This window comes from Streptomyces sp. NPDC111628 (assembly GCF_055635195.1).
The window spans coordinates 288,358-346,028 of sequence record NZ_JBVKBZ010000002.1; the positions used below are offsets into that span (position 1 = coordinate 288,358).

Here is a 57,671-nt window from a genome sequence, read left to right on the forward strand (position 1 = left end):
ACTGCGGACGGTGGAGACCGGCAGGGCCGTCCTGCCGGCGAGCCGCGCCGCGTCGAGCAGCGTCGAACGGTCCTCCTTCCCCTGGATGACCCTGTCGAGACGCCGCAAGGTCTCGGAGAGGGGCGAAGGTGATGCCACCGTTGCACTCCCGGTTCGGGGGCTGACTCCTGGTGTCGCTGACGGGACCCTATGTGATGAACACACCCAGGGGCAACGGTCGTTGAGTCCGGATCACCGATCCTTGTCCGGAACGGGCACGGACGGTGTCTTCGCCGCCCCGGGCTCCGAGCCGGACTCCGGGGCGAGGAACGGTTCGAGAAGGCGGAGCAGCCCTTCGGGACGATGCAGCGGGATGATGTGCCCGCAGTCCTCGATCACGTGGCCGACCAGGTGATCGGCGACCGGCCGCAGCTGCCGTTCGAGAGCCCGGCCCACCGGATGGGCGCCGACGGCCATGGTGGGGACGGTCAACCGCCCCCCGTCGACGGCCTCCGCGATCTGCTCGCTGCTCGTGGGCAGCGCCCGGTAGTACGAGAAGGCGCAGCGCAGGGCATCCGTCCCGGTGTACGCCCGTACGAAGGCGTCCCGGACAGCGGGATCGACACCCTCCCCGAGGGACCCGGTGCCCAGGAACCAGTCGACGTACTGCGCCTCGTGCCCGGTCAGCACCGTCTCGGCGAGACCGGGCACCGCGTGGAAACCGAACCACCAGGGCGCCCCCTGCGCGAGGAACTCCTCGGCCCCCGGCAGCCCGCCCAGCAGTGACTCCATGACGACGAGCCGCCTGACGAGGTCGGGCCGACGCATGGCGAGAAGGAACGCGGGCGGGGTTCCGGCATCGATGCCGACGACGTCCGCCGAGCGCACTCCCAGGGCCTCCAGCAGTGCCTCGGCATCGCACGCGAGTGTGCCGGCGTCGTATCCGTCCACCGCGCGCGTACTCGCCCCCGCGCCCCGCATGTCCGGTGCGATGACTCGATGGCGTTCGGCGAGGGGGCCCATGACACGAGTCCACAGCTGCCAGGTGTGCGGGAAGCCGTGCAGAAGCAGCACGGCGGGGCCCTCGCCGAGGAGGGCCACGTTGAGTTCGACGCCGTTGACCGCGACGCGCCGGAGTTCGACGCCGCGGGGCTGGAGGGGGGAGGAGACGGGCGAGCCGATGGCCACAGGCACTCCTGCAGGTGTAGTTACCAATGGTGACAAGAGAACGATAGGTAACTAGGCTGACCGATCCCAGACCGCACTTCTGCGACAGGTGGTGAGCTCCAGGTGACCTCCTCCACGTCCCGCCCCCCGAACGCTCCTCGGGGAGACCTGTTCGACCCGCAGTGCCCCACCCGCCGCCTCCTCGACCGGATCGGCACCAAGTGGACGTCCATGGCCGTCAAGGTGCTGGCGGAGGCATCCCCGGAGGAGGTGCGCTTCGCGGAACTGCAACGCAGGATGACCGGCATCTCGCAGAAGATGCTGTCGGTCACCCTCCAGGGCCTCACCCGCGACGGCCTGGTCGGCCGCCGGGTCGAGGCGACGGTCCCGCCCCGCGTGTACTACCGCCTCACCCCGCTCGGCCTGACCCTGGAGGAACCGCTGGCCGCACTCCGTGAGTGGGCCGAGGCGCACATGGCCGAGGTGGACCGGGCCAACCGGCGCAGTCAGGACGACACGGCCGACTGAGGCTCGCGCCAAGGGAGGGACCCGCGGCCTGGTCGAACGCTCCGCCGACCCCGCAGACCGCCGCTCACGTGTCGTGGCCCTGACGGAGGACGGGCGCCGCGTGCGGGCGGCGGTCATCGAGGCGACGCTGGCGCTGACGCCGTTCGCACGGCTCGGGGACGACGAGCTGCGCCAGCTGGTGGATCTCCTGGGGAAGGCCATCGACCCGGCCGCGGAGACGGCCTGAGGTCAGGCGGGGGCGGCCGCCCGGGGCACCGTCGTGAGGTGATCGACGACGAGTTGTCTCGATTGCTTCACGGTGCTGTCGCGGTTGGGATCTGGCGGTGTGAGCGTCACGGAAGCCCGGCTAACGTTCCTGGTCGCAGAGGCGTACGCCCGTATGTTGCATCGGGCGTGGGCCTACCTGTTCGGGGTTCCTGCACTGACGCATCACGGGGGTACGGCACATGGCCAGGCGAGACAGCACGTCGGACGACGGAACACCCGGGGCGTTCGCTCCTTCCTCCCGGCGGCGCGTACTGCGGTTGGCCGGCGGCGGTCTCGCGCTGGCGGCGCTGACCGCGGGCACGGTCGGCTGCGACAAGGACGCCGCGGACGTCAAAGAGCCGGGAGGCGCCGGCGGTGACGAGCCCAACGGCGGCGGCAAGGGCTCCGGCGACGGTGGCGGCGGCGTCGACAAGAAGGGCCAGGCTCCCGAACCACTGTGGACGAAATCGACTTCAGCCGAGACCTACGGGGACAACGACGAGCTGGTGACCGCGGGCGGCGCCGTGATCGCCAGCGGCAGTCCGCTGACCGCCCTCGACGCCGCGACCGGCGGACAGAAGTGGTCCCTGCCGGGCGGTGCGGTCCCCGGCGCCCCCTTGCTGCTCGGCGCGGACACCCTATACCTGGCCAGCAGCGAGTACGACGGCTCCGTCATCGGATACGCCCCGGCCTCCGGCAAGGAGACCTGGCGCAGCCGGCTGGGCAAGGAGTACCGCCAGCCGCGACCGATCGCGGTGGACGAGGAGCAGGTGTACGTCGTCGCCGAGATCCTCGAGGACGACGGCTCGTCCAAGACCAACGTCATCGCCGCCCTCAACAGCACCACGGGCAGGGTCGCCTGGAAGGAGCAGCGCGACGTCGGCACCCAGCAGAACGGCATCCACGCCGCCGTCCGGGGCCGCCACCTCGTCTACACGGACTTCAAGAAGAACCTCACCGTGCGGGACACCGCGAGCGGCGGGCAGGTGTGGACGCGCAAGACGACCAAGACGAACTACGGCTTCTTCACCGTCCACCAGGACCTGGTCATCGTCCCCCAGGGAAACGTGCTCCAGGCCTTCAACCTGGCCGACGGCAAGGAGAAGTGGTCCCTGGAAGCGTCGGACGGGGCCCTCTTCAGGGAACCGGCGGTACTGGAGGACGTGCTCTACGTCGCCGACAGCGCCAGGGCGATGTGGGCCGTCGACCCGCGGACCGGCAAACAGCTCTGGAAGTCCCAGGCCCTCGCGGACGCGGGGCTCCAGGTGCCGCGGCAGTACGTCAAGGCGGGCGACACCCTGTACGGCGCCACGGACCTGGACAAGCAGGGCGGCATCATCGCCATGGACGCGAGGACCGGCGCGGTGCGCTGGACGTTCAACGACAACACGGGCGACTATCACGCCTGGTTGGTGGCAACCGACGGCAAGCGTGTCTTCGCCCTGCACGGCAAGAAGCTGCACGCGCTGCCGGTGTGACGCAAGTCGGGCGGGAACCGGTGACGGACACTGGGCCCCGCCCGCAACGGGCCGCCGTGCGCTGCGGGATGCATCGACTCGATGCCCGAGTCTCGAAGTGAAGGGGCTGGCGTCCCCATGTTCCGCTACCTGTGCAGACCGGCACGTGCTTTACGAGTGATCGCCCCAATAGTGCCGTTAGCGTAGTCAACGAAAGGGTTCATTGAACCGACGATAGGTGGTGTGTACGGTAACGGACTATGGTAGACACTCCCGCGGCCCCGGACGCCCCCATGGTCACCGGCTCCGAGATCGCTCGGCTCGCAGGCGTCACCCGTGCCGCGGTCTCCAATTGGAGACGCCGGTATGACGACTTCCCCGCGCCCGCCGGTGGAAGTGCGAACAGCCCGCTCTTCGCTTTGGCCGATGTGCAGACATGGCTGAGCAAGCAGCGGAAGGGCCAGGACGTGTCCGAGGAGGTACAGCTCTGGCAGGCGTTGCGGGCGACTTACGGTGAGGACATGATCCGAGGGCTCGCGGCGGTTGCGCAGGTTCTCTTCGAAGGGAAGACCCCGGAATCCTCCGAACTGCCGGCAGACGCCGTTCGTCTGGCAGGTGCCCTTGCCGAGACAGGGCCGCCAAGCGAAGTGGTGGAAGCTTTGGCTGAGCGCTTCACGGACTCCGTGCGCAGAGCCGGGTCCGACCAGGTCACCTCGCCGCGCATCGTTCGGGCACTGCGCCACTTCGCGGGCGAGGTGGCGTCTGACGCCACCGTTTTCGATCCCGCATGCGGAATCGGTTCTCTGCTACTCGCCGTCGGTCCGGACCGCGGACCGCGACGGCGAGGTCAGGAGAGCGAGCCGCACAGTGCTCGGTTCGCTCAGTTGCGCGCGGATCTCGCGAGCCGTATCGACGTGGAGGTAGTCGCCGGAGACTCCTTGCGTGATGACAAATGGCCGAGCCTCAAAGCGGACCTCGTCGTCTGCGACCCTCCAGTGGGCGACGCCGACTGGGGGCGGGAGGACCTGCTCCTCGACTCCCGGTGGGAGCTCGGAACACCCTCGCGAGCCGAAGGTGAGCTCGCCTGGCTCCAGCACGCGTACGCGCACACCTCCGCGGGTGGTCAGGTCATCATGGTCATGCCTGCTTCGGTCGCCTACCGCAAGGCGGGCCGGCGCATCCGTGCCGAGCTGGTGCGCCGCGGCGTCCTCACTCAGGTTGTCTCCCTGCCGGCGGGCAGCGCGGCCTCGCACGCCCTCCCCGTGCACCTTTGGCACCTGCGCCGCCCCGAGACCGTGAGCGACGCCGCGACGAGCGTGCGCATGATCGACCTGACCGCCAACGATCCGGACGGAGAGCTGGAGCCGGCACCCGAGCAGATCGCCGAAGTCCCGCTCATCGACCTCCTCGACGACACGGTCGACCTCACGCCCGGCCGCCACGTGGAGGGATCGCACCGGGACTACGCGGCCGAGTACGCGGCGGTCCGGCAGGAGTTGGGCGAACAGGTGCGGATGCTGGCCGAGTCGCTGCCGGAGCTGGTCTCCGGCGAGGGCTCCGGCGCCCTGGACGGTTCCTTGGTAAGCGTGTCCGACCTCGCGCGCGCGGGTCTGGTCGAGTACGGAGACCTGGAACCCGTGTCGACCAGCGATCAGCTCGACACGGACTTCCTACAGGGTTTCCTGCGCAGCGCGTCCAACACCCGGCGTTCCACGAGCGCCAGCGGTACCTTCCGGCTGGACGGCAAGGGGGCCCGCATCCCACAGATGGACATCGCCGAGCAGCGCCGTTACGGAGGCGCCTTCCGCAGGCTGCAGGCGTTTCAGGAACTGGCGCGCCGAGTCGCCGAACTGAGCAGACAGGCTTCCGAGCTGGCCCGCGACGGCATCGGGAACGGTGCATTGCGACCGCCTGAGTGACGGCCCGTCACAGGTCGGCCGGGATGAAGGGGCTGCCCGCCCCGCTCCACGTGACGGCCAGAGCCTCGCGTGCCCGGGTGCAGGCAACGAACAGAAGGCAGCGTTCCCGCATCAAATCGGAGTCGTGCTGCAAGGAGTCGACCGAGACCGGTGTCACTTCGCGCGCGAACGGCACCGCACTCGCCGTCACGCCCAGGACTGCGACACAGCGGAACTCCAGCCCCTTCATGGCGTGCATCGTCGCGAGACGTACTCCGTCAGCACCGGATCCCTGGCCGTCCTTGACCCGGACCACAGGTACCCCGGCCGCGGTCAACCGGTCGTATGCCTTGTCCAGCAGCACGTTGAACCGGGTGCACACGCCGATTTCGGACGGAGCGATGCCCTGATTGATCCAGCCCCGGACCCGCTCCACCAGCGCCGCGACTTCCGCCTGCTCCGAGCCGTGCCCCGCCACCTGCGGTCGTCGGCCGTGCAGCAGCGAACGGTACCCGGCCAGGGTGTCACTGCCCTCACCTCCCAGGTCGTCGACGGACACCGTTGCCAGGATGCGGGTCGACCAGGCAAGGATTTCCTCCGTGCTGCGGTAGTTGATGCGCAGCCGGAGGGTGCGCCCCGCCACGGAAACGCCGAGTGAACCGAGCGAGACCCGAGAGTCGTAGATGCGCTGGTGCGGATCGCCGGTGAGGAACAGGTCGTCGCTGCCCGCCGCCACCGCGCCGCGCAGCACCCGCCACTGGGCCGGGTGCAGGTCCTGCGCCTCGTCGACCACGACGTGATCGTGCGTGGGCGCGGAAGCGGCCAAGAGCTCCGCTGCCCTGGCGCACACCTTCAGATGCGTCGTCGCCCTCTGGTCGCGCAGCATCGACTCGAACAGCTCGACCGCGGGCCACAGCTGCTCCCTCCGGGCCGGTCCCAACGCGCTGCCGCGTCCCCGTCGTGAAACCGAGCGATAGGCGTCCAGTGTGCGCACGTCCTGGGCCAGCACCACGTGCCGGTACTCCTGCGCGAGGAACTGCTCGGTCCACGGCAGCGCCAGCTTCTTGACGACCCGTTGCCACAACTGCCGCTCCTCCCGGTCACCGACGGGGGAGAGCACGCTGCCGTCGATACGGGCCACCACACCGCGCGCGTACGCGTTGACCGTGGTCACCTCCACCCGGTTGAGCAGCGACTCCTCACCGTCCAGCAGCAGGCCGAGGTTCTCGCGCAACGAGGCGGCCAGCGCGTTGGTGTATGTGGTGAGGAGAATCCGGGTGTCGGGCGATCTGGTCAGGAGATGCTTGACCCGGTGCAGCGCAGCCACCGTCTTGCCCGTCCCCGGCCCGCCGGTTACCTGCACCGGGCCCCCGTACGACACCCGGTAGGCGACCCGGCGCTGCGAAGGATGCAGGAACACCCGCCAGGCGGCGAAGGGCTTCTCGAGGATCTCGGCGAGCTCCTCCGGCCCGCTGACGAGGGTGATCCGGCTCGCCGTGTTGGCGATGGCCGCGGCGAGCGTCTCGTCGGGATCGGGTCCGGCGTGCACGGGGCGGCGTACAGCGACCACGTCCCGGTAGACCTCCTCGGGAGGAAATCCCTCGGCGAGGTACTGCAGCACCTCGAACTGGTCCTCCGGCAGCAACGTCCCGAAGGCCTCCAGTTGAGCCCTGTCGATGACGGTACGCACGGCCCGCAGCACCTGGTCGTCGACACCCAGTTCGCGCAGCACCGTGTCCGAGTACGCGGCGAACAGCAGCGAGGGAGCGGTGGCGGCCGCCTTCTCGAGCTGCGGCGTCAGCTGCTCGATCGCCCGTACGTTGCGCACCTCGAGGGCCCGGGTGGCGGAGTTGGTCGTGTACAGCCGCTTAGCGGCCCAGGTGTAGGCGTCGTCGTGCCGGACCACGTTGACCAGGAGGAACACATCACTGCCGTCGTCCGGGGCCAGCACGACGCCCCGCCAGAAATCGTTAATGCGGATGGTCCTCATACGACGGTCCGCTGCCTTCTCCACCGACTCGAGATGCAGTCCCTTGTCCTGCTGCAACTCCGGTACGGTCAGCTGTTGGAACTTCTGCATCGCCTTGCGCACGCCGTTCCTGACCGGTTTCTCGAGAGCGTCGTAGCTCTCCCAGAAACTGTTGGCGAACGCAAGCTGTGGCACGGTGCCCACTCCCCACCCCGGACTGACCCTGAGCAGCCGATCATACGGGTGGCCTGCCGCCGTTCCATGGGGGTGCGGCAGCGTCAGGCGCTACATATTCGCCGTGCCACGCGGCCGATGTCAGCCAACAGACCGGCAGGGTCCTGGTCCAGGTCGAGAGCGTGCTGATGGATCAGGATGCCGGCGTGCCGCACTTGATGGGACACGTGCGGGGCGTTGCCCTTCGCGTAGACCAGATGTCCTTCACGCAGGCCAAGAGCGGTGCAGTAGGCGAGCATCTGATACAGGTCGGAGTCCGGATAACCGCCCCGTTTCTCAGCCTTGTACTTGGCGTCCACGACCGCGCACGGGATGCCGTCGGCGCCGTACAGCACGAAGTCCGGCCGCATACGGATCGCCGATGCCTCGTCCAGGTGATGCCAGTCCTGTAGCCGGGACGTGCGGCCCCCGCCAGGTACCGCCTCGCCCAGCGCGACCGTCACGAAGTCCTCGAAAAGCTGGTTCATGTCGAAGAGGAACCCGTCGATGCGGAGACCGCCGGGCGAGTGCTCGGCCGATGCTCCGCGCAGGCAGACCTGGGCGAGGCGTAGCGCGTGGTGGTAGCGGGCGTTGAGACGGGTCGGTTGCCATCCTGGCAGCTCCTGCCCCCGAACTACCGGCGTCACATCGGCGAGCCGCGCCCGCTGATGCAGCAGCCTGCGTCGCACGTCACGTGGAACACCGGGCAGGCGCAACAGCCGCTCGACGGCCGTGCGGAGCACGCGGTTCTCCGCGATGTCGGTGGTGAACTCGTCGTAGGCGACCTCCACCGGCAGCGTCGCCCCGAACCGCCGCCGGATCTGCTCGGCCTCCCTGATCCGTCCGCGGACGACCAGGGAACTCTCCTCCGCGGACCGGTATCCCTGCAACAGCCCCTGACGCAGCGCGCGGTCGATCTGCCGCTCGACGGCATGGGCGAGGGCGGGCATCAGCCCGTCGTGCTCGCTCACACCCACCTCCCCGTCGCGCCAGCCGCCAGCGGGATCGAGGCTGTAACCAAGGAGGAAGAAGAGCCGGGCGATGGGGACTTTGGGAGCCACCCGCACAGTGAACGGCTCTCGCGCACCCGGCACTGAGACAGCCACCGCCCCGACCTTGGAGCCGGCCCGCAGCGACCAGCGACCGGACACGTACGGGTCGGGCGCCGCGTCGACGACATCTCCCGCCGCCAGCGCCCGCCCCACTCCGTCCGGTAGCGCTAGTCCGTTGACCGCCGCGTACTCGGCGAGGTCGACACCGGACAGGATGCCTGCCGCTGCCACCCCCTCCGCCGTGCCGTCTCCGGCGGACGTGGACGTCGTCATCTCAGCGTCTCTCGCAGAGCGGCAACCCCGTACCGGGCCTCGACGTCCATACCCTCCCCGTAGTGGTGTTCCTCCAGCAACGGCAGGATCTTCGTCCGCCAGGTCCGCTCGAGTCCGCCCTCCCGGAAGACACCCTTCTTCATCAGGTAGGAGGGCCCGACGCGGAAGTCGGCGTCATCGATACGAAAGTTGAGCGCGTCGAGCAGATCAGCCGGTTCACGATCTCTGCCCTCCCGCTCCAGCCAGCGCCGCAGCAGCCCCTTCGTCGGCTCGGTGCGCGGCGACAACTCCACGAACGCGAACCGCCGCCGCATGGCGGAGTCGACGAGGGCGATCGACCGGTCCGCGGTGTTCATGGTGCCGATGACGAACAGGTTGGGCGGCAGCGCGAAGTCGTCACCGGAGTACGTGAGACGCACCGACTTGTTCCGGTACTCCAGCAGGAAGTACAGCTCACCGAAGACCTTCGCGAGGTTGGCGCGGTTGATCTCGTCGATGACCAGGAAATGCGGGACGTGCCGGTTGCCCTCCCGGGACGCGAGGTCCGCGAGCTCCCGCAGGGGGCCCGCGGTGAGCCGGAAGTCGACCTTGCGGGTCTCCACGTCCTCCTTCGGCCGAAACCCCTCGAAGAAGTCCTCGTAGGCGTACGAAGGATGGAACTGCACCAGCTTGACCTGCTCGGGACCACCGCCCAGAAACTCGGCGAGCTTCAGTGCCAGGTACGTCTTGCCGGTGCCGGGAGGGCCGTAGAACACCAGTTGGCGCTCGTCGGCGAGCAGGTCACGCACCTCGCGCAGCCATGCCGTGTCGTGCACGAGCAGCTCGGCGGCCAGATCATCCGTGGGCTCGGGCAACTCCGGGTCGCGGCGGGCGACGATGGCCGGCACCTCCGTGGTCGGGTCGCGATCCGCCGCCCCCGCCTCCTCGGCCAGCTCCGCGTCGCTCCGCCCCAGACCGTCGAGGAGGGGAAGCACGGCGGTGAGGTCGACGACGTCGTGCTGCACGGACAGCTTCTGCTGCAAGGCCTCCGGCAACTGGTCGTACGGCACACCGTCGCGCCGCCACGTGGTCCCGCGGCGCAGGCTGGTGAGCCCGCCCTCGGAGTCGACCCGTTCCGCACCGCCGTCGATGAGACCGACGTGGAGCAGTCCTCCCGAAATGGTGCAGACGGTGTCGCCGGGGCGCATCTGCGTGAGGAAGTAGTGCAGCTCGTCGACCATCGCCTGCTTCTGGCTGTAGGAGGTGGTGGCGTCGTACCCCTCCTGGACGTATCGGCGCAGTGCGCTCTTGGTGGGATCGCTCTCGTCGATCAACGGCAGGTGCGTCGCCGGAAGGGTGACCAGCCCGTCGGACAGCCACAGGCGCTTCACCAGGTCCCGTCCCGCCACGTTGGACCCCCGCACCAGCCAGGCCTTGCGGGGCGGACGCCAGGAGTGTCCGAGGTAGTCGACGAGCGGGAAGTCCTCCTCCGTGCGCCACTCGGTCAGGGCGTCCGAGCCGCGTCCCGCCACGATCGACGCGGCGGCGGACGGCGAGTTGCACTCGATGTCCTGTGACGTCTCCAGGTAGCCCGGCCAGCGCTCCGACTCCCGGATGGCGCCCTCCTCGACCAGCGCCTCACGCTGGGCCGTTGCGTAGGACCCGGTGCCCGGCAGCGCCTCCCGCCGCACCGGTGAACCGGCCAGCACCAGGAACTGCGGACTGCCGTTCATCCCCTTCGAGGGGAGCACCCGTCCTCGCGCGTACGGTCCGCCGTTGGGCAGCCGGAGCCGGAACTCCGGGTACCGTGCCTGTTCCCCATTGGCCGTCATCGTTCCCCCCACAGAAAATTCAGATGCAACACTATGCAGGACCGGAGCCTCGCAACCTGATGGGCGTCCGGTCTCGTGCGCCATCGCCCTGCTGACTCAGCTGACTCCGGGAGGGAGCACGACGTTCGATCTGCGGCGCGAGGTTCGCTGGTTCGTCGCCGGGTCGTTGCTGTCGGATCGGCCACTCTACGAGCCGATCCGAGACACGAGACGCACAGCGAGGGGTGCTCACGCGTCCTCGGAGGCGAGTGCAACGAGGAGACCGGTGACTTCGAGCAATCGGGCCCGGATCTCCGCCGGGGCCGGCGGCAGCTCATAGCTGCGGTAGTGGCAGGCTGCGCTCAGCGACGTCCAAGTGGTGCGGCACCTGCGGGCGGTGTCGTGACCCGCGTACCACTCCAGGCAGAGCATGCGATGCTTGCCGATCCGCGTCATCGACGGAGTGACTCGCAGCCAGTACGCGTCCAGGGCCATGTCCAGTGCCATGCGCAGCAGCACCGCCGCGGCACGGGCGCGCAGGCCCGGAGCCAGCGTGTGGACGGTTCCTGGCTCGGGCAGCAGGAGCTTGCTGGCAGCGGTCACGAGGGTTTCGGGAGAGGTGCTCATCGAGCACCTCCGATCTGCCGGGCCCCGGTACCCCTGCGGATCGCCGTCGCCAGTGCCGTGGTGCGACGTACGAGGTCCGTGCGGTCGTCGACACGAGGAAGAGGCGAGTGCGCCCCGGCGTTGAAGGCCTCCACCAATGCCCAGCCTCCCACGCAGACCCCCTCGACCGCCTCACGAGCATGCTGCCGCTCGTCGCCGAGCAGGGCCAGTGCCACGTATGACTTCGTGCGGTCCAGCGAGGCGACACGCTCCTCGATCGCCCGCAGGCTCAACCCCCGCTCGTCACGCAGCGTGCGCCGCGCGGCCTCCAGACAGGCGGCTTCCACCGCCACCCGGCACATGGCGGGCAGGACGTGTTCCGCAACATCCTGGGGGATTCCACGGTCGTGCGAGACTGCGCGCGCTTCCGCCAGCGCCTGCTCGACCGGATCGGTGAGTGGCTCCACGCCCACCACCGAGTCGGTTTGCCGGGTGACGCGCAGAACGGTCGCCTTGATGCCCAGGTGGACGATGGCTTGCTGGAGCCGGGTGTCGTGGGTGAAGACGACGACCTGGCGGTTCCTGGCGTAGGCGTCCAGCACTCGTGCCAGTCCCTCGACCTTCTCGGGGTCCATCGACTGCACCGGGTCGTCAATGACGAGGAAACCGAAGGGGCTGGCTTCATGGGTGGCGCGGGGAAGGAACAGCGAGAGCGCCAGAGAGTGAAGCTCTCCCTGGCTCATCACGCTGTAGGCGGGGGCTTGCATGTCGTCCACGGAGACGCCGAGTTCGACCTTGCCACGCCCGGGAGTACCCGCGAGCGTCACGGATCCGAGCACGACGCTACTGTGCTCGCACAGCTTCTGCCACACCTCCTGAGAGCGCTGCGCGAACGGACGCAGGCGCTCGTCGCGCAGTTCGTCGATGATGGGCCGCAACCAGGTCCGCGCCTTGCGGGCATGCCTGCGCCGGTCGCGCGCCGTCTCGGCCGCCTCCGCCGCACCGAGCCACTCGGCGAGCCGTACGGCCGCCGGCCGCCAGACCCCGTCGTGCTCCGCGAGCCGCAGCGCGGCCTCCTCCCGCACCTGCCGACAGGCTTCGTCCAGTGCAGCCGCGGCATGCTCGACACGGTCAGCGAGTTCCCTGGGGTGTGTGACGTCCCGGCAACGGGCCCACTCCTGCCACACCGACGCCAGCGGCGACGTTTCCCCACGCAGCCATACGGGGACCGGCTGTACGAGATCATGTACGGCCCGGACCGCTACTGTGGCGGCCTTGCGGGCGGCCTCGGCCGCCACGGCCTCCGTCCGCAGTCGCTCCACCTCGGCCCGTGCCTGCTCGGCCCAGGCCCGGTCGAGCCGCTCCTCCGCGCCGCAGACCGGGCAGTCCGTACTCTGCGAGCGACGCCGGTGCTCCAAGGCCGACTCCAGCAGGCCGGCCAGGCGGCGCGCCTCCTCGGCGTTGCCGTGGCGCACTTCCTCGGCTGCCGCGGCCGCGTCCCGAAGCCGGGTCACCGTGCCGTGGACCTCTCGCAGATCCGGTCCTGCGAGACTCGCGTACTGCCGCAGCCGGGCCAACTCGCCCTCCGCGGCCGGGGTGCGGCTCTCCAGCAGCGCGCGCACCCGGCCGAGGTCCGGCTTGGCCCCCGACAGCGCCTGCGACGCCTCACGCGCCCTGGGGTCGTCGAGCGAGGCCAGCTCCTCGAGAACCCCGCCAGTGAGCGAGTCCGCGTGCCTGATGACCTTCTCGCACTCGCTCGCGGCAGCCATGACCCGGCCATCGAACTCGGCGAGCAGCTCGAGCCCGAGGAGCTTGAAGAAGGCGTCGTGCAGGTTGCCGAGCGTGCCGTTGATCATCGAACCGAGCTCGCTGTACGGCAGGAACGGCCGGGCGAGGTCCAGCACATCGGCGTCCAGGACCTCCCCCAGCTTCCGCTCGGAGCCGTCCGCACCCCGGACCTCGGTACGTGCGTCGTCGACCTTGGTGCCGTGCCAGGTGCGCCGCACGGTGACGACCTCGGACCGGTCGCCGACGACCAACTCCACGCTGACCTCCGGTGTCACATCGGGACTGTGCAGGTTGCGCCAGCCCCTCTGCCAGTCACCGGCCCGGCGGCCCTCCCACCGGGAGTTGTGACCCGTGATCGCGGTCTCGGCGGCTTCGGCGAAGCTCGATTTTCCGGAGCCGTTGGGGCCGGCGACGACGACAAGGCCCGGCCCCGGCGGCAGTTCGAGCATCGTCCGCGGACCGATACCTCGCCAGCCTGCTGCGGTGATGGACCGGAGATGCACAGGCCCGGTCCGTCCGCCGGTGTCCTTGGCCCGGTCCTCAGGGAACAGCTCGCTGAGCAGTGCCTGCACTTCCGGGGTGAGTCCGGAGTGACTCAGACGATCGAGGAGGAGGGTCCGCAGGGACGTGGGGGACTGGTCGAGCATGGTCGATTTCCCTTGTTCGGTGCGAGGAGAGAGCAAACTCTGACTGATGCACTGTTCGCACCGTAAGCATGACGGTAGCTTGTTAGCGTCGTCAACGTGTTCTGGCCTATTGGCGATTCGACGTTGTGTACCTACACCAAACTGGTGTACGAGCGACGGGGAGGGGCCTGGTACTGCCACGCTGTGTGGCGCGAAGGTCGATGAACAGCGCCGCCGCGCTCATACCCCCGGGTAGCGGGAGACGATGCCGTGCACGTCCCTCAGCCATCGCTGCAGGTCAGTTCCTGCTGGGGGGGGCGACACTTCCATGCCCAGGATCGAGACGGCCTGCTTCAGTTCTCCCTCGGTGCCGGCCAGAGCCAGCAGGCTGGTGATGTCCCTGTCGAGTTTGCTTCCGGTCGCCCTGGGAGGCTCCTGCCAGGTAGTCGTCGACGGCTTCGCTGTGGGAGGCGTACTCATCGAAGAAGTCCTGATGGGAATAGCTGCCGAGGAACTGGTAGGTGGTGACTGGGTGCTGGGCGACGGGGATTCAGTTGCTGGCTTGATCGCGAGTTGGCGGGGACGTACCTCAATCGGCGTGACCAGCCGCTCGGAAGTCGCACTCGGCCCAGACGGTCTTTCCGCTCGGTGGATACGGATCGCTGCCCCACCGGTTGGCGAGGGCGGCGACGATGAGCAGCCCTCGCCCCGACTCGTCGTCCGGCGGCCTGACGAAATCCGCCACGGGAGGGGGCAGCTGGTCCCCGCGGGCGTCAGTGATCGCGACGCGCAGGACGCCGGTGGCCGAGTCGTTGGCGAGGGTGAGGCGGAAGTCGCGGTCCTGGACCCGGCCGTGCAGCGCCGCATTGGCGGCCAGCTCCGCGACGATCTGCTCCGCGCGGTCGGCGACTCCGGGTGACACCTTCCAGCTCCGCAGCTGCTCGTAGGTGAGCAGACGGGCAAGACGGGCACCGCGCCGGGTGGACGAGAACTGCAGCGTGAACGTCCGCGTGGCGGCGGGGAGCCGGGGGATGCTTGTGCTCATGGGACCACGGTGGCGGGCGCGGAGGGCGTGTGCCAGGGGTGACCCGCGTACGCACGGTTGTCGTACGGTCGCCCTTTGCGCGTTGTACGCGGATACAGCACTCCTGCGAGTGCGGACTGGCGACCGCGCTGCGTGATACGCACGCCAGGGTGGCCCGCGACTCGCCAGTCATGGCGTCAGGTGGTGACGCCGGCGCCGCCGATGTAGTCGCCCTTGCCGGCGTCGTCGTAGACGAAGAGCATGTGCCCCGCGCCCTCACTGAGGTTGTAGTCGTATGTCGTGTACTCGACGGCGGCGGACGTTCCGGGCGCTGACACCACGGGTCCCGTGGGCAGCGTGCCGGTAGCCGTGACGTACTCGACCTGCGCGTAGAAGGTGTCACCGTCGTTCTTCGTGTCGTAGACCCAGAGCTTCTCGCCACGGGTGCCACTCGATCTTGCCCAGTCAGGCTCCCGTGTCGGGGTCGTACAAATTGATTGAAAAGTTGCAGGTTAGGTCGCTTGTCCTGTGACCGCTACCGAAAGAGAGTTGACATTCCATGTCCGTCGACCAGGAATCCTGGGAAGCCGCGGTACGTCACCTGTACGAGGACGCGTACCCGTACGACGCCACGGGCCCGCGCCGCCACGAGGACTGGGTCCTTGACGTACTCGCGCTGATGGCGCGCGTACCGGACCCACGAGGCTGGTCCGGTCTCGACGACGCGGCCCAGATGCCGGAGCGGGAGACCTCCCTTACCCACCCCTTCGCCGTCCACTCCCGCGACTACGTGGCGCCGCGCCTTCAGGAGATCGACCGGAACAGTGCCGAGAACCTGCTACTGGCCCTCACCGACGACTGCTGCCCCTTGTCTAATCTGAAACGCTTCGCGGAGAGCGAGGACGAACTGCGGGACATGACGCGCACGATCCTCGCGCGTTACGGGGACGGGGCCCATTATCACACCAATGTCAACATGCCCGGCCATGTGCGTGGCACGCTCGACTTCACGTCGTCGAGTTGTGCGTACAGCCCGCTCAGCCTCTACACGGAGGACTGCGGCCTGATCGTCGTCTCGGACACCGAGGTCGGCATGTTCTGGAACTTCTCCGACTGCTGAGCGTACCCCCACCGGTGACCGGCCTTCGCGGACCGATGGATGGGCAGTCCGAAAGGCTTCGCCTCAGCGTGATCGAGACTTGAGGAACCGTTATGCCTGCTGCTCTGCTGGCACCGTTGTCGGCATAGAGGGGCGCTGGTGTGCAGGTCGGAGCGGCGGTTGATTTCAGGACTCAATTGGAGCCGGGTCAGACTGCTGCCTGCTCGATGAGCTTTTTGGTCGCGTCGCGCAGACTTCCGATCTCTTTCAGCGCCGCCTCGCGGGTGGCGCCGATCTGTCCGCCTGGACGGGTGAGATCGCCCAGTGCGTCTTCCACATCGGCGATCCACTCGCGCAGGTGCGCTGCGCCGGCGTCGACCAGGCCGTCCCGCTGCTGGAGCGCCACGTGGGCGAAATGGTCCCGGATTTCCTTCCGGTGTTTGTCCACTGCCATCCGATTGCTCTGGCCCTTGATGATGAGGACCGCGTCCAGGGCGGGGCCCATGACCACCGGTGCCCACTGGGCCTTTCCGGCCCAGCTGGAGACCTTGTTGGTCGCGTTGACCTTGCCCCACGGCTTGAACTTCTTGGCGCCGTTGGTGACCTTCCCGCCGGAGTCGAGCAGCTTCTGGCCCACCTTGTTCTTGTTGAGCCAGTCCGCTACGGCGGCTGCCTTCTCTTTGTCGGTCGCGATCTTCCTGAGCCACTCGGACAGCTTCCCGGCCCCCTGCTTCGCGGCCTTCTCCGCCGCCTTCTTGACCGCCTCTTCGAGAGGTGACTTCGTGGGCGTGGCGGGATTCGCCTCGGGCGGGTTGACGTCGTTCACCCACTCCTCCGGCTCCGGTACGACCTCTCCGAACTCGGCGGTCAGCGCGTCGTACGCCGCCCTGATCGAAGAGGAGAAGCTGATGTCGAAGTCGGTGTGGGAATCGACCAGCTTTCCGGCGACGTCGGTCGCGATGCCGGTCGGGACGGTGCCGTTCTTCTCAGAGACGCTGTCGGCGATCCGGCCCCCTTCTGTTCTGATCCTGACGGCGAGGACCTCGCTCTCCCTCTCCAGGGCCTTCAGCACGCCCTCCCTCGCGCGGGAGAGCGACGCCTCGACCTTCTCTGTGGTCCGCACGGCGTCGAGGTCCTCGCCGTGCAGGTGCCACATCTCCTCGGCGTCCGCCAGAACCCGGAGGAGTTCGTACGCCTGCGCCCTGGGACGTACACCGCTGACCCCGGGAGCGACGATTCTCCGCAACTCGGTGGTGAGAGCGTCGATACCGCTCCCGGAAGCCAGCAACTCCCGCTCATCGTCCGTGAGGTCGACATCGTTGCTCGTGTCGAGGTAGTCGCGGGCGTCGGTCGGGACGATCGGGACGCGCTCGGCGAAGGGGCCGAGCCGTTTGCGTATCTCGTCGAGAATGACCTCGCGGTCGCTGTTCTCGGCGTTCATCTTGTTGACGACGACCACACTTCGGTCGGCGAAACCGTCGGCGTCGAGGGCCCGGACAATGGCCTCCGTCTCCGCCTCGCCCGGCAGTTCGCTCGTCGTCACGATCATCAGCGCGTCTGCGCCGCGCACACCCCGTTCGGCCGAGGCACGGTGCGAGTCGTCGCCCGACAGCGTTCCGGGCAGGTCGACCAGGGTCATGCCGTTCCACGGGTACGGCGTCTCCTCCAGTGTCTTGGGTGCCGCGTCGACGAGTTTCTCGACCTCCGCAGCCGGGAGTTGGAGGAGTGCGGCGATGAGTGTCGACTTCCCGGAGCTGTACGGGCCCAGGAGCGCGATCCGAAGCGGGCCCGTGTCCGTGCGGGGCAGGGAGGATGTCAGGTCCCGGGTGCGCGGGTGGGCGTTCAGAACCTCCTCGGCCCGTGAACTCAGGGCCAGCACGGGGGCGCTCGGCCCCCCGTCAGCCGTCGTCCGCAGTCCCATCGCCTTCTCCGCTTCTTGAATCCGGGCGGACCTCGATCCGCTCGGTGAGGACATCCACGAGGTGCTTGTGCAGGTGTGCCCGCACGTCCGCGACGTGGGACGTATCGGTCCAGACGCGGAGTTCGACCCCCGGCGTCCGGCGTGCTCGGCGGACGGCCGCCGGATCCCCGCCGGCGAGAGCCAGCAGCCGGCGTGCCAGGGTGAGGTCGATCGTGTCGAGGGCGGACCGCACGGACGACTGCAGTCGGCCGAGCCGTTCGAACCGCTCGCGGGTGCTGCCGATGCCCGCCGTCTCTGCCGCGAACTGGGCCTCGACCTGGGCCGTCGCGTCATCGAGGACCATCGCCAGCCGGGCGTCGACCCAATCGAACAGATCATCGAGGCAGGTCTCGGCCACTTCCGTGGCCGTTCTGGTCCACTCCTCCTTCGCCTGCCGCGCGCGGTCGATCTCGTTGCTCACCGCTTTCATTGCTCCGACCAGGGCATCCGTCGCGTAGAGCGCCGCGGTGACGGGAGCGGAGGCAGCGGTGGTGGTGGCGGAGGCGGCCAGTTTCTTGGAGAACACCTTGGTGAGTCCCTTGGAGAGACCCTCGGTGGAGAACGAGTTCAGAAGGGTGGTGGCCGCCCCCTTGACGGCGGCTGAAGCGATCTTCGAGGTGGGGTGCGGTTCCACGCGCGGGTGCTCGTCGTCCTGTCGCTCCGGGGCGCTCGCCGGTGCACGCAGCGTCCGGCCCCGTTCCCCCGCTCGCCGCACGAGTTCGTCCTCAAGCGCGAGGATCAGACCGTCCCACTCCAGTTCGGTGAGGAAGTCGCTCCACCGCTGTGCGTGGTCCTCCCCGCCCAGGTTCCGGACCGTTTCCGGCAACCGCTCCCGGGCCCGGTGACGTTCGGCTACGAGGCGTTCCTGCGCCTCGCGGCCCGCGGTCCGGAACGCTTCTAGCAGTGCGGCCCGTTCACCCGGCACCGAGCGTTCCAGTTTGTCGAGTGCGAGACCGGTCCGCGGGAGTTCTTCGGCCGTCCGGTCGTGGAAGGCGGCGAGCGGCCGTCGCACGTCCTCGGCCAGCCGTACGGCACGAAGGGGAATCGCTCGCTCTGCCAGGAGCTGGGAGAGGGCCAGCTCCAGTTCGAGAAGTCTGCTTGCCCGCATGGCCTTGTCGCCCAACTCGCGATCGTCCGCGGACAGTGACTCGTGCGCGGCACCGGTGTGGACCGCGAGGATGACGGGCGGGGCGGCCCCGGCCGCGCGGGCGACCCGTTCGATGCGAGCGGCGTGCTCCGACGCCCTTCTGAACTCCCTGTCCGGGGAATTGGCGAAGATCGTGAGGAGGACGGGCTCGTCGACCTTCTTCTTCACATTTATGACGGCCAGCAGCGGTTTCCCCGAGTGGAGAAGCCGTCGGAACTCCGCGGCCTCCTCGTCGCGCATCGTGTCCGCGTAGTTCCAGACGACCGCGTCGGCGCTGTCGCACGCCGCCCGCGCGTGCTGCGCGTCGAAGTCGTCGTCCTTCGCGGCGAAGCCGGGCGTGTCCAGGTAGGTCACGGAGCCGACGTCGAACGCGGAGGTCTTCTGTGTGGTGCGGTGGGCTCCTTGCCCGATCCCGGACCGGTCCGCGTCACGCGTCAGGGCCTTGCGGAGTGTGGTCTTCCCGGACTTGGTTCTTCCGGCGACGGCCACGAGCAGCCTGCCCCGGACGGCGGGCAGAGGCCGCATGGCATCGAGAAGTTCGCGCTCGACCGTTCCGACGCGGCCAATGACCCTGACGAGTCCCTCGCTCTCCACGACGTGCTCGGAGTGCCCCGTCCGCCCCGTTTGCAGCCGGAGGTCCTCGACCTCGGCCCGGAGAACGGCCTGGACGGCGCGGTAGTCCGAGCGGCTCGTGTCCACCGCTCCGGGCAGCAGGGCGAGTTCGCCGACCAGGGGGTCGAGAGCCTCGCGGAGCCCGGGCTCGCTCTCCCGAAGGTCCATGGCCGCCGCCACACGATCGAACAGCGCGATGTTCTTCCCGTACCAGGACTCGAGAGCGCGCAGCCGGCCGGCATCGTGTCGGGAGCCGACCGCGAGGAGCCCCGAGGCGAGCCGTGCGGCCGAACTTGTGGCCGACGGCGGTAGGACCGGGGACGTGGTGGAGGCGGGAGGGGCGGGCACTGCCAGTGCCGATGTCGGACCCGGCGCGTGTGCGAGCACGGCCCGGCAGGCGTCCCTTGCGAGCAGTTCCAGAGCGCTCCCCGACAGGGCGCCGGTGTCGCGGGCCGTGAGCGCCCACACCAGGGCGTCACGCCGGTCCGACCTGAACCCGGAGGACGCGTCCGGCCCGAGCCAGCGCCACCATGCCGGCCGTGTGGAGAGGAACGCGTCGTACGCCTTCCGCGCCGCGACGAAGTCCCGTACCTTCTCAAGCCGCGCCGCCAGCTCCCGGTTCTGCAGATCCTGGGCCGCCGAGACGCTGTGCTGGAGCACGAGCTCCCGCGCGGCCGCCGCCCGACGGGTGGCGCGGGGGCGGTTCAGGTCGGCCAGAGTGACGTCGACGTCGGTCCCGCCGTCGGCGTCGACGATCGAGCGCCAGACCTCTTCGGGCCAGGCCTGATCCGCACGACAGTACGGTTCAAGGGCCTTGGGTATCAGTCGTTCCGCGGTCGTCACCGACACGCGGTCCGTCCGCAGCGCCTCCACCGGGACACCCTCAAGGGCCGGAAGGTGCGACCGTGCTCCGTCGACCCGCGTCAACTCCCGCAGAGCCCTGGCCTCTTCGGGGGCCGCCGCCATACCGGCCAGCTCGTGCTCCTCGACGCACGCCGACACGGCGTCCGAGACCCACGGAAGCGTGCTCCCGTATGCGGGCAGAACGGCACACCCGTGCTCCTGCGCCACCGCGTCCACGTTCTCGGCGAGCCGCCGGAGCGCGGCCTGTCCGGCCATGGCGTCGACCCCCAGCGGCTCGAGTAGGAGGGCCAGGATCTCGGTTCGGGGGCTCGTGCCTCCGGGGACTTCGGTCACTGCCGCTCCTCGTGGGGACAGGGGTGCCGGACCACGCTCTTCGCACGGACGGCGGCCAGACCGGCGGTACGGTCGTGCGGGATCGTCGTCATGGCGGCCGCGCGGCCGGGGAAGTTATCGGGGAGGCGCAGGACCGTGGCGCGGTGGGCCTTCCGCGTGCTGCCCCTGCTGGTGGCGCGCCCAATGCGGAGTCCACTGTCGACGAGCTCCTGGCTCACAGCCGCCCCCCATCTCCGCTTCTCGCGCTGTCGATGCTTGCGCGGTTCTCGCGGTTTTCGCGGTCCGAAACGGAACACGCCCCCTGACCTGCTGCCGCACGGCCCGTCGTGCCAGAACAGGTGGTGATGCGGCCCTCACGGTACACGGTTATGTTCACGCATGGCAGGTGATCACGTGTTGACAGCGTCAATACACTTCTGGTTCCCGCTCTCCGAGGCTCGTCTGCGCTGACTACCGTGTGATCAGGTGCCTGTCGGCTGGGGCGAACTCCTGGTGCCTCGTACTGCACCGGCTTTCCGTCGGCCGACGTGATGGCGGCTCAACCCTGTGACGCTTCCATCTGCTCGTTGCCCGGCATCGTTCCGTCCCCAAGGTCGGCGCCAAGCCCGTCCCGTTGCCGATCGAGGAACCGTGACCACCATCTGAGGGCTGCGAGGACGGTTCAGAACGCCTGGGAGAACCGGCGGCGTCATCTTTCGGCGACTCACTGCCGACCATGCGCCGGCTCAATAGGATGGCGGGCATGCCTCCGAGGGACCGTCAGGTCAGTGCTGAGATCAGTCTTCCGTTTCTGAAGATCGGTACGAATGACGTAGGAGCCTTCTTCAAGCGCCGTCGACGTGAACCGACCGGCCCGTTCCTGCTCATCTCTGCGAGCAGCGGGCTGGCACTCGACACTGCGTTTCACAGCGGAGACGGCAGTGTGCCGCACCTTTGGGGACCGCACGGGCAGCCCCATCAGTTGTGGTACCTGGAGGCGTCCGGCCATGGACGTGAGGTGCACATCATCTCCGCGAGCAACAACCTGCTGCTGGACGGCCAAGCGGCCGGGCTCGGCGACCACGTCCGCATGCGGGGGCGTAACGACAACGGTGCGGCCTGGCAGCGGTGGCACGTCTCCGCTGCTCCTGGGCTCCGGGCCCATCGCATCATCAACGCGGGAACGGGTCATGCGTTGGACTGCCCTCACGAGGCCGAGGCCAGAACGAAGCCCGTGTTCTGGGAGCCACACGGCGGGGGCAATCAGCAGTGGTTGCTGGCCATGCCGTTCGTGGTACCGGAAGACGGTGCCTGATCTTCCCGGCGGGTAGGGGCGAGTGCTCACAGTCCATTCCACTCCGTACGCTGAGTCGCCGTACGGACATGTTCGGTGGAACGTACGAATTCGAGTCGGTCATTCTGGGTGTTCTCGGCCAGGCAACTGGCGCGTGTGCACCTGGAGGTGGGCCTCGAATGACGACCGACCACGTAGGGCCGGCGGTGCCGGGCGGGGAGTGTGAGCGGGAGCCGGGGCCGTCGGACAGTCTGCGGACGTTCGGAGCCGTCGTCCAGGCGTTGCGTGAGCATGCGGGGCTGAGCCGGGTGCAGTTCGGTGAGATGGTTCGGTTCTCCAAGCGCACGGTGGAGTCAGTGGAGTTGGGGCGGCGGATGCCGGACGCGTCCTTCGTGGAGCGGGCGGAGGAGGCGTTGGGGAACACGGGGGCGTTGCGGCACTCGGCGCGGTTTCTGACGCGGGGGGAGGCGGGGCTGGCGGTGTGGTTCCGGCGGTGGGCGAAGCTGGAGCGGGTGGCCGTGAGTCTGTGTACGTATGAGTGCCGGTTGGTGCCGGGGTTGTTGCAGTCGGAGGGGTACATGCGGGCTCTCTGCGAGAACGACGTCCCGCCCCTGTCTGACGAAGATCTTGAAGCCACCGTGCAGGCGCGCCTGGAGCGTCAGCGTTTGCTGCATGAGCGGCCCAACACAGCCTTCGACTTCATCGTGGAAGAGTCCGTGTTCATGAGGCGTTTGGGTGGGGCGGACGTGACGCGCGGTCTGATCGATTATGTGCTTGACGCCGTTACACCGAGGAACGTAACTCTTCAGATCATGCCGGCCGACAGCGAGTATCACTCCTGCACGGCTGGGCCGCTTCAGTTGCTGGAGACACCGGACGGAAGCTGGCGCGGCTATGCAGAAGGACAGGGGAACCGGCCGTCTGATTGCTGACCCGAAACAGGTCAGCACGCTCCAGATGCGCTATGCGAGACTGCGCTCGCAGGCCCTCGCCCCGAACGACTCTCGGGGCCTGCTGGAGCGGATGCGAGGAGCGCTATGAGGCCGTCTGAACTCGACTGGTTCAAGTCCAGCTACAGCAGTGCGCAGGGTGACAGTTGCGTTGAAGTCGCCCTCACCGAGCAGGTCATCCATGTGCGGGACTCCAAGGACGTACGGCGCCCGCCCTTCACCGTGGGACGTGAGGGATGGTCGCGCTTCGTGGGGTTCGTCACCGAGGTGTGACCTGTGTCCCGGTGGCCGCGAAGACCGCCGGGACCTGATGGGTCGGCTCAGTTGGCCAGGGCGAGGCGTTCGACGTGGGCGACCTTCACGGACGCTATGTCGGACAGCTCGCGCTTGTCCGCGAACTCGCTGTACTCGGTGAACTCACCCTTGTCGGCGTCGGTCTTGCCGGCCGCCAGGTGAGTCGAACTGATGAAGGTCTGGCCGACGAAGTCGCCCTCCTCGTCGAAGGCGTTGACGACCACGGCGTAGTTGGCGGGGCCGTCGCCCTCATTGCTGATCTTGTAGACGAACTCGTACGTCTCGTCGTTGTCCGCGTCGCAGTCGTTGAACGAGTAGGCGTCGGTGTCGTCGCAGTACTCGTCGTCGCTGTCCTCGACGACGAGCTTGCCGCCCGAGACTTCGACGTGGTCCATCGCGTCGTCGCCGGTGCCCAGGGCCCACCAGGTGACGCCACCAGCGGCGAGGAGTACCGCGACGGCTGCGGCGACTGTCAGGGTGCGCTTGCCCGGACGGCGTCCTGTGGTGGTGAGTGCGGGCGGTGCCGTAGGAAGCGGGGGCGGGACGGGCGTGGCAGCCGGTCTCTCGGGCGGGTTGTCGGTCATGAGGCGCTCCGTTCGAGGGTGATGCGCACTGCGAGTGACGCAGGTCGTTGGTTGGTCAGGCGGATGTGGTGGTGTCCTTGCCGATGCGCAGGCCCGTTCCCGCCAGCAAGCACAATCCGGCGAGGACGGACACGACGCAGGCGGCTCTGAAAACGTCCGAGTGCTCGTCCGCGAACATGCCTGCGGCGGTGAGGCCGAGGAACACCCCGGAGGTCTGCCAGCCGGTTCCGGACGGCATGGGGCTTGCGGTACGCCAGCGGATGCGGGGCACCCACAGGCGCAGGAGCTCCGCGGTGGCTGCGAAGGCCATGAGACGGGACGTGATCATCAGGGAGAGGGAAGCTGTGTTGTCTCCGAGTTCGCCGACGCCGACGACGGTGGTGAGCGTGAAGTAGAGAATCGGGACCAGCCATGCGGGGTGCGCCCGGGTGCCGGGAACGGGGTGGGCCTCACTGGTCCGGTCGGTGACCTTGGTGAGGCTGACCTGGACCGGGGCATCTCCCGCAGTGCGGGGGGACGGGATGCCGGAGAGCGGCGGTGCCTGGGGGATCGGCCGCAGGGCACGGTGCTGCGCGCGGCGGAGGCGGCGGCCGATATCGCCGTACGTGTCCATGCGAGCTGACAGTTGTGCTTGGAGGTCGAGCAGCTTCTCGGCCATGGCATCGAATTCAGCCCTGCGCACGGCAGCGTGCCGACTGGCCTCTTCTTCGGCGGTGGTGAGGCGGCTGAGGGTTTCGGTCTGCAGTTGGGTGGCTTCCTTGCGCGCCTTGTCTGCTGCTCGCGGGGCCTCTGCCAGCTCCTTTCGCAGGCGGACGCGTTCGGCATCGATGATCTCGGCGATGCGGTGGCGTTCGTCCGGGGGCAACTGGCGGGGGGCGCGGGCCTCTGCGCGGGTAAGGACGGACTGACGCCACTCCAGGAGGGGACGGCCGCGGTGCTGGCCGATGCCGTTGATGTGGACCTTGGCGCCCTTGGTGCGGTGAATGTAGAGGACGTCGCCGCCCTTGCCGTTGGGTGCCTTGCCCCAACTGACGCGCTCGAAGTCGGCGGCTGTACGGATGCCGTGGGCTGCGAGGTCGCGGATGAGTCCCTTGCCGATGCCGTTCACCTCGCTTGAGGTGAGGTACGTGCGGCTGAGCGTGCGCTCGATGGACTCACGGCGCAGGACGGCCAGGGCGCGAGTCTCCTGACTCTCGCGCTTGCCGTCCAGGCCGTTGAGCTGTTGGTTGAGTGAGGCTTCCTGGCGTGCCTGTCGCTCGTGGATGCGCTGAAGGGCCTTGCCGTGGACCGCCTCGGCTCGGTTGCGGTCCCGTGCCTCGCGGTTGAGGCGTTGCTGGTGGGAGACCTCGAAGGCAGGTCGCTTGTCGAGGAGGCGGCGGAGAGCGCGGATGGACTCGATGAGTTGGCGGCGCTCTGCGCGGATTGCGGAGGGGGAGGGGGCGGTGGCCGGCGGGACGGGAGTGGACCCGTCCCGCCGCGCGGACGTGCTGTCGATCAAGGGAGTGCTCTCAGCGGGCGGGGTGTCGAGGGCCGTAGCCCGGGGGCGGGGTGAGGGTGAAGGTGTAGTTCTTGCCGTCCACCAACGGGTTCTCAAGGCTGACGCCGGCCGCGGCCATGCGGTCGTATTCGGCGAGGATCAGGTCCTTGGTGCGGTAGGTGCCGTACTTGGCCTCGTCCTTGCGGCGGACTATGGGGAAGGTGTCGAGGGTGTATTCGGTGTCTTCTCGGGAGATCCCGTAGAGGTGGAAGAAGAGCGCGTCCAACTCGGCACGGATCGCCTCGCGGCGTGCTTCGTCCCAGCGAAAGGGGGCACCGTTTTCGCCCTGGTCGGCGGCGAAAGAACCCATGTCGTAAGCGGTATACGTGAGTTCCAGTACACGCGACTTGACGAAAGGCAGGTGGGGTGCGAGTTGGTCAGGGCTTAGGACGGGAAACTGGTTGACGTAGAAGTAGTTGAAGTTCGTGCCACCGATCTTCAGGCGAGCCACGTAGTCCAGAACGAAGGACGAGAGATTCGCCAGCAGGGAGGGGAGCGCCTTGCCCGGACTGCTGAATCGCATGACTGGCGCGCTGTTTCCGACGGCGGCGACGGGAAGGGCGTACGGCGTGAAGCTGCGTTCGTTGGTCGGTGCTGTGATGGATGAGAAAGCCATCTGCCATCCGTTGGGCACGTGCGGGATCTCGCGTTCCGCGACCCAGGCACTGGGTATGGGCGCGAAATCGGGACGGGCGTAGTCGTCCGGTGCAGACGGAGCGGGCTGGTTCAGCCGTTTCGTCGCCGTGGAGCTGCGTGCCACGGACGCCGCACGATGGTCGAAGAACGAGCCCATCATGCCCTGATAGAGCGGCAGCATGCGGACCCCGTTCAGGGTGAAGACGTTGCCCCTAAGCTGCCAACCCTCACCCTCCAACTCCTCGCGAGTCCGAAAGAGGTGCGAGTCGTTGGACATGTCGAACATACGCATGAACGACACGCCCCACGGGTTGCCGTTCGGGTCGTCTTCCTTGATGAGTACTGGGACGCGACGGTAGATACCGAGGGTGATCTCGGCGTCGCGGCGGGATCGGAAGACCGGGCAGGTGCCCGTGTTGGGATTGAGGAGGGTGATCTCCTCGGGCGTGAGAGTGAACGCCTTATCTGCGGCGTCCAGTTCCGACGGGTCGTGGAGGAAGAAGGCGAATCGGGCGGCTCGTTCGCGCATGGCGCGGCCGGTGAGGGATAGGATGCTGAACTTGAATGAGCGATGGACGCCCGGGAAGAGTGGTGCTGCGTTCTCGAAGTCGTACAGCGCCGCGATTGATTCGTTCTGCACCAGGTCCTTGAAGAAGTGCTGCGTCGTGGCGTCCGTTGCGATGCCTGTCGGCACGATGATGCCCATGCGGCCGTGTGACCCTGTGATCGTGCGGTCCGTTTCGCTGAAGACGGCGTACGTGTTGATGTCACCCCGGCCGGTGAGCGGGTAACGCAGGGACAAGCGCAGGAATTGGCTCTCGCCCTCAGCTTGGCGCTTGGCTGCTGTGAACTCGGCGAACAGGTCAGGGTTCGTCTGCGGCAGGGCTGCGATGAGCCGTTTGCGGGCAGCGGCGTTCGGGGCGTTGGCGATCTCCGTGTCGCGCTGGGCGAAGAACTCCTGTTCCTGGAGCTTGATGCGCTCCCACGGCGGATTTCCCAGTACGCAGGAGAAGCCGCCGGCCCACCCCACGGACGGATCCATGTCGTCGTCCGCAGCCTTGGAGACCGCGAAGACCTCCGGGAACTCCAGGTGCCAGTGGAAGAACTTGTGCTGCTCCCCGAGGCGAATGATCTCCTCGTTCGTGCTCACCGGAATGCCAGCGCCCGCGCTCTGGAGATCCCGGAAGACGCCCTCCGTCACCGGGGTCGGCGCGCCCTGGACCTTGGGCCACATGAAGGCCGCGCACCAGGCGTCGCCGATGTGCAGGGCGCGGAGGTACTCCGCCGACTGCTCCAGTTCGCGGAAGCGGCTCGACTGGAGGCGGACGTCGCGCAAGGTGTTGGCCCGAGCCGCAGTGATGTCGCGCAGGCTGGCCGCGAAGGCCGCGTTGGACACCCAGATGCGCTCCTCCGTGTGGAAGCTCAGTTGGCCGCCGCGCTCCGCCGCGTTGCGCTTCTTGATGGCGGACGCGACCTTCTTGTCGTCGCCCTCGATCGGCTTGAACGCGTCGTCAGGGATGCCCTTTGCCAGCAGCGCCGGTGTGGCTCCGATCAGGGCGTTGCCGTGTTTGATGTGGGCGTCGAGGAAGCCCAGCGGCTTGCCCGGTTCCAGGGCCTCCAGCCACAGGGACACCTTGGCGAGCTCGACGGCCATCGGGTTCAGGTCGACTCCATAGATGCACCGCGCCACGACCTCGTGCAGGGCGTGCCGTACAGCGTCGAGCGTCGGCTCCGGGTTCTGCTCCCGTACCGCGGCCAGCCGCTTTGCGATGCGCCGCGCTGCGGCCACCAGGAAGTGACCGGAGCCACAGGCCGGGTCGCAGACCGTCAGCGAAAGCAGTTCGCTCTCGATCGCATCGCGGGCGTCCGGCTCGCCCGAGCGCGTTGCCCGGATCTCCCCCCGCTTCACCGCATCGTCGATCACCGGGTCCAGCGCCGAGTCCAGCAAGCACTCGATCAGCGACGACGGGGTGTAGTACGAACCCGTCGTCTTCCTCGCGTTGCCCGCCAGCTCGACCAGTTCGAAGGTGCGCTCCGTCGCGTTGTGCTGTGGGACCAGCTCCAGCAGGGACTCGTAGATGGAGCCCAGTTCCTCCGCGTCCAGGTGGCGGTAGTCGACCACCCGGTTGCGCTTGCTGGCGGTGTCCCGCACGATCGACAGCGCCCGTACCGCCTCCAGCAGGGGCTCGTTCGACAGGGACAGGCTGTGCAGGACCTTGTCCGCCTCCGTGTCGTCGAAGATGCCGCCCAGGCCGGGCAGGCCCAGCTCCGGGAGGCCGTCGTCGTTGCCCAGACCCGACAGGACGAAGCGCAGCGCACGGTACAAGTCGCCGTGTGCCGTGCCCCGGCGACGGTGGGCGTGCCGGCGCAGGCGGGCCGACGAGAAGTACGTCTTGTAGCGATCCTTCGCCGACTCCTCCGCCAACGGGGACAGCAGGACCTCCCGGTCCTCTGCGACGAACAGGAACAGTAGGCGGTAGACCATGCGCAGGAGCCCGTAGTGGAAGGTCTTGACGTCCACGGTCTCGCGCAGCTCGCGGTTGGCCGGGTGCTTCAGGAAGCCCGTGCCGAGTGTCGTGATCGCCCGCTGGACGCCCTTCCTGAGCTGGTCCAGGGCGCGCGTGCCCTGTGCGATCGCCTCCGTACGCCACTTCTCCAGCCAGCACGTCGACGGTGCCGCGTCCTCCGCGATCTCGAAACGAGAGACGTGCAGGAGCCGGTAGAGCAGGACGAACTCGCTGAACAGCTCGCCGTCGAAGATCGCCTCCAGGTCGAACTCGACGTACGACGCCGTCGCCAGCGCGCTGGAGTCGCGCAGCAGGCGCACCTGGCGGCCGTTGGTCAGCAGCCCCCACAGGTGGGCCTCGGTCCGGTTCAGGCACTCCTGGAGCATCGATTGCGGCGGCACCGTGCCCGCGCCGCCGGGACGCTTGTCCAGGTTGGCGTTCCACGGGGTCTGGTGGATGAGCGCGTGCTGCCAGCGGTGCGAGACCTGAAAGTGCTTCTCCGTGTCCGAGTCGGCCGTGACGCCCTCCGTGCCGATCGGCGTCAGGCGGCCGAAGCCCAGCTCCCGCCACAGCGGGGCCAGCCAGTCGGCGACCGCGCGGCCCGTGGGATCGCTGGCGGGCAGGCCCGTCTCCCGGTCCTCGGAGAGGTGCTTGCGCAGGTCGCGCCAGAGGGGCTTCAGATACTCCCAGCTGCGTTCCGCCTCGTCGCGGACCGAGCGGGACGACGGCAGGCCGTAGTCAGCGGGCTTCGAGCCCGGGACGTCCTTGCCCTCGGAGATACGCAGCAGCATGTCGGAGGGGAGTAGACCTCCGACCGTGTGGACCGCGGTGAACACCTGGTGGCGGGTCGTGGCGGACATCAGGCGGACGCTCCAGAGGCAGCAGCGGGGTTGGCGGGGAGGTAGAGGTACGCGCCCAGGACATCGGCCGGCTTCTGGGCCGTCACCGACAGGCCGCGGACGATCTCGCCGGAGGCCTGGCGGACCCGGCGGTGCGAGGCGTCCAGTTCGGCGGCCAGTTCGTCGCCGTACGACTCCAGGTGGCCGGTCGTCTCGGGGAGCTGGTCGAGGACGCGTTTCATCATGCGTTCGCCGAAGTGCGGGTCCGTGTTCTCGGACGCCGTCGCGCCCAACAGCGCTGCCGCGCGTTCCTGCGGCAGCCACACCGCGTTCTTCGGGGAGCCTTCGAAGGCGAGCAGGCGCGCGTCCTCCGCCACGAGCTGCTTCTCGCCGCTCCGCGACGGTAGCGTCAGGTGGAAGCGGTAGCGGACCAGCAGCAGTGTCGTACGGGTCGACACCGCGTCCGTCGTCACCACGCCGCAACGGCGTGCCGGGCGGGCGCCGTCCGCCTCGGTGTCCAGGGCCGAGTTCAGGACGTGGGACGCCAACGCGCCCACCACCGGGTCCGTCCGTACCAGCGCGACCTCGCCCCGCGCCACGGCCGGATCGTTCCGGAACGGGATCGGACGGTCGCGCTCGATCACCTCCGCGCCCACGGCCGTCGCCAAGGCGTCCCTCAAGCCCGCCGGTGTGCCGCCCACCTGTGCGGTGAAGTCGGACGTCGTCTCACCGGCATCCCGCAGCACCGCGCCGAGAGCGGCCAGGGACTCGCGGACGAACGTCTCCACCTCTCCCGTACCGCCCAGCGCCTCCCGGACCGCCGCGACCTCGCGGGCCACCTCCTCCGGGTGGATCGAGCGCTGTGCGAACCGGGAACGGGAGGCCGTCTCGCGCTCCGCCGCCGAGTTCCAGTCGCTGTCCAGCTTCGCCGTGCTCACTTTGAACGCGTCCGCGCCGAACAGCGCGCCGTCGTCCTCACGGCCGCGCATGAGCAGCCACTCGACGATCGCGTCCGTCACGCCCGTCGACAGCTCGTCGGGGACGGACACCGAGATGCCCAGGTCCTTCTTGATCTGGCGGTGCTTCTTGATCAGCACCTCGAGGACCTTGCCGTCGATGCCGTTGTCGTCGCCGTACAGGGTGATGACACGGACCTCGTCACGGCGCTGGCCGTAGCGGTCGACGCGGCCCTCGCGCTGGTCGTGGCGGGTCGGGTTCCAGGCCAGGTCGTAGTGGATCACCGCGTCGAAGTGGTGCTGGAGGTTCACGCCCTCCGACAGGCAGTCCGTGGCGATCAGGACGCGGCGCGCGGCGGCCTCCTCGCCGGCCTCCGTCGCCAGCGCCTCGATGTTGTCGATGCGCTGCTGGGGCGAGAGCTCGCCCGTGACCGCCTTGACGACGGTCTTCGCGCCGAGCGGGCCGCGCTTCTTCGACTCGGGGTCGTTTGCGAGCTGCTCGGCCAGGTACTTGGCCGTGGGGATGTAGCGGCAGAAGACGATCGGGTGGTAGCCGTCGGCCAGCAGTGACTTGAGGTGCTTGATCAGGGCCTTCAGCTTGAGGTCCTGCGCCGGGCCCTCCAGCTCCGCCGCCCGGTCGGCGAGCTCCGCCAGCCGCGAGCGCGTGTCGTCCTCCGCGGTCTCCGCGCCCGGTGCGACGTCCATGCCCTCCATCGAGTCGCTGTCCGCCGCGTCGCTGTTGAGCGGGGCGCCGAGCTTGTCAGCCTCCTCCGCCGACGCCGCGACCGCCGCAGCCGACCGCGTCCGCAGGGTCTGCGACGCCGCCCTCGGAGACGACACCAGCGAGCGCAGCAGAGCGATCGCCGACCACCAGGCGATACGGGCCTCGCGGCGGCCCCGGCCGTCCGCCTCCTCCACACGCTCACTCGCGTACGCGATCGCGTCGTCCAGCAGGGCCCGGTACTCCGGGGACAGCTTGTACGTCTCGTCCTTGAAGTAGCGGTCCGAGGGGAACGCGGTGCGCTCGGCGAGCGAGTCGTCGGCCAGACCGTCCGCCCTGGTGAGGTACCGACGGACGTCCGCGCGCTTGCGGGCCACGAAGTGCTGGGCCAGCAGCTTCCTGCCCGCCTCCGACTCCAGGTCCACGGCGGCCAGTTCGGGCTTGACCAGGCCCAGCAGGTTGCGGAACGCGGACTCCTTGCCGCTGTGCGGGGTCGCCGTCACCAGGAGCAGGTGCCGGTCCGGGTCCTCGGCCACCCGGCGCAACAGCTCGTAGCGCAGCTGGTTCTGGGTGCCGGTCCTGGTGTCGTCGGCGGCCACGCAGGTGTGGGCCTCGTCGACGATCACCAGATCGGGACAGTGCCGTACGAAGTCGTCGCGGTGGCGGGTGGACTTGATGAAGTCCGTGGACACGATGACATGCGGGTAGCGGTCGAAGAGGGACTGGCCCAGGTCGAGGCCCCGCTCAAGACGGGTGACCGTGGAGGACAGGACCAGTTCCGCGTCGATGCCGAACTTGCTGCGCAGTTCCTGCTGCCACTGCTCCGCCAGGGCGGGGGAGCACAGGACCGCCAGGCCCGTCGCCTCGCCCTGCGCGAGCAGTTCGCTCGCGATCAGGCCCGACTCGACCGTCTTGCCGATGCCGACGTCGTCGGAGATCAGCATGCGGACCGTCTTCTGACGCAGCGCCATCAGCAGCGGGACCAGCTGGTACGCACGGGGCTCCACCGCGATTCCGGCCAGTGAGCGGAACGGGCCCGCGCCCGAGCGGAAGCCGACTCGCAGGGCGGTGCGGAGCAGGCCGGCGGCACGCTGGTCGCCGAGGTCGGTCGGTTCGGGAGCGGCGAAACGGGCCTCCTCGACCGTCTCGAACACCGGGAAGACGGCGGCGACGTCGTCGTCCGAGCCGCCGAGGGGGCGCAGCACGAGCAGGTCGGGCTTGCTTTCGGGGAGTACCACCCATTCGCGGCCGCGCGCCTTCACCAGGGAGCCGGCGGAGTACGTGAGTGCCATGTGTGTCGTCAAGTCCTTCGGTGAAGGTGATCAGTTGGCTGCAGAGGTGCCGAAGTAGCGGGCGTTCGCGGCGGCGATCGCGTCCCAGTCGGCGTCGTGGGCGAAGCGGACGACGTCCCAACTGGCGTTGAAGAGACGGTCCTCGGCGTCCTCGTCACGCAGGGTGTCCTGCTCCTGGCCTGGAGCGTCGACGAAGACGGCCACACTTCCGCCGGGCAGCCGGTAGACGAAGTCGGGTCGCGCGTTCGCCTCGGTGAGGAACGGCGCGGCCTCGTCGGGCAGGTGCAGTCCCCGTGCCTTCGCCCAGCCCAGGAAGTCGCCCTGGGCGGCGAGATCGGCGGCGGCCGACGTCTCCACCGGGGTCGGTGCCGTCGGGGTCCGGTCGAGCAGGCGGCGGAACTGCTCCGACCGCGACTCGCCGCGTGCCTCGCGCTTCGCCGTCGCCGACGCGAAGCGCACCAGCAGGTGCCGGGCGGCGTGGCGGTTGATCTGGGCGTGGTCGAGCTGGTTGCCGTACGTCAGCAGGCACTCGTAGCAGCCGAGTGCGCACGGCCGGTCCGGGTGCGGACCGCCCAGGTCGGTGCCGTCGTCGTCGAAGTGGCAGATCGACCGCGCGTACTGGGCTGCCTTGGCCAGCGCGTCCGGCTCCGCCTGGAGACGACGGAGTACGCCCGCGCCGCCCTCGGCGGCCTCCATGAACAGGAACCGGCCCCGCGGTCCGCCGTCCGGCGGCAGCAGTTCGCTGGACAGTTCGGCGTCCTCCAGCTCGAACGCGGCCTCGATGCCCCGCTCCAGCGCGTACATGAGGGACAGTGCCTCCGGCTCGGGCAAGGCCTCGTCGAGGGTGAGGACGAGGATGTTGCGGCAGTCCTCCACGTACGGGATGACGCGCTTCTTGCGGCGCCGCTCCTTGCCGTCCTCCTCGACCATCGGCAGCTCGCTGGAGTCACCGGAGGCCTCAGCGGCATCCTTGTCGTTCATCCAGCGGCCGTCGGCGAGGTCGAGCCAGTAGCCCGCCGGCTCGTCCTTCTTGGCGCGGACGCGGCCCAGGTTGGTGATCCGGACTGTTGCCGAGTCGCCGTACGCCAGGTCGGCCAGCGGGACGCCCCCGCTGTCGGTGACGGACGCGTTGAGGCGGCCCTTGCGGGCGCCGTGGTCCTGGAAGCGGTACGACGTCTCCATGTGGTAGCCGGCCCGGCGGCGCTCCTCCTCGTCGGAGGAGATCCGCTCCCGGCGTGTGGTGTACACGGTGTGCAGCTGGAGCAGACCGTGGGTCGCCGCGCCGAGCGGCTCGTCGCACATGTGGCAGCGGTCCTGGCGTTCGGCCGGGTCGTGGTGGTAGCCGCAGTGCGCGCAGCGGCGGGCCTCGCTGGTCGCCAGGTCCCCGGACGAGTCCGGCGGGAGCTGGATGCGGGTCACCTGGTAGCGCGCGCCCTCGTGGTAGATGAGCGCACCGGGGCCGAACTCGCGGATGGCCAGGAATCGCGGGCGCTGGAGGTAGTCGCCCTCGCCGCGGCGGCGGCCGACCGTCGGGATGTACGCGGCCAGCGGCAGACGGGGGAAGCTGTAACCGGGCAGGAAGCCCTCGGAGGCGAGGTAGCGGTAGGGGTTGAAGTCCGAGAGCACCGACTTGCTGTCGACGCTCTCGTTCATCAGCAGGTTGAGCTGCGTCTCCGCCTCGCGGCGGCGGGCGTTGGCACGGTTGCGGTCGAGCTCCGTGAGGCTGTAGTCCAGGCGTCGCCTGTTCTGGATGTACTGGTCGTCGAGCGCGGCGCGGAACAGCTGTCGCCACCGGTCGAAGGCCTGGTCGAAACGCTGGGGCACCGTGCGGACCCGGTCCTGGATCCAGTCGTCGTGCCACCACGTGGTGTCGGCTGCGAATGCCGGCAGCAGCGGGCCGAGCACCCGCAGTGCCGCGTCCACCGTGCGGTCCTGGGCGCTCTCGTCCAGGGAGGCGTCGAGGATGTCGGGCAGCAGCCCCAGGGCCGGGTCCGGGCGGTCGCCGGTGTCCGGGTACGACACGTCCAGGATCTCGGGTATCGCGCGGCCCAGCTTCAGGCCGGCTTCCGCGATCCAGATGCCCTGGAGGTGCGAGAGGACCAGGTCCTCGTTTGCCAGGTCCAGACGGGGTGGGGCCACCGCGCCCGCCACCATCCGCTCCGAGCGGCGGAAGTAGTACTGATCGTGGCTGTTGCCCGTCGCGCAGTACGTCGTCACCAGCGCCGGCTGACCGCTGCGACCCGCTCGGCCGGAACGCTGGGCGTAGTTGGCCGGAGTGGGCGGGACGTTGCGCATCATCACCGCGTTGAGGGAGGAGATGTCGACGCCCAACTCCATGGTGGGGGAGCAGTACAGCAGCTTCAGCTCCGCCTTGCGGAACGCCTCCTCGCGCCGCTCCCGCTCCTCGGGCGCGACCTGTGCCGTGTGTTCGCGCGCGAACATGCCGGACAGCGCGCTCGCCGCCTCCTTGTACAGGTCGCGGAAGAACGTGTTCACCCGCGGGCCGTCACCGCTGGGGTAGGTCCGCGTCAACGGGTCGTGCGCGCCCGTCTCGCCCTTGCCGGGCCGCCAGACCAGCGACTGGGCCGCCACCCGGTATCCCGTCCGGGCCTCCGCGGTGGGCCGGCGGTAGCGGCCGCCCGCCCGCTGCGGGGCCTCGGACACCTCCTTCACCAGGCCGTTCGCCGCCAGAACCTTGAGCAGCTCGGCGATGACGAGTTGCAGGTCCTCGGGGGAGAGATTCCTGAACGACGGGTCGGCGCGCCTGAGGTACTTGCCGAACTTGCCGGGCGCGGAGAGGAACAGGCCGGAGCGGTTCAGCCCCCGGCCGGTCGACGGTTGCGGGTAGGCGGTGCCGACGTTCGGCCGGTCGGAGGCCGACAGCACCCACGGATCCACCAGTCGTTCCTCGCTGGCCCGCTGCAACGAGTCGAAGTCGTCGCGGAAGTAGGCCACGTCGATGGCGAGGGAGCGGCGCATCTCGTTCAGCAGCGCCTTGGTGATCTCCGCGCGCAGGGCCGGGTCGGCGTCCCGCAGGGCCGCGTGCGTGTGCGCCCAGCGGTCCTGCTTCTCCGCCAACCAGTGCAGGTCCGCGTAGTCGATCTCCAGCAGTCCCGTCTGCTCCAGGTTCGGCATGGTGATGCGCCAGCCGCGTTCCAGGTCCAGGTACAGCCGGAACGCGACCACGTCGCGCAGGGTCTTGGCGGCGGCCTTGGCGAGGGTCGGGGGCTGGTCGGCGTCTCCGGCGTAGTCCGCGGGGCCGATCGCGAGCGCGTTCGTCACCGCCGAGGCCAGTTCCTCGTGGGTGAGGCCGTCCCCGCCCGCGTCCAGCGCGGCCCGGAAAAGGGCTCCGCGCAACTGGGTGATCTGCACGAAGTCGTTGAAGTGCCCGGCCTGGAGGGAAGCGTCCTGACGGTTGTCGACGAAGGTCAGGAGCTTGCGGGCCTCCTTGTCCAGGGCCTCCTCGGGAACCGACTTCAGCGACCGCACCACGGAGGCGGAGATGAGGGAGGTCGCCGAGGAACGGCCCTCCTGGTCCAACGTCGCGAGCTTGGCGAAGTCCCGGCCGCGGGTCTGCTCGTAGGCCACACCGCAGTGGAGGCAGAACAGGAACGGTGACGGGATGAACGCGGCCTGCAGCTCGCCCCGGCCCTCGTAGCCCAGCGGGTCCACGGTGACGGCGCGCGGTACCCGGTCGCGGTACGTCTTCTTGAGGACCTCCTGGCCCCTCTCGTCCAGCTCCAGCCAGGACTCCGGCAGGCGGCGGTCGTCGACGGCGTACTGGACGCTGGACGGCCAGGCCCGCTCCGGGTCGATGAAGAGGTAGCCGTCGCCCTGCCGTCCACCGGTCGCCGAGGTGTCACGGCGGGCCTCGTAGCGGACCTCGCCGTCCTTCTCGTCACGCCAGACGGTCAGGTACTCCTGGCCGCACTCCCGGCAGAAGGCCAACGGCATCAGCAGCTTGCCGCCGCTGCCCGGCTGCTCCAGCTGGTAGGAACGGGTCAGGTGGCGGGAGAGCTTGTCCTCCAGGGTTACGTACACGGTGTCCCCCTTGGAGAGGAACTGGTGCAGGCGGAAGGCGAACAGCGGTCGATCGGTGACCGGGTGCCGGGCCTGCGAGCCGGCTTCGAGGGTCGCCTCGACAGCCCTCGCACAGTCCTCCTTGGTTACCCCCGACTGCTCCGCCAGCTCAGCAGCCGCCGCGTCCAGCGTGGTCGGCCGCCGACGCACCAGGCGGCCCGTCACCTCGTCCGTGGCCAGGCCGAAGCGGGTCTCGATCCAGCGGGCCAAGGAGTCCCGCACGAGGTCGGCATACGCGCGCGGAGCGGCCGGTGAGGTCAGGCGCTCGGCGGGAACGGTTCCCGGTGCTTCGTCGGTGGCGCGGACCAGGGTTTCGCCGATGACGTGTTCAGGACTGACCGTCGTGCCGAACAGCCTGCTCGCCATACCGGCGACGACCTTCTTCTGATCCTCGAGGGTGCCCTCGGTCGACATGGTGGCCGAGGTGCCGATGCACTGCACGCCGGGTGCCTGGCAGGCCTCGCGGACCCGGCGGATGAGCAGGGCCACGTCGGCGCCCTGTCGGCCGCGGTAGGTGTGCAGCTCGTCGAAGACCAGGAACTCCAGGCCCTTGGCCATCTTGATGAGGCTGGCCCGGTCGGCGGGCCGGGTCAGCATCAGCTCCAGCATCACGTAGTTGGTGAGCAGGATGTCGGGCGGGTTGTCACGGATCTCGCGACGCTTCCCGTCGTCCTCCTGGCCCGTGTAACGGGCGAAGGTGACCGGCTCGCGGCCCTGGCCGTAGCCGTCGCGCAGGTACTTCTCCAGCTCCTTGAGCTGACTGTTCGCCAGCGCGTTCATCGGGTACACGATGATGGCGCGCACCCGCTTGACGGCCTGTGGACCTTCGGAGTCCCGCTCGTGCAGCACCCGGTTCACGATCGGGACGATGTACGACAGCGACTTGCCGGAGCCGGTGCCGGTCGTCAGCACGTACGAAGCGCCGCGCGCGGCGGCGTCGACGGCCTCGCGCTGGTGGCGGTGGAGCGTGAGCGGCCGGCCGTCAGGGACTGTGCCGCCCTCCGTCTTGCCGGCCTGGAAGATACGGGCGCACTCCGGGTGGACGACCTGGTCGCCGACCAGCTCGGCAACCGTGCCGCCGCTCTGGAAGAACGGGTTGAGGGACAGCCACGGGTCCGGCCACTGCGACTTGCTGTCGAGGTCCTTCTCCACGAACGCCGCGACGCGGTCGTCCCGGATGACGGTGCCGCCCTCGGTGAAGTCGCGGTAGTCCCTGATCAGGGACCGGTGCACGCCGAAGACGTCCATCGCCGTGCCGGAGGCGGTGACCGGGGTGGGCCGCGGGGCAGGCGGGCGCGGAGCGACGGCGGCACGCGCGGCGCTGGCTGCCAGCGGCCGTGTCGGGTCGAGGGCGCTCCAGTGGGGGAGCTGCGGAGCGTCCGCGTCCCCTAGGGCCAGTGGGCGCAGGGCGTCACGGACTTCCGCGGCGGTCGCGGGACGGTCGGACGGGTCCTTCGCCAGTAGCCGGCCGACGAGACGGATCAGTTCGGAGGGGATTTCGGTACGGATGACGCCGAGCGGAGTCGGCTCGGCCTCGAGGTGCTTGCGGGCCAGTTCGAACGGCGACTCGCTGACGAACGGCGGTACACCGACGAGCATTTCGTACAGCACACAGCCGAGCGCGTACAGGTCGGCGGCCTGGGTGACCTGGCGGGCCTCGAACTGCTCCGGTGCCATGTAGCGGGCCGTGCCCACGCTGACGCCGGTGCTGGTCAGCCGAGCCTCGTCCGGATCGTCGACGATGCGGCCCATGCCGAAGTCCAGCACCTTGACGGTTCCGCCACGGGTCAGCATCACGTTCGCGGGCTTCAGGTCCCGGTGCACCACGTCTGCAGTGTGGGCAGCGGAGAGGCCGTCGGCGATCTGCGCGCCGATCGCGGCCACCCACGGCAGGGGCAGCTGGTGCTCCTCCTCGACGAGATCGCGCAGCGTCTCACCGTCCAGGAACTCCATGACCAGGTACGGCAGTCCGCTGTCCCCGGCTAGCCCGCCCGCGATGAGTCGTGTGAGGTTCGGGTGCTCGAGCCGACGCATGATGCGGACCTCGCGCGCGAAGCGCTCCACCGCCTTCGTGTCCGTGGCGGTGTCGATCAGGGCGCCCGTGCGGCTGCGCAGGATCGTCTTCACGGCGACCGAACGCCCGGAGGTGCCCTCCGGTATCTGAAGATCTTCGGCCCGGTGGACCTCCCCCATATTGCCCTTGCCGATGACCTGGCCGGTGCGGAATCTGCCGTCGATCAGCTCGTGGCCCATGGCCGCCCCCTCAATCTTGGGCCCGCTGTTCCCTTCGGAACCGACGTGCCCCCGAGACTTCGCGCCTCCCTGACGTCGTTTCAGGTGACACGGCGTGTGAACATTACACGAGGATTGATGCGTTGATACTGTCAACGCATCGAAGTACACTCGTTTGTGTTCGCGGGTTGGGGTGGAGATTGTGAGGCGCCACATGGTCGAGGGGTCCGACGCGCCCGTGTCGACAGTCGTGCTGGGCGAGCTGCTCAAGCGGTTGCGGCTCGTCGCGGTCGGCGGTGTGGTGCCGGAGGTCGAGTTCGCCCAGGGTGTGCGCACGCTCGGGCTGAGCGACGGCGAACGGGCTCGGTTGCGTGCCGAGCTGGCCCGGATGGGCCTCCTGGTGCGGGGGTTGCATATGCACGTGAAGGTCGACTCAAGTAACAGTGAAAAGGTTGTAGGTGTCCGTGAAGAAAATGTGACCACACGTGTTCTGCTCGCTCGAGGGCTGCTCTCCCGGTACGAGGACGGCACCGGATACCTGTCGGCCCGGGCGGTCGAGGGCGTGGTGCGACTGGCAGGGCTTGACGCCCGCGAGGCCGAGGAGTTGCGGGCGGGGGTCACTGTGCGACCTGCTGCGGACGCCGGGCCGGCGGGGAATGCGGAGGCGTCCGAAGAGCTCCGGGAGGCCGCAGCAGCGCCTACGGCCGACACCGCTGCCGTCGTGACGGGGAATGACCTGGCCAGTGCACTGGCGGCCGCTCGGGCTGTGCTGGAATCCGACCGGTTCGAACGCACTCCGCACAACCGCCTGCTGAGCGCCGAGGCCGAGGTGGGGCTGACCGCGCTCCTGCGGGGCGGGGCGGGGAGGATCGTCCAGGAACCCGGCGAGGACGAACTCAAGGCGCTGCCACGCGGCGACGTTCGAGTCCGGGCACGCGACTGTCTGGTCCTTCATAATCTGCGGCTCGTGCACTCCCTCGTGCGTTCGCATCTGAACCAGGGCCTCGACTACGAGGACCTCGTGCAGCACGGCGTACTCGGGTTGATGCGGGCCACGCGGAAGTTCGACCCGACCATGGGCAACAAGTTCTCCACCTACGCCACCTGGTGGATCCGGCAGGCCGTGACCCGGGCCATCGCGGACGAGGGGGCGTTGATCCGGATCCCCGTGCACATGCACGAACAGATGCGCAAGGTGGCCAGGGCCGAGCGCAGTCTGGCCGCCGAGGGACGGTACGCGAGCACGGCCGACGTCGCCGTGCGGTGCGACATGACCCTGCAGAAGGTGGAGGAGATCCGCCGCCTGACCCGTCGCACCGACTCCCTGGACCGCGTCATCGGAGACGGTGCGACCCTAGGGGACTTCGTGGCGCGGACGCACCTCCTGCCGTCGGTCGACCGGCAGGTGATCGGTGCCCTGTTCGCCGAGGTCGTCATGGACGTGGTGGACACGTTCACCGAGCGCGAGGCGCGGATCCTCGTGCGGCGGCTCGGCCTGGACGGGGACGAGCCCACGACGCTGGACGACCTCGGACGCGAGTTCGGCGTCACACGGGAGCGGATCCGGCAGATCGAGGTCAAGACGCGTCCTCTGCTGCGGGAGCGGGTGCGCGCGGCAGGGCTCGTCGGTCTGGACGCCCTTTGCGAGGAGGCCGAGCGCGCCGCGGAGAGGGCGGCCGAGGCCAAGAGGGCGGCGCGCTACGTCCGTGCCACCCACGCGGCCCGCACGGCCCGAGCTCGGTTCGCCCTCCGCAGGGCCAGGGCGGAACGCCTGGCCCAGGTCAGGCGGGAGCAGGAACAGCAGCAGGAACCGCTGGCGGATAACGAGCCCGTGGCGGAGGCCCCGCCGCAGACCTTCGTGGTGGAGGAGAAGGCGGAAGCCGCCGACGTGTCGACCACAGTCGCTGAGGGGAGCGGCCGGGACGAGGCTGACGGGGAGGTCGGGGAAGCCGCTGAGGCCGGGGCTTCGATGACCGCCGCCGACTGGGAGCGCGCCTGTCGGATGGCGGGAGCACCCGTCGACCAGGTCTCGTGGCTCGCCGACTACGTGCGAACGGCGTTGGGAGACGAGGGTCTGGCCGCGCTGTTGGGACAGTCGGCCGCCGACATGGTGGTGCGGGACGCCCCGGGGAACCGACGTCTTCCGCGTGACGTGCTGACCGCGCTGGAGGTGCTGCGCCGGGTGCTTGACGCCCTGGTGGAAGCCGGGCAGCGACCGGACGACTTCTTCGACCGCCCTGCCGAATCCTTGCGAGGGGCGACGCCAGGCGGCTATCTCGCGGCCAGGCCGCTGGTGAACCGTGAGTCGCGACTGGCCGTGCGTGACAGCCTGCGGGAGCTGCTCGCCGTGGCGCCCTCCGGTGAGCGGGCGGTGGAGGAGCCGGAACAGACACGCATCGGCGCCCAGGCTCAGGAATCGGTGAGCGGAGCCGACAAGGCCGAGCCGGCGCCGGTCGTGGGGGAGAGCAACGTCCCGGCTGCGCCGCAGACGACCGCCGACTGGGACAAGGCCCTGACCCTGGCGCAGCCGCCGCTGGGCGGGGGAGTCTCCTGGCTCGCCGAGTACGCGCTGCTGGCTCTCGGCCATCTGCAGTTGACCGTACTGCTCGGGCCTTCCGTGACGGATGCCGTTGTGCGGTCCGCGCGGCAACGGGGGACGCTCGACCGGCCCGTGGTGGAGGCGCTTGAAGTTCTCAAGACGGTTCTTGACGCCGTCAAAGACGCAGGTCTGCGACCTGAGCACTTCTTCGAGCGGCCTGTCGCCGCGCTGGCCGGGGCGAGTCCCCGGACCTACCTGGCCTCGACGCCGCTGGTGCGGGCCGAGTCGCGAGTCGCCGTCCGTGAGGCCTTGCGGGAGTTCGTCGCCGGACGTCCGGCAACCTTCTCCTCGGCAGAATCCGTTCCGGCCGAACAGCCGCTGGCCGTTGTCGAGTCCTCACCTGCCGAAGCCGAAGCCGAAGCCGAAGCCGAAGCCGGAGACGGAGCCGAAGCGAAGACCGTAACCAAACCCGACGCCGCCTTCGACGCAAGCCCCGACACCGACACCGACGCCAGCGCTCGACACGAGCGGGCCCTCGCGACGCTCGCGCAGGAACACGAGCGACGGCTGGGCGAGGTTCGCGACGCCGCCGACGAGCGGGTGGCGGCGGTCCGCGCGGAGGCCGAGAGACAGCTCGACGCGCTCGAAGAGGAACTGCTGCACCGCGCCGACCGGGCACGGGAACGGCAAGCGGCACATGCGCGGCGCCAGGCGGAGGCGCGCGTCGCGGAGCTGGAGGAACGGCATCGCGAGGCCTGCGCGGCGTTGGTGCGCAGGGCCGAACTCGCGGAGGAGGTGGCCCTTGACGCGTCGGACGGGGAGCAGCGGGCGCAGGAGCTGGAGCGGCGGCTGCACGACTACCGTGAGGGCGCGGAGACCCGGATCAGGGAGCTGGAGTCCCGCCTGAGGGACGCCGAGACGGTCGCGGTCGAGCGGGAGCGCGCCGCCGGTGCCTGGGCCGCCGAGCTGGAGACCCGGCTGCAGGCGGCAGAGGGAGCCGCCGAACTGCGGGAGCGGGCCGCGAAGTCGGCACTGGAGGAGTACCGCCAGGGCGCGCAGTTGCGTGTCGCCGAGACCGAGGCGCGGCTGCGGGACGCCGAGGCGGCGGTCGCTCAGCGGGACCTGTTCGTCCAGGCGGCCCGCCGGCGTGCCGAGGAAGCCGAGCAGGAGGCGGTCCAGCGGATCGCGCAGAGCGAGCACAACACCTGGTTGCGCGTCACCGATCTGGAGACACAACTCAGCGACCTGCAGACCCAGCTCAGCGATCTGCAAACACAACTCGGCGACGCACGGGGCCAGCTGGCCGCGGCGCAGGAAGCGGCTGCGGGCCGCACCTCGATCCGGGACCGTTGGCGCCGCACCTGAGTCGTCGCCGCCCGTGCCGCGACACCTCCGCCCCGCCTGCCACCCTCACCTCCGCTTCGTCCGAGCACCTCACGGACTCCACACCCCCAGGAACGCCATGGACCCTCGACAGGAACTCGTCTCCTACCTCCGGCGGCAGCTCGTCGGTCCGGCCGAAGGCGAACACGAGACACTCGACGCCCCGCCCGACCGGCAGTATCTCATGGGGACCCTCTATCCGCAGGAAGCCGATCTCCAGCGTCAGTTGGAAGTGTCCGCCGAGGAGCTGGAAGGTGCCGGCACGGAGAACCGGGCCGAGGACACCGCGCCTGCCTCCGACCCCGTCCCGGAGTCCAACTCCTGGCTGCCCTCCTCCCTCGGGTTCAGCTTCTACACCGACGCGGACACCGTGGAGGTCGACTGCTCCGCCGCCCGCTATGAGACCAGGGCCGGGACGAGCGAGCGGGGCCGCAGATGGCAACGGATCTCACTGCCGGGCGAGACCCACCGACTCACCCTCGACCGCGATCAGGTCACGGTCCTGGATGGCCGGGCCGAAATCCGCGTGCGGCACCGGACCTTCGGCACCGGCAGGCTCATCACCGTCGCCCTGGTGAACTCCGCCCGCCACGAACCCGGACTCGGCAAGTCCGCCCACTGGGACCGGATGCTGTTCCAGGTGGAGCTGCGAGCCCGGCCCGTGGACGGCAGGGTGCTCCAGTATCCCAGCGTTCGACTGGCGAGCCGTGACCCGGAGGAGCAGGAGCTCCGCCTCCAGTACCGTCACGTCCGCACCCACGCCGTTGGCCACGGATGCGCGGTGGCGGAGCGGCGCGACGACGCCGAGGGTCAGGTGACCGAGCTGAGCGCGGCCGTCATGCCGGAGGCCGAGGTCACCGGCGTACGGGCAGCGGGGCTCAGCGGCTCGCCGGTGCTTGATCTCCTTCACCTCGCCGACCCGGCCGTACCGGTCGAGCAACTGCGTGAAGAACTGGTCGAGTTCGCCGCGCACTACCGGGCCTGGTACGTGGGCCGGCTGAACGAGGACGTTCCCGCATGGGGACGTGCGGCCGCCGCCCAGGTCCTCGACCGCATCGGCGCGGCCGTCACCCGCATCGAGTCGGGTGTCCGTACCCTCTGCGATCCGCGCCGCCCCGAACTGCTGCACGCCTTCCGCGCCGCCAACCGCGCCATGGCCCTGCAGATGCGCCACTCCGCGGCCGATCTCGCGGGTACCCGGCGCTCGCCCCGCGAGGCCGTGCCGCCGGATCCGGAGCCGTACCAGGGGGCCACCTGCCGCCCCTTCCAGCTGGCGTTCTTCCTGCTCGCCGTGGACGGCACGGCCGATCCGCGGCACCCGGACCGGGCCGTGACGGACCTGATCTGGTTCCCGACCGGTGGGGGCAAGACCGAGGCGTATCTGCTGCTTGCCGCGTTCGCCATGGTGCTGCGGCGACGGGAACCGGACGGTGGCGGTACGGCCGTACTCAGCCGCTACACGCTCAGCCTGCTCACCACCCAGCAGTTCCAGCGCGCCGCCACCACCGTCTGCGCTCTCGAGACGCTGCGCCGTGCCGAACCGGCGGTGTACGGAAGCGAACCGTTCTCCATCGGTCTGTGGGTGGGCGAGACCACCACCCCGAACACGTACGACAAGGCCCGCACCGCCTACGAGAACGCGCGCCAGGCCGCCCAGCCCGACGACGTCTTCATCCTGGACCGCTGCCCCTGGTGCGGCACGCGCATCCTGCCCGCACACAAGTCACCCGACGCGGGCGACTACGGGGTACGCGCCACGGCCGACTCGTTCGCCTTCTTCTGCCCGCGAAGCGAGTGCGTCTTCCACGACGAACTGCCCGTCGCCGTCGTGGACGAGCACCTCTACGACCGGCCGCCGACGTTCGTCCTGGGGACCGTGGACAAGTTCGCCCGGCTCGCCTGGGAACCGCGGGCGGGCCGGCTGTTCGGCGCGGGGAACGGAACCGGCGCGGGAGACCTGCCTCCCTCGCTCGTCATCCAGGACGAGTTGCACCTGCTCACCGGCCCGCTGGGCACCACCGTCGGACTGTATGAATCGGCCGTCCTCGGGCTGTGCTTCGGGCCCGACGGCACCGGTCCCAAGATCGTCGCCTCCACCGCGACCATTCGTCGCTCCGGGGAGCAGGTCCGCGCGCTGTACGGCGGGAACGTCCAGCTCTTCCCGCCCGCCGGTCTCGACGCGCGCCACTCCTACTTCGCCGAACCCGACACCTCCAGGCCCGGCCGCCGCTACCTCGGCGTCATGGCCCAGGGGCACACGGCCGGCCGTGCCGCCGTGGCCACCGCCGCCGCGTTGCTCCAAGGCGCGTGGGAACTCCCCCTGGAGCACCGGGACGCCTACTGGACGCTGGTCGCCTATCACCACAGCCTGCGGGAGCTCGGCCGTACGGTCACGGCCGCGGCCGACGACATCCCCGCCCAGCTCGCCGGACTCGACATCGGCAACGCGGTTCGGGCTCTGCCGGACCACCAGGTGCAGGAACTGACCAGCAACCTTCCGCGAGCCGAACAGCCCGTACTGCTGGACCGGTTGGAGAAGGGCTGGGACGACCCGCAGTCGGTGTCCTTCCTGCCCTGCACGAACATGCTGTCCGTCGGCGTGGACGTGAAGCGGCTCGCGCTGATGCTGATGCAGGGGCAGCCCAAGACGACCGCCGAGTACATTCAGGCCACCAGCCGGGTGGGTCGGCACACAGTGCCCGGACTCGTAGTGACGTTCTTCAACGCGACCCGTCCCCGGGACCGTTCGCACTACGAGACCTTCGACGTGTACCACAGGTCCCTGTACCGGCACGTGGAGCCCACCAGCGTCACGCCCTGGTCGGTGCCCTCCCGCCGGCGGGCCCTGCACGCCGCGCTGGTCGTCCTCGTCCGGCACCGGCTCGGGCTCGCCGCCGAGAACCAGGCCGGGCAGGTCCTGGACCGGATCCCCGAGCTGGAAGCGCTCGCCGATGAGCTGACCACCCGTGCCGTGGCCGCCGAACCGGGCATCGGCGACGAGGTGCGCGCGGAGCTCGCGTCTCTGATCGCCGACTGGGAGGACGCGGCCCGGCAGGCCCACAAGGACGGCCGCGAGCTGTACTACCGCAGTCAGGGCAAGGGCCAGTCCAACCTGATCAAGAGCTTCGAACAGAACTACGGCCTCTGGGAGACACCGAACTCCATGCGCAACGTGGACCGGGAGTGCCAGGTGACGGTGAAGGGAGCGGATTTGTGAGCCGCACACTGCGGGTACGGCAGTCGCAGACAGTGGTGCCGTTCGGCGTCGGAGCCGTCTTCGACATCCAGGGTGAGTCCTTCGTCGCCACCGGCATCGGAGACTGGTCCCACAGGGGCAGGCAGCGGGTCGAGTCCGCCCGTCTCGCCTCCCGCCTGGGTGTCACCGGGTTCTACGCCGCCCCGGCGACCGCGAACGACCGCTTCGACGTCCCGGACGCGCCCGGGGCGCCGTACATCCGCTTCCCGTCCTGGCTGTTCTGCGGGTCCTGCCGGCGGATGAAGCGCTGGCGGATCGCCGACGAGAAGCCCGGTCAGCCACCGCGCTGCTCCTCCTGTTCACCGGCCCGGACGCTGGCGCCCATGCGGTTTGTACAGATCTGCCAGGCCGGACACCTCAGCGACGTCGACTGGTGGTTCTGGGCGCACTCGCGGCGCGACGCCGGTGAACGTCGACGTTGTGAGGAGCGGGACCGGCTGAGGTTCCTGGTCTCGGAACGCGCCTCCGGCCTTGAGGCGCTGTCCGTGACCTGCACCGCCAAGGGCTGCGGTGCGTCCCGCGACCTGCTCGACATCCTTGGCACCCACGGCATGCGCTGCTCGGGACGCAACCCGTGGCAGCGGGCGAACGAGCGGGTGGAATGCCCCCGGCCGGTGCAGATCGTGCAGCGCACGGCTGGCAACCTGTACTACCCGATCGTGCACTCGGCCCTCGACATCCCCGAGAGCGACGCACCGGCGGCCCACGGTGACGAGGCCGTCGTGGCAAAGGTGCGTGAGCACGACCTCTGGGTCCCGCTGTGTCGGGTGGCCGCGACGCCGCGGGCCGCGGCGTTCCGCACGATGATCCAGGAGGACACCGGCGCCGACGACGCCCTCTTGGACGCACTGATCGCGGAGGAGACGGGGGAGGCCCAGCCTTTCCCGGGGACGCCGTCGTCCGATCCGCAGACCGGTCCGGCCGCTCCGGTCCGACCCGACCTCAGCCGTGAGGAGTGGGCCGCCTTCACCGCGCCGACCCCGCCCGCCACCCGGGACTTCGCGTTGCGCGAGACCACCCTCGGCCTGACGGCCGAGAGCGCCGACCCCTGGGCCGCGCTCGACCGCCGCTTCGGCAGGATCGTCCTCGCCGACCGGCTCCGCGAGGTGCGCGCGCTGTCCGGCTTCACGAGGGTCTCCCCGGATGCGACGGTGGTACCGGCCGACACCGCCCGTCGGCTCAAGTGGATGCCGGCCGTGGAGGTGTTCGGTGAGGGGATCTTCCTCAGCCTAAATCCCGCCGAACTCACCGGCTGGGAGGCGGACGGGGAGGTACGCGAGCGCGTCAGCGGTATGCGGGCCGACCTGGACCGCTCCTTCCAACGGGACCGCCTGGAAGCCCTCACGGGTCCCGAACTCGCCCCCCGGTTCGTCCTCCTGCACACGCTCGCGCACCTGCTCATCCGCCAGCTCTCCTTCGAGTCCGGCTACACCACCGCGAGCCTGCGCGAGCGCGTCTACGCCCGCCCCGAGCAGGACCAGTACGGCATCCTCGTCTACACCGCAGCCGGGGACGCCGAAGGGACCCTCGGCGGACTCGTGCGCCAGGGCGAGCCCCCACGGCTCGCGGAGACACTGCTGCGGATGACGGAGGCCGCCGCCCGGTGTTCCGCCGACCCCCTGTGCTCCGAACACACGGGCCAGGGCTTCGGCAACCTCAACCGTGCGGCCTGCCACGCCTGCGCCCTCCTGCCGGAGACCAGTTGCGAGACCGGCAACACCCTCCTGGACAGGACCCTCGTCGTCGGCGGCGAGCACGTACCCGGATACCTGGAGCCGATCGTCACCGCCGCACGGACCGCCGCGGCAGACGCGTTGGAGGAGTCGTGACCGTCACCTACCTCGACCTCACCCCCGACCAGCGGGCCGGTCTCGACGCCCTGCCTTTCGACGGCAACCACCTGGTCAGCGGACCGCCGGGCTGCGGCAAGAGTCTCCTGGCCGCTCAACGGGCCGTCATGCTCAGCCTCACCGGTACCCCGGTCGCCCTGCTCACCCGCTCCAACCTGCTCCGGCAGTCGCTGGCCGCGACGGTCCACCCACTTGCCCCGGCCGACCGGAGTGTCCGGGTCACGACGGCACACGCCTGGCTCGCCGAGTGGTACGGCGGAAGGGCTCCGAGCACCGCGGACGGTTGGTACGACTGGAGTGCGCTGTTCGAACGGGCAGCCGACACCGATCCGGTGCCGGGGCTCACCCTGGTCGTCGACGAGGGCCAGGACCTGCCGCCCGAGTTCTACCGGCTCTGCCGGATGCTCGGCGCCCGCCTCACGGTCTTCGCGGACGAGTGCCAGCGTCTCACCGAAACGCACTCCACCCTCGCCGAGATCGCCGGAAGGCTCGGCCGCTGCGCCCGCCACGACCTGGACGGGAACCACCGCAACACGGAGCAGATCGCGTCCTTCGCGGCTCATTTCCGCACAGGGGCAGCTACGCCGCTCCTGCCCGAACGGCAGGGCCCGCCGCCGTGGCTGCACCGGTTCCCCGAGCGGGGCGCTGCCGATCTGCTGGCGCTGCTCGCCGAGCGGAACCCCGGGGACACCATCGGTGTGGTCGTCAAATCCAAGCACACCCAGTTCTCCCTGCTGGGCAGCCTGTCACGCCGGGCACCACGGCTGAAGCCCCAGCTGTACACGTCGGACGCCAAAGGGGGCCAGTACCGCAATCTCGACCTCGACCGCCCCGGCATCGTCATCGTCCACCGGGCCAGCGCCAAGGGCCTGGGCTTCGACACCGTCGTCATCCCGGACACCCACACGGACGCGGCCGCCGACCCGACCTCGGCGGCTCTGCGCATGACGTACTACGTCCTCGCGACCCGCGCCCGGCGTGAACTCCATCTCGGTTACGAAGGGACTGCGGAACCCCCGCTGCTTGCCCAGGTGGGAAGAGGACACCTGATGCGGGGCTGACGGTCGCCCCGGCCGTGGGAGGGTGATCGCGCGCTTCCGGTTAATGCGTACGATGTGCAAGTGCGCACCACCGACTACACCATCAGGACCGCCACCCTCGCCGACCTGGACGCAGCCCGAGCCGTCATGCTCGACACCGTCTACCGGGACTTCGGGACCGGATACGTGCCTCGGTGGCACCGGGACGTCATCGATCTCGTGGGTGCGTATCTGAGGTCGGAGCGGCACACCCTCCTCGTAGCCGTGGACGCCGACGGCCAAGTCGTCGCCACCGGAGCTCTCGACTCCCGCGGCCCCGCGCACCCCCCGAACCCCGCGCGCGTCGCCGAGCGGTTCCCCTCGGGAGTGACCGCGCAGCTGCGGCGGATCTACGTCCGGCCCGAGCATCGGCGGCGTGGGCTGGCGCGGAGGCTTGTCGACGAGTTGCTCGCGTTCGCCGTCGCCGACGGGGAGTACCGGGCCGTCTATCTGCACACCGACCCCGCCGTCACCGGGGCCGAGCCCTTCTGGCGGTCGCTGGCCAAGGTGGTGCACGACGAGCGGGAGGATGCCGGGGGCGGGCAGGGGATCGTGCACTTCGAGGTGCCCGTGGCGGGATGGCGCGGGGCCAGGTAGGCGTGAAAATCGTTTCCATGTAGGCTCCCCGTGCGCTGCCGCACACGCGCCCGATGCTCGACGCCACAAAACCACGTGCCCGCACCTGACTTGATCGATCCGAGGACCATGCGCTCCCACCGTCGCCCCCGGCTGCTCGCCCCCTTCCTGCTCGTCCCGCTGATGGCCGGTTGCTTCGCCTCCGGAGGCGGTGACGACTCCGGAGGCGGCGGTAAGGACGGCGACGGTGACGGCGCCCGTCTCCGTGTCGGCCTCGCCTTCCCGCCCGCCGAGAACCTCTCGCCGTACGGCGCCGACGCCACGCTGCTCAGCCGCCTCGGTGTCACCGAGGGGCTCACCTCGCTGGACGCCAACGGGTCCGCCGCGCCCGCGCTCGCCGAGTCCTGGCGGCGGGACGGGGACAAGACCTGGGAGTTCACCCTCCGCGACGCCACCTTCCAGGACGGGGGTGAAGTGACCCCCGCCGCAGTGGCCGACTCCCTCGCCCGCGCCACCGACGCCGAGCCCGCGCCCGCCGCCCTCGCCGGTGTCAGCCTCAGCGCCAAGGCGAGCGGTGAGCGGGTCGTCCGGATCACCACCGCCGAGCCCGACCCCGTGCTGCCGTTGCGGCTCTCCAGCCCCAGCCTCGCGATCCTCTCCAAGGACGCCTACGGGAAGGGCAGCCGTGTCGACCCGGTCGGTCACGCCACCGGGCCCTTCGAGCTGACCAAGGTCAACGGCGCCACCTCCGCCTCCCTCGACCGGTTCGACGACTACTGGGGTGGCCGCGCGCAGGCCTCCGGTATCGACGCGCGCTTCATCGCCGACGGCACCGCCCGTGCCAACGCACTGCGGACCGGCGAGCTCGACATCGCCGAGGCCGTTCCCGTGGCCCAGGCCGCCTCCCTCGACGAGAAGACCCGGCGCGACACCGCCACCACCCGGACCACCAGCCTGCTCCTCAACGCCTCCTCCGGGACCTTCAAGGACGCCGGGCTGCGGGCCGCCGCCCGAGGCGCGCTCGACACCTCCGTGTTCGCCAAGGATGTCTACGAGGGGTACGGCGATCCCGGTGCCGGTGTCTACGGGCCCGCCGTCACCTGGGCTGAAGGGAAGCGGACCGCGCCCGTCGGGCGGGCGGCGGCCAGGAAGCCCGGGGACGGGGACACCGTCACCCTCGCCACCTACGACAACCGGCCCGAGCTGCCCGAGGTCGCCCAGGTGGTCAAGCAGCAGCTGGAGAAGGCCGGGTTCACCGTCAAGCTCACCGTGCGGGAGTACTCGCGGCTCGAAGGTGATGCGCTGGACGGGAAGTTCGACGCCTTCGTGCTCGCCCGGAACACCCTCCTCGACACCGGTGACCCCGTCGCCGTCCTCGCCAGCGACTACACCTGCGACGGCGGCTTCAACATCGCCCAGCTCTGCGACAAGGGCGTCGACCGCGCCGTCGCCGACGCCGAGAAGATCGCCGACACCGCGAAGCGCCAGGACGCCGCCATGGCCGCCGAGGCGCGCATCCTCGGCAGCGACGCCGTCGTGCCGCTCGTGCACCAGCGCATCATCACCGGCGTCGCCGACTCCGTACAGGGCGTCGTCCTCGATCCGTACGAGCGCGCGCTCGTCGGCACCGGCACCCGGCGCTGAACCATGTGGCAGCGGGTGGCCGGCGCCGGGTGGCGGATCCTCCTCGCGGTCGGGCTCGTGTGCGGGGTCGGGCTGTTGCCCTGGCTCACCCGCACGGATCCCGCATACACCGTCCTCAAGGCGCGGTCCGCCGAGCGTGAGCCCACGCCCGAGGTGCTCGCCGACATCCGGCGGCAGCTCGGGATCGCCGGCGGGCCCCTGGACGTCCTCACCGGCTGGCTGGGCGGGCTCGTGCGCGGGGACGCCGGGCAGTCCTGGATCTCCGGCGCGGACGTGCTGCCCGACGTGACGCGGGCGCTCGGTGCCTCGCTGCTGCTCATGGGTGTCGCGCTGCTCGTCGCCGTCCTCACCGCCGGAGCGATCTGCGCGCGCACCCTGCGGCTCGGGGCCCGGCGGCGGCTCGGTGGGCGGCGCGGGGGCGGGAGCCTGTCCGCCGTACTCGCCTCGCTGCCCGAGTTCCTCGTCGCTTCCGTGCTCGCCACCGTCGTCGGGGTGCAGCTGGGGTGGCTGCCCGCGCTGGGGTGGTACGGGCCGCAGTGGACCGTGCTGCCCGCGCTCGCCCTCGGGCTGCCCGCGGGCGCCGTGCTGGGGCGGCTGCTCGATGATCTGCTGCCCGGTGCCTTCGGAGAGCCGTGGGCGCTGGCCGCCGCGGCGCGTGGGCTGACCGGGCGGTCCATCGCCCGTCAGGCCGTGCGGCGGTGCGTGCCCGCGCTGCTGCCCAACTTCGGGCTGTTCGTCGTCGGCTTGACCGGCGGGGCCGTCGCCGTCGAGCAGGTGTTCGACATTCCGGGGCTCGGGCGCACCACCCTCCAGGCCGCCCTCGCGCAGGACCTGCCCGTCCTCCAGGCCGGGACCCTCGCCCTCGTCCTGCTCGCCGCGCTCGCCACCGGCGCCACGCGCGTCGCCGCCCGGCTGCTCACCGGGCCCGCGCTGCGGGACGGCGGCGCCCTGTCCTCGCTGCACCGGCCCACCCCGCCCGCCGGGGGCGTGCTGCCGCTTCTCTACGGTGCCCTCCTGCTCGCCGTCGTCGGGTTCGGGCTCGCCCGTGATCCGCTCGCCCTCGACACGGGGCAGCGACTGCGGGCGCCCTCCCTCGACCATCCCTTCGGCACCGACGCCCTCGGGCGCGACCTGCTCGCCCGGGTCGGCCACGGGGCGCTGGACACGCTGTTCCTGGCCGCCGCGATCAGCGCCGCCGCCCTGCTCGTGGGCGTACTGCTCGGGCTCGTGCCCCGGGTCTCCGCGCCCTTCGTCGACACCGTCAACGCCGTACCGCCCGTGCTCGTCGCGCTGCTCGTCACCGCCGTCGCCGGGAGCGGGACGGCCACCCCCGCGCTCGCCGTGGGAGCCGTCGCCTGGGCACCGCTCGCCGCGCACACCTCCTCCCTGCTGCGGCAGGAGCGCGCCACGCTGCACATCACCGCCACCAAGGGTCTGGGCGCGGGACGAGTCCATCTGCTGCGGCACGAGTTGTTGCCCGCCGTGGTGCCGCCGGTCCTCCGGCACGCCCTGCTGCGGCTGCCCGGTGTCGCCCTCGCGCTCGCCTCGCTCGGGTTCCTCGGACTCGGCGCCCAGCCGCCGTCCCCCGAGTGGGGGCTGCTCCTCGCCGAGAACCAGCCCTACGCCGAGCGCGCCCCCTGGGCCGTCCTCGCCCCCGCAGCCGTACTCGCGCTGCTCGGCGCGCTGGCCGTCAGCGCGGCGGGTGGGCTGCGCCTACGGCCCACCCGATCGTCCTTTCGGGAGACCGGGGCGGCCGAGCGGCGGTCCGCGGTGGAGACGGAGCGGGAACCGGCCGGTGCCGGGGCCCGGTGACATGACCTCCACATCCGCCGCCGCCGCCGGCGGGCGGTCCGGGAAGGTGCCCGGCCGTCGCACCGCCCCCTTCGCCACGCTCTCCCCGCTGCTCCGGCTGCTCATCCTCACCCAGCTCGCCTTCAACATCGGCTTCTTCGCCGTGCTGCCCTTCCTCGCCGAGCATCTGGGGCGGTCCGTCGGCATGGCGGGATGGCTGGTCGGATTCGTGCTCGGGCTGCGGACCTTCAGTCAGCAGGGGCTGTTCGTGGTCGGCGGGGCACTCGCCGACCGGTACGGCATCCGGCCGGTGGTGCTCGCCGGATGCGTGCTGCGGATCGCCGGGTTCGCATGGCTCGGGTTCGCCGAGCGGACCTGGGCCGTCGTCGGTGCCGTCCTGCTGATCGGGTTCGCCGCCGCGCTCTTCTCGCCGGCCGTCGAGTCCGAGGTCGCCCGGCAGGCCGTCGTATGGGAGGAGGAGGGAGGCGGGGACCGGACGCGGGTGCTCGCGCTGTTCACCGTCGCCGGGCAGGCCGGTGCCTTCGTCGGGCCGCTGCTGGGAGCGCTGCTGCTCGCCGTCGACTTCCGTACGGCCTGCCTCGCCGGGGCCGGGGTCTTCGTGCTGGTCCTCGCCGGGCACGCGTGGCTGCTGCCGCAGCGCGTTCCCGGGCGGGTCCAGGTCCGGATGAAGGGCGGGGCCCGGCTCGTGCTGCGCAACCGGCGCTTCCTCGCGCTGTGCTGCGCCTACGGTGCCTATCTGCTCGCCTACAACCAGCTCTACCTGGCCCTGCCCGCCGAGGTGGAGCGGGCCGCCGGTTCGCAGGCGCCGTTGGCCTGGCTGTTCGCCCTGTCGTCGCTGCTGGTGGTGACCGCGCAGTTGCCGGTGACCCGGTGGGCGGGGGAGCGGCTGGCGCGGCGCCGGTCGATGGTGGCGGGGCTGGTGCTGATCGCCGTCGGGTTCGCCGTCGTCGGCCTTGCACGGCCCGCGGGGTGGACGGGGACGGGTGGGCTGCTGCCCGCCGCCGGGTTCGTCGTCCTGCTCACCCTCGGGCAGATGCTCGTCGCACCCGTCGCCCGCGCCTGGGTGCCGGACCTCGCCGAGGACGGGCGGCTCGGGCTCTACACCGGGGCGCTGTCCTCGCTCTCCGGGATCGTCGTGCTGGCCGGCAGCTCCGCGACCGGGCTACTGCTGGACACCGGTCTGCCGGTCGCCGTGCCGTGGCTGGTGCTGGCCGCCGTACCGCTGCTGGCGGTGGGGGTGCTGCCCCGGGCGGCAGTGCTCAGCGCCCTGATCCACCGGTCACGGCCGCAACCGGACGGTCCCGTCGAAGCGTCCGACCAGGGAGCGACCCATCCCCACCAGGAAAGGTGACACTGTGCCACCACGAGCTCTCGACGCCACGCAACAGGCCGAGACATGCGCCGAAATCGGCGAAGTGCTTGGCGGTAGTCTCCCCGACGGCTGGGCGAGGGCGACCCTGCGGTGGTCCGAGTTGGCCGTCGGCGGTTCGGCGGCCTCCCTGGCCGTCGTGGCGGGGGACGGCAGCAGTCTCACCGCGGCGGGGATCCCGCAGGGCATCACGGAGCTGTGCCGGAGGCTGCGGCTGGGGATGTACTCGGAGACCGGCGGTACCTGGTTCACGCTGATCTACACGCTTACTCGTGGGCGGTACTCGGTCCGCTACGACTACGACAACGAGCCGGACGCGCCGTCCTTCACGTCCGAGCACTATGCCCGGGACCTCGCCTACTTCCCTCGCGCGGAGGAGAACGTTCCGGACTGGCTCAGGAAGAAGCTGGACGGGCTCCCCAACGTCTACGGGGGCGTGTACCTGGAGGCCGACGCCCGGGACGGTGTCCCGAGGCCCTCGCTGGACGAGTTCGCAGCCGCTCTGTCCCGGGCGGGTTGGGAGACAGGGGCGTCCGACCGGTTCCGCGGGGAGCTCGCCTTCTGCACCGACTGGGCCCGGCTCAGCACACTCTCCGGCCCCGGCCTCATCCGCTTCGCCGGACAGGCCGACCCGGAGAGGTGGGAAGCACTCCACGCCCTGCTCACCGGGTTCGGCTGGAACGTCGGCATGTCGTGCCACGAGCCCCGGGGCGGAGAACTGGTACGGGAGTTCCCGCCGCCCCGGGAGACCGGCCGCTGACCGTTCGGCCCTAGCGGCGCAGCGTCGCCACCGCCTCGTCGAAGAGGCGCTCGGGGTCCTCCGCGCCGCCGGAGCGGTACCACGCGTCGACGGCCGCGTCGAAGCAGGCCAGGGCGGCGGCGACGAAGGCCAGCGCCCGGGGGTCCGGGGCCGCCGTCGGGGGCAGGCCGAGGCGGCGCTGGATGTCCGGGGCGAGCAGTTCCTGCCAGCGCAGGTGCTTCTCCAGGTGCCGGGCGCGCACGGAGGGTGCCTCGTGGTGGATGCGGGCGAGGGTGAGCTGCTCCTCCGGGGTCTTGTCCGCCGGACGGATGGTCAGGAAGGCCGCCCGGATGGCCACCCAGGCCGACTCGTCGTCCGGGCGGGCCTCCAGCGCGGCCCGTACCGACTCGCCCAGCGCCTGGGTGTCGCCCAGGACGAGGTCCTCCTTGCTCCCGAAATAGTGGAAGAAGGAGCGGCGCGAGATGCCCACGGCGCTGGTGATCTGGTCGATCGTCGTCGCCTCGAAGCCGTTCTCCGCGAAGAGCTGCATGGCGGTGGCGGTGATCTCCGCGCGCGCGGCGCGGCGCGCGCGCTCTCGAAGCGTGGGGGTGTCGGCCATGCACTCAGCCTATAGCGCCGCACGGTGTGCGCAGATATTCACGGCGCGCACAATTGTGCACTGGAGGCGTGACTTGCACTGAGTGCAAGGTGCTGCCTACAGTGCATGGCATGACTGCAATCGACTTCTCCGGTCAGACCACGGTGGTCACCGGCGCCAGTTCCGGGATCGGCGCCGCGTTCGCCCGCGAACTCGCCCGCCGCGGCTCCGACCTCGTCCTCGTCGCACGGCGGCTCGACCGCCTGGAGGACCTCGCCTCCGAACTGCGGACACGACACGGCGTACGGACCACGGCGGTGCGGCTCGACCTGAGCGAGCCGGGCGCGGGGCGTCGGCTGGCCGCCGGCCTGGCGGAGCGGGGCATCCGCGTCGACGGCCTGGTGAACAACGCCGGATTCGGCACCAACGGCGCCTTCCACCAGGAAGACCCCGACCGCCTCACCGACGAGATCAACGTGGACGTGGCCAACCTCGTCGACCTCACCCGGGCATTCATCGAGCCGCTCCGCGACTCCGGCCGGGGCGTCCTCGTCAACGTCGCGAGCGCGGCGGCCTACACGCCCAGCCCCGAACTGGCGGTCTACGCCGCCTGCAAGGCCTTCGTGCTCAGCTTCACCGAGGCCCTGTGGTACGAGTCCCGCGGCACCGGCCTGCGGGTCCTCTCGCTCGCGCCGGGGCTCACCCGCACCGAGTTCTTCGACGGCTTCGAGGGCGGTGCCTACCAGGGCAGTTACCAGACCCCGGAGCAGGTGGTCGCGACCGCGATGCGCGCCCTGGACCGCGGCCGGCGGCCGAGCGTGCAGTCGGGGCGTCTGAACGCCCTCATGGTCTCGTTGCCGCGTCTCTTCACCCGCCGCCGGTCCGTCCTGATCAGCGGGCGGATCTCGGCGCGCTCCTCGGGATCGGCGCGCCCAGCGGCGTCGGCGGGCGCGGCGGCCTAGGGGGACAGGCTCACTGCGCGACGAGTTCCCGCACCGCCGTGGCAGGCGCCGCGGCAACCCGCGACCTCCGCCACAGCCACCGCACGTCCCGCCCGAACGACCACACCAACAGACCCAGTGCCACCGCCACCACCCCGGCGTTCCCCGGGCGCGGCAGCAGCTCCGCACCGGCGAGGAGCAGCAGGACGCCCTGGAGCGCGGCCACCGTCTTGCGGGCCGTGCTCGGCGGCAGCGGGGCGGTCAGCCACGGCCACACCCGGGCCGCGGCCACGAACACGTACCGCATGCCGCCGATCAGCAGCACCCACGGGCCCAGGTCCAGGGCGACGTACACGCTGAGCACCAGGATGAGGAACGCGTCGACCTCCATGTCGAAGCGGGCGCCCAGCGCTGTGGACGTGCCGGTGCGGCGGGCGACCTTGCCGTCCACGCCGTCCAGGATCAGGGCCACAGCCGTCAGCCCGACGAGGAGGGAGACGGGCGGCGCGCTGCGGAAGGAGTCCGCGACCAGGGCGGTGACCCCGCCGACCAGGGTGGCCCGGCCCAGGGTGACCCGGTTGGCCGGGCCGAACGACGGCAGGCGGGAGCGGTGCAGGGCCCGGGAGAGCACCGCCCAGCTCGCGAACGCGAACGCCAGGCCGGTCAGCCAGCCCGCCGTGCCCATGCCGATCGCGGTGCCGAGCAGTGCCAGGAGCAGGAGCTGCGCGCCCGCGCCCGCCGCCGTCTCCTGCTGAACGGACCTCGCGGCACAGACGTCGTACCCGTCGTACCCGTCGTACGCGTCGTCCGTGTGGTTCAGGTTGATCAGGGCCACCGAACATCCTCCGGCCGTGTGACAGAGTCGATCAACGCCGCTACCTTGTGCGCGGCTTGTGCATCCCTCGGTACGTGAGTGGCTTCCCGATCGTTCAGGAGGACTTCCGATGACACGCATGGCACGTGCGTTCTGGATCGAAGCGCCGGGGCGGGGCGCGATCCGCGAGGTGGAGCTGCCGGTACCGGGCGCGGACGAGGTACTCGTGCGCGCCCTCTTCAGCGGGGTCAGCCGTGGCACCGAGACCCTGGTCTTCGGCGGACGGGTGCCGGAGAACCAGTACACGGCGATGCGCGCGCCGTTCCAGGAGGGCGACTTCCCCGGGCCGGTGAAGTACGGCTACCTCGGCGTCGGCGTGGTGGAGGAGGGGCCCGAGCCTCTCGTCGGGCGCACCGTGTTCTGTCTCCACCCGCACCAGACCCGGTACGTCGTCCCCGCCGCGGCCGTGACGCCGGTACCGTCGTCCGTCCCCGCCGGGCGGGCCGTGCTCGCCGGCACCGTCGAGACCGCCGTCAACG

The 57,671-nt window shown here is 70.1% G+C and carries 39 protein-coding genes (2 of these 39 only partly in view); 20 read left to right on the plus strand and 19 right to left on the minus strand.

The features are described 5' to 3' along the window. Together ACZ7MF_RS09230 and ACZ7MF_RS09235 are read right to left on the minus strand one after the other, a co-directional pair. Positions 1-138 carry the start of a hypothetical protein gene (locus ACZ7MF_RS09230; protein ID WP_471475479.1) on the minus strand. 471 nt of this gene lie to the left of the window's left edge, so 138 of the gene's 609 nt are visible here — the first part of the coding sequence; it begins with the start codon at positions 136-138; its stop codon lies off the left edge, out of view. 93 nt (positions 139-231) lie between these two features. Then, a complete protein-coding gene (locus ACZ7MF_RS09235) occupies positions 232-1,167 on the minus strand; it encodes an alpha/beta fold hydrolase (RefSeq protein WP_471475480.1) in 936 nt (311 codons plus the stop codon). A gap of 102 nt (positions 1,168-1,269) precedes the next feature. Here ACZ7MF_RS09235 and ACZ7MF_RS09240 point away from each other — a divergent pair, with 102 nt between their 5' ends. From ACZ7MF_RS09240 to ACZ7MF_RS09255, 4 genes are all read left to right on the plus strand, one after another. Further along, a complete protein-coding gene (locus ACZ7MF_RS09240) occupies positions 1,270-1,674 on the plus strand; it encodes a winged helix-turn-helix transcriptional regulator (RefSeq protein WP_471475482.1) in 405 nt (134 codons plus the stop codon). A 73-nt stretch (positions 1,675-1,747) separates the two neighbouring features. Next, positions 1,748-1,900 carry a hypothetical protein gene (locus ACZ7MF_RS09245; protein ID WP_471475483.1) on the plus strand — a complete coding sequence of 51 codons (153 nt, stop codon included), beginning with the start codon at positions 1,748-1,750 and terminating at the stop codon, positions 1,898-1,900. 220 nt (positions 1,901-2,120) lie between these two features. After that, positions 2,121-3,398, plus strand: coding sequence for an outer membrane protein assembly factor BamB family protein (locus ACZ7MF_RS09250; protein WP_471475484.1), 1,278 nt, complete (start codon positions 2,121-2,123; stop codon positions 3,396-3,398). Positions 3,399-3,670: 272 nt separating this feature from the next. Beyond that, positions 3,671-5,296: an HsdM family class I SAM-dependent methyltransferase gene (locus ACZ7MF_RS09255; RefSeq protein ID WP_471475486.1), complete on the plus strand. Its 1,626-nt coding sequence runs from the start codon at positions 3,671-3,673 to the stop codon at positions 5,294-5,296. A gap of 7 nt (positions 5,297-5,303) precedes the next feature. On the opposite strand, the gene ACZ7MF_RS09260 is transcribed toward ACZ7MF_RS09255, so the two are convergent. The 7 genes from ACZ7MF_RS09260 to ACZ7MF_RS09290 form a co-directional block, all read right to left on the minus strand. After that, positions 5,304-7,439, minus strand: coding sequence for a UvrD-helicase domain-containing protein (locus tag ACZ7MF_RS09260; protein WP_471475487.1), 2,136 nt, complete (start codon positions 7,437-7,439; stop codon positions 5,304-5,306). Positions 7,440-7,522: 83 nt separating this feature from the next. Then, entirely contained in the window at positions 7,523-8,722 is a 1,200-nt protein-coding gene (locus ACZ7MF_RS09265; protein WP_471477202.1) for an McrC family protein, read from the minus strand. A 56-nt stretch (positions 8,723-8,778) separates the two neighbouring features. Next, positions 8,779-10,593, minus strand: coding sequence for a DUF4357 domain-containing protein (locus tag ACZ7MF_RS09270; protein ID WP_471475488.1), 1,815 nt, complete (start codon positions 10,591-10,593; stop codon positions 8,779-8,781). 228 nt (positions 10,594-10,821) lie between these two features. Further along, complete coding sequence (locus tag ACZ7MF_RS09275) at positions 10,822-11,199, minus strand: hypothetical protein (RefSeq protein WP_471475489.1); 378 nt, start codon at positions 11,197-11,199, stop codon at positions 10,822-10,824. Further along, entirely contained in the window at positions 11,196-13,613 is a 2,418-nt protein-coding gene (locus ACZ7MF_RS09280; RefSeq protein WP_471475491.1) for an AAA family ATPase, read from the minus strand. Before ACZ7MF_RS09280 ends, ACZ7MF_RS09275 begins: the two co-directional genes overlap by 4 nt. A 568-nt stretch (positions 13,614-14,181) precedes the next feature. Further along, the gene (locus ACZ7MF_RS09285; RefSeq protein WP_471475492.1) at positions 14,182-14,637 is read right to left on the minus strand and encodes an ATP-binding protein; all 456 of its coding nucleotides are present in this window, start codon (positions 14,635-14,637) and stop codon (positions 14,182-14,184) included. A 176-nt stretch (positions 14,638-14,813) separates the two neighbouring features. After that, positions 14,814-14,954 carry a hypothetical protein gene (locus ACZ7MF_RS09290; protein ID WP_471475493.1) on the minus strand — a complete coding sequence of 47 codons (141 nt, stop codon included), beginning with the start codon at positions 14,952-14,954 and terminating at the stop codon, positions 14,814-14,816. Positions 14,955-15,175: 221 nt separating this feature from the next. Here ACZ7MF_RS09290 and ACZ7MF_RS09295 point away from each other — a divergent pair, with 221 nt between their 5' ends. After that, the gene (locus ACZ7MF_RS09295) at positions 15,176-15,736 is read left to right on the plus strand and encodes a hypothetical protein (protein ID WP_471475495.1); all 561 of its coding nucleotides are present in this window, start codon (positions 15,176-15,178) and stop codon (positions 15,734-15,736) included. Between the two features lie 187 nt (positions 15,737-15,923). Here the strand turns inward: ACZ7MF_RS09295 and ACZ7MF_RS09300 are convergent, their stop codons facing one another. From ACZ7MF_RS09300 to ACZ7MF_RS09310, 3 genes are read right to left on the minus strand one after another with little or no spacing between them, the layout of a single operon-like run. Continuing rightward, entirely contained in the window at positions 15,924-17,636 is a 1,713-nt protein-coding gene (locus tag ACZ7MF_RS09300) for a GTPase (protein ID WP_471475496.1), read from the minus strand. Beyond that, positions 17,614-20,631 carry a GTPase gene (locus ACZ7MF_RS09305; RefSeq protein ID WP_471475497.1) on the minus strand — a complete coding sequence of 1,006 codons (3,018 nt, stop codon included), beginning with the start codon at positions 20,629-20,631 and terminating at the stop codon, positions 17,614-17,616. Before ACZ7MF_RS09305 ends, ACZ7MF_RS09300 begins: the two co-directional genes overlap by 23 nt. Beyond that, positions 20,628-20,849 (minus strand): hypothetical protein, encoded by a 222-nt coding sequence (locus tag ACZ7MF_RS09310; RefSeq protein WP_471475499.1) that lies wholly within the window; start codon positions 20,847-20,849, stop codon positions 20,628-20,630. The genes ACZ7MF_RS09305 and ACZ7MF_RS09310 overlap by 4 nt, the downstream gene beginning before the upstream one ends. A 524-nt stretch (positions 20,850-21,373) precedes the next feature. Here ACZ7MF_RS09310 and ACZ7MF_RS09315 point away from each other — a divergent pair. The 4 genes from ACZ7MF_RS09315 (at position 21,374) to ACZ7MF_RS09330 (ending at position 23,127) form a co-directional block, all read left to right on the plus strand. After that, on the plus strand, positions 21,374-21,925 hold the full coding sequence (locus ACZ7MF_RS09315; RefSeq protein WP_271154750.1) for an RICIN domain-containing protein: 552 nt from the start codon (positions 21,374-21,376) through the stop codon (positions 21,923-21,925). A gap of 158 nt (positions 21,926-22,083) precedes the next feature. Further along, positions 22,084-22,836, plus strand: coding sequence for a helix-turn-helix domain-containing protein (locus tag ACZ7MF_RS09320; RefSeq protein WP_471475500.1), 753 nt, complete (start codon positions 22,084-22,086; stop codon positions 22,834-22,836). After that, a complete protein-coding gene (locus tag ACZ7MF_RS09325; RefSeq protein ID WP_471477203.1) occupies positions 22,751-22,945 on the plus strand; it encodes a Scr1 family TA system antitoxin-like transcriptional regulator in 195 nt (64 codons plus the stop codon). Before ACZ7MF_RS09320 ends, ACZ7MF_RS09325 begins: the two co-directional genes overlap by 86 nt. Continuing rightward, entirely contained in the window at positions 22,942-23,127 is a 186-nt protein-coding gene (locus ACZ7MF_RS09330) for a DUF397 domain-containing protein (protein ID WP_471475501.1), read from the plus strand. Before ACZ7MF_RS09325 ends, ACZ7MF_RS09330 begins: the two co-directional genes overlap by 4 nt. Positions 23,128-23,174: 47 nt before the next feature. On the opposite strand, the gene ACZ7MF_RS09335 is transcribed toward ACZ7MF_RS09330, so the two are convergent. Genes ACZ7MF_RS09335 through ACZ7MF_RS09355 form a run of 5 tightly spaced genes read right to left on the minus strand, consistent with a single transcriptional unit; the run spans position 23,175 to position 38,553 of the window. Beyond that, entirely contained in the window at positions 23,175-23,732 is a 558-nt protein-coding gene (locus ACZ7MF_RS09335) for a hypothetical protein (RefSeq protein ID WP_471475503.1), read from the minus strand. 55 nt (positions 23,733-23,787) lie between these two features. After that, entirely contained in the window at positions 23,788-25,230 is a 1,443-nt protein-coding gene (locus ACZ7MF_RS09340; protein ID WP_471475504.1) for an ATP synthase subunit B family protein, read from the minus strand. Positions 25,231-25,240: 10 nt separating this feature from the next. Next, a complete protein-coding gene (locus tag ACZ7MF_RS09345) occupies positions 25,241-29,272 on the minus strand; it encodes an Eco57I restriction-modification methylase domain-containing protein (protein WP_471475505.1) in 4,032 nt (1,343 codons plus the stop codon). Next, complete coding sequence (locus ACZ7MF_RS09350) at positions 29,272-32,220, minus strand: helicase-related protein (RefSeq protein ID WP_471475506.1); 2,949 nt, start codon at positions 32,218-32,220, stop codon at positions 29,272-29,274. Before ACZ7MF_RS09350 ends, ACZ7MF_RS09345 begins: the two co-directional genes overlap by 1 nt. Before the next feature lie 30 nt (positions 32,221-32,250). Then, a complete protein-coding gene (locus ACZ7MF_RS09355; RefSeq protein WP_471475507.1) occupies positions 32,251-38,553 on the minus strand; it encodes a protein kinase domain-containing protein in 6,303 nt (2,100 codons plus the stop codon). A 217-nt stretch (positions 38,554-38,770) separates the two neighbouring features. Here ACZ7MF_RS09355 and ACZ7MF_RS09360 point away from each other — a divergent pair, with 217 nt between their 5' ends. The 9 genes from ACZ7MF_RS09360 to ACZ7MF_RS09400 all read left to right on the plus strand — a co-directional run bounded on the left by ACZ7MF_RS09360 (position 38,771) and on the right by ACZ7MF_RS09400 (position 54,800). After that, positions 38,771-42,436, plus strand: coding sequence for a sigma-70 family RNA polymerase sigma factor (locus ACZ7MF_RS09360; protein WP_471475509.1), 3,666 nt, complete (start codon positions 38,771-38,773; stop codon positions 42,434-42,436). Positions 42,437-42,533: 97 nt separating this feature from the next. Further along, positions 42,534-45,671 carry a helicase-related protein gene (locus ACZ7MF_RS09365; protein WP_471475510.1) on the plus strand — a complete coding sequence of 1,046 codons (3,138 nt, stop codon included), beginning with the start codon at positions 42,534-42,536 and terminating at the stop codon, positions 45,669-45,671. Then, positions 45,668-47,539, plus strand: a complete 1,872-nt coding sequence (drmB, locus tag ACZ7MF_RS09370) for a DrmB family protein (RefSeq protein ID WP_471475511.1) — start codon at positions 45,668-45,670, stop codon at positions 47,537-47,539. Before ACZ7MF_RS09365 ends, drmB begins: the two co-directional genes overlap by 4 nt. Further along, on the plus strand, positions 47,536-48,621 hold the full coding sequence (locus tag ACZ7MF_RS09375) for a DEAD/DEAH box helicase (RefSeq protein ID WP_471475513.1): 1,086 nt from the start codon (positions 47,536-47,538) through the stop codon (positions 48,619-48,621). The genes drmB and ACZ7MF_RS09375 overlap by 4 nt, the downstream gene beginning before the upstream one ends. A 60-nt stretch (positions 48,622-48,681) precedes the next feature. After that, positions 48,682-49,236 (plus strand): GNAT family N-acetyltransferase, encoded by a 555-nt coding sequence (locus ACZ7MF_RS09380; protein ID WP_471475514.1) that lies wholly within the window; start codon positions 48,682-48,684, stop codon positions 49,234-49,236. A 108-nt stretch (positions 49,237-49,344) separates the two neighbouring features. After that, entirely contained in the window at positions 49,345-50,859 is a 1,515-nt protein-coding gene (locus ACZ7MF_RS09385; protein WP_471475515.1) for an ABC transporter substrate-binding protein, read from the plus strand. A 3-nt stretch (positions 50,860-50,862) separates the two neighbouring features. Beyond that, entirely contained in the window at positions 50,863-52,671 is a 1,809-nt protein-coding gene (locus ACZ7MF_RS09390; RefSeq protein ID WP_471475516.1) for an ABC transporter permease subunit, read from the plus strand. Position 52,672: 1 nt separating this feature from the next. Next, the gene (locus ACZ7MF_RS09395) at positions 52,673-54,022 is read left to right on the plus strand and encodes an MDR family MFS transporter (protein ID WP_471475517.1); all 1,350 of its coding nucleotides are present in this window, start codon (positions 52,673-52,675) and stop codon (positions 54,020-54,022) included. Positions 54,023-54,086: 64 nt separating this feature from the next. After that, entirely contained in the window at positions 54,087-54,800 is a 714-nt protein-coding gene (locus tag ACZ7MF_RS09400) for a hypothetical protein (protein ID WP_471475518.1), read from the plus strand. 10 nt (positions 54,801-54,810) lie between these two features. On the opposite strand, the gene ACZ7MF_RS09405 is transcribed toward ACZ7MF_RS09400, so the two are convergent. Further along, the gene (locus tag ACZ7MF_RS09405; protein WP_471475520.1) at positions 54,811-55,398 is read right to left on the minus strand and encodes a TetR/AcrR family transcriptional regulator; all 588 of its coding nucleotides are present in this window, start codon (positions 55,396-55,398) and stop codon (positions 54,811-54,813) included. Positions 55,399-55,508: 110 nt separating this feature from the next. On the opposite strand from ACZ7MF_RS09405, the gene ACZ7MF_RS09410 reads away from it, so the two are divergent. Continuing rightward, the gene (locus ACZ7MF_RS09410) at positions 55,509-56,339 is read left to right on the plus strand and encodes an SDR family NAD(P)-dependent oxidoreductase (RefSeq protein ID WP_471475521.1); all 831 of its coding nucleotides are present in this window, start codon (positions 55,509-55,511) and stop codon (positions 56,337-56,339) included. 10 nt (positions 56,340-56,349) lie between these two features. On the opposite strand, the gene ACZ7MF_RS09415 is transcribed toward ACZ7MF_RS09410, so the two are convergent. Continuing rightward, positions 56,350-57,144: a CDP-alcohol phosphatidyltransferase family protein gene (locus tag ACZ7MF_RS09415; protein WP_471477204.1), complete on the minus strand. Its 795-nt coding sequence runs from the start codon at positions 57,142-57,144 to the stop codon at positions 56,350-56,352. Positions 57,145-57,262: 118 nt separating this feature from the next. Here ACZ7MF_RS09415 and ACZ7MF_RS09420 point away from each other — a divergent pair, with 118 nt between their 5' ends. Beyond that, positions 57,263-57,671, plus strand: the start of a protein-coding gene (locus ACZ7MF_RS09420; RefSeq protein WP_471475522.1) for a zinc-dependent alcohol dehydrogenase. 584 nt of this gene lie beyond the right edge of the window; only the first 409 of its 993 coding nucleotides appear in the window; it begins with the start codon at positions 57,263-57,265; its stop codon lies beyond the right edge, outside the window.

Bases quoted from the DNA above. Each gene is read 5' to 3' on its own strand.
- ACZ7MF_RS09250 (WP_471475484.1), top strand. From the start codon at position 2,121: ATGGCCAGGCGAGACAGCACGTCGGACGACGGAACACCCGGGGCGTTC.
- ACZ7MF_RS09255 (WP_471475486.1), top strand. From the start codon at position 3,671: ATGGTCACCGGCTCCGAGATCGCTCGGCTCGCAGGCGTCACCCGTGCC.
- ACZ7MF_RS09270 (WP_471475488.1), bottom strand. From the start codon at position 10,593: ATGACGGCCAATGGGGAACAGGCACGGTACCCGGAGTTCCGGCTCCGG.
- ACZ7MF_RS09275 (WP_471475489.1), bottom strand. From the start codon at position 11,199: ATGAGCACCTCTCCCGAAACCCTCGTGACCGCTGCCAGCAAGCTCCTG.
- ACZ7MF_RS09280 (WP_471475491.1), bottom strand. From the start codon at position 13,613: ATGCTCGACCAGTCCCCCACGTCCCTGCGGACCCTCCTCCTCGATCGT.
- ACZ7MF_RS09285 (WP_471475492.1), bottom strand. From the start codon at position 14,637: ATGAGCACAAGCATCCCCCGGCTCCCCGCCGCCACGCGGACGTTCACG.
- ACZ7MF_RS09295 (WP_471475495.1), top strand. From the start codon at position 15,176: ATGTCCGTCGACCAGGAATCCTGGGAAGCCGCGGTACGTCACCTGTAC.
- ACZ7MF_RS09300 (WP_471475496.1), bottom strand. From the start codon at position 17,636: ATGGGACTGCGGACGACGGCTGACGGGGGGCCGAGCGCCCCCGTGCTG.
- ACZ7MF_RS09315 (WP_271154750.1), top strand. From the start codon at position 21,374: ATGCCTCCGAGGGACCGTCAGGTCAGTGCTGAGATCAGTCTTCCGTTT.
- ACZ7MF_RS09320 (WP_471475500.1), top strand. From the start codon at position 22,084: ATGACGACCGACCACGTAGGGCCGGCGGTGCCGGGCGGGGAGTGTGAG.
- ACZ7MF_RS09330 (WP_471475501.1), top strand. From the start codon at position 22,942: ATGAGGCCGTCTGAACTCGACTGGTTCAAGTCCAGCTACAGCAGTGCG.
- ACZ7MF_RS09335 (WP_471475503.1), bottom strand. From the start codon at position 23,732: ATGACCGACAACCCGCCCGAGAGACCGGCTGCCACGCCCGTCCCGCCC.
- ACZ7MF_RS09345 (WP_471475505.1), bottom strand. From the start codon at position 29,272: ATGTCCGCCACGACCCGCCACCAGGTGTTCACCGCGGTCCACACGGTC.
- ACZ7MF_RS09350 (WP_471475506.1), bottom strand. From the start codon at position 32,220: ATGGCACTCACGTACTCCGCCGGCTCCCTGGTGAAGGCGCGCGGCCGC.
- ACZ7MF_RS09355 (WP_471475507.1), bottom strand. From the start codon at position 38,553: ATGGGCCACGAGCTGATCGACGGCAGATTCCGCACCGGCCAGGTCATC.
- ACZ7MF_RS09365 (WP_471475510.1), top strand. From the start codon at position 42,534: ATGGACCCTCGACAGGAACTCGTCTCCTACCTCCGGCGGCAGCTCGTC.
- ACZ7MF_RS09385 (WP_471475515.1), top strand. From the start codon at position 49,345: ATGCGCTCCCACCGTCGCCCCCGGCTGCTCGCCCCCTTCCTGCTCGTC.
- ACZ7MF_RS09390 (WP_471475516.1), top strand. From the start codon at position 50,863: ATGTGGCAGCGGGTGGCCGGCGCCGGGTGGCGGATCCTCCTCGCGGTC.
- ACZ7MF_RS09395 (WP_471475517.1), top strand. From the start codon at position 52,673: ATGACCTCCACATCCGCCGCCGCCGCCGGCGGGCGGTCCGGGAAGGTG.
- ACZ7MF_RS09405 (WP_471475520.1), bottom strand. From the start codon at position 55,398: ATGGCCGACACCCCCACGCTTCGAGAGCGCGCGCGCCGCGCCGCGCGC.
- ACZ7MF_RS09410 (WP_471475521.1), top strand. From the start codon at position 55,509: ATGACTGCAATCGACTTCTCCGGTCAGACCACGGTGGTCACCGGCGCC.